Below are 56,311 nucleotides of genomic sequence, written 5' to 3'. Positions count from 1 at the left end.
GTCCTTCTCGTCGCTCAGCAGGTCCGCGACCAGGGCCGCGTCCTCGGCGGGCGTCGCGCCGCGGGGCCGGGTGCCCTTGATGGGCGAGGACTCGACCAGGCCGTCGGGGGAGACCCGCAGGAACCGCTCGGGCGAGGTGCTGAGCACCGACAGCTCGCCGAACTGGAGCAGCGCGGCGAACGGCGCCGGGCTGGTGCGGCGCAGGGTGCGGTACGCGGTCCAGGGGTCGAGGGAGGTCTCGGCCTCGGCCATGTTGGTGAGGCAGACCTCGTAGGTCTCGCCGGCGGAGATCTCCTCCAGGCAGGTGTCGATCAGGTCCAGGTAGGCGCCGCGGTCGTGGCGCAGGGTGATCTCCCCGGCGGCGGCGGGCGGCCGGGGGGCCGGCAGGCGCAGGCCGGCGAGCCGTGCGAGCCGTTCCGCCGTGCCGATCAGCCAGGCCTCGGCGGCGGCTTCGGACGCATGCGGCGCGCCGTGCCCTTCGCCGACCCCTTCGGTGTCCTCTTCGGTGCCCTCTTCGACGAGGGCGAGCAGGTGGGTGGTGCCGGTGGCGTGGTCGAGGACCAGGGCCCGGTCGGCGAAGACCATGGTGGCGTCGGCGACCGGGGAGCGGTGCACGAGGTCCCCGCCGCACTCGGCCTTGAGCTCGTAGCCGAGGTAGCCGACCCAGCCGAGGGTGAAGTCGAAGGGCAGCTCGGACGGCGCGGGGAGCTCCGTGTGCAGGGAGCGCAGATCGCGGTCGATCCACTCCAGGAAGGCGCCGGCGACGAGCTCGCTCTCGCCTGCCGCGGAGGTGACGGTGACGACCCCGCTCCAGACGTCGGCCGTGGCGACGCGGGCCAGCGGTCCGGTGGCGTCGCCCATGACGGAGAACCGGCCGCGGTCACCGCCGGGCAGGCTGCTGTCCAGCCAGTAGGCGTGGTCGTTGCCGCGGAACAGCTGGTCGAAGACGGCCTCGGCGTCCCAGCGGGTGGGCAGCCGGCGGGTGATCAGGCGCAGTCGGCGGGCGACGGCGGGCGCGGCCTCGGGGGCCGGGGCGGCGGCAGGGGCCGGAGCCGGAGCCGCTGAAGGGGCCGGGGCCGGGGCGGTGAGGCGGACGGTCCGGTGCTCCGCCTGGTGGGAGCGGGTCAGTTCGGCGAAGTTGGCGAGCAGCTCGGTTCCGTACTGACTGCAAATCGACTCGGGGTGGAACTGCACCCCCCACAAGGGTCTCTTCCGGTGGCGCAGCCCCATCAGGATGCCGTCCGGCGTCCAGGCGGTGGGCTCCAGCTCGTCGGGCAGGTCCGTCACCGCGAGGGAGTGGTAGCGCACCACCTCCATCGGGGACGGCAGTCCGGCGAACAGGCCGGTGCCCTCGTGCAGCACGGGCGAGGTGCGGCCGTGCCGGGGCTCGGGGGCCCGGTCGACGGTGGCGCCGTGCAGGTGGCCGATGCCCTGGTGGCCGAGGCAGATGCCCAGGAGCGGCACGGGCGAGTGCTCGACGATCCCGGCGCAGATGCCGAAGTCGGCGGCCCGGCGCGGCGTTCCGGGGCCGGGCGAGACGACCACGTTGTCGAACGCGGCAAGTCGTTCGATCTTCCAATGCGGGTCGTCATTTCGGACGACTTCCGGCTCCCGACCATTGACCTCGGTCAGATAGTGGAAGAGGTTATAGGTAAAAGAGTCGTAGTTGTCGACCAGAAGCGTACGCACGATGAAATCTCCCCCCGGAGCGGCTCAGGCCAAGTTTGCGGCAGTTGGCTTGATTTCGATCAGCATGTGCTCAACCATGTCCTCTCCGTACTCGCCCTCGCGGACCCGGCAGCTGGCGACCGTCTCCAGTTCGCGCCGGCAGGCATCGGCGATCTCGTGCAGCGCGGCCAGGTCGCCGCGGTCGCTGAAGTGCAGCAGGACGCGGCCGCCCGGGGCGGTCCAGTGCACCGACTGCTCCAGGTAGCGGCGGTGCGTCTGGTAGCCGGTGTCCACGTAGGCCCGCTCGTGCACCGACTTGTACTCGTAGCTCTCCGGCCCCATCACGTAGTTGGAGCTCCAGAAGACGACATCGAACCGCTCCTCCTCGCGCAGACCGGAGAACAGGTCGCTGTGCACGGCCTGCAGACGGTCCGCCACCCCGTGGCGCTCGGCGTTGACGGAGGCGTTCTCCACGGCGGAGGGGCTGATGTCGGCCGCGACCACCCGGTCATATCCGGCCAGTGCCGCCGTCACGGCTATCACGCCGGTCCCGCAGCCTATCTCCAGGAACGATCCCGAACGCGGCGCGGTCTGCGGGAGGTTGAGGCCCAGCAGCTCCAGCGCCACCCCCGTGGAAGGGGAGTAGACGGGGGCGAAGACCTCGTCGAACAGGTCCCACTCACGGTCGCCGAGGGTGAACACCCGGGGGCGGTCCTCGCGGGTCAGGGACAGCCGGCTGCGCAGCAGCGACCGCTCGTAGCTCTGGAGCTGAGACAGCTGATCCAGCTGATCCAGCTGAGACATGCGAACTCCTCGTGAAACCTCGGGCTGTGGACGGCGCGGTGGTGGTGCCGGCGGTGGCGCCGGCACCGGAACGCTCGGCGCTCAGCCTGCCCTTGAGTGGTCCTCGACCAGAAGGTGTCCAGGTGACAGGATCACTCATGGAGAGTGGTGACCCGATCACCCTCCGCGTCGCTGACCTGTGATCACTTGTCCGGCGTTTCTTGACCGATTCTTGCCCCAAGGGATACTTTCAGGCGGGCCAGGGATTGCTTGCATCTGAGTTGGTGCAATCGTGATCGGCTTTATGGGGGTCGGGGGAAGTCGTGGTTGACCACGCTTACGAAATGCTGGAACTGCTGAACAGAGAGGCGCCTGCGGCTGCCTTCGACGAGGTGGTCCGCAAAGCGCGTGAATCCGGCCTGTCCGGGGATGCACTTGCACAGCTCAGCAGGGCCAGGGACCAGAGCCTCGGCATTCGCGCCCTCTTCGTGCGGCGCCAGCAGCGCGAGGCCGGCCTCGCCGCGCTCGTCGACACCGCGCGGGACCTGACCCTCCCGTACGACCTCGACGAACTCCTCAAGGTGATCACCCGGCGCGCCCGGCTGCTGCTGGGGCTCGACATGGCCTGGGTGAGCTTCGACGACCGCGAGGCACAGGTGTCCCGGGTGCGTTCGGCGGACGGCCACGCCTCCGCGCTGACCATCGGCTTCGCCATCCCGCTGACCGGCGGGGGCGTGGGCAAGCGGGCCTCGGACGGCTCGGCCCCGTTCTGGTCGGCCGACTACATGAACGACAAGACCTTCCAGCACAGCCCGGTGATCGACGAGGTGGTGCAGGCCGAGGGGCTGCACGCCGTGATGGCCGTGCCGCTGCGGCACGCGGGGACCGCCCTGGGCGCGCTGTACGTCGCCGACCGGCACATCCGGCACTTCACCCCCGACGAGGTGTCGCTGATGAGTTCGCTCGGTGACCTTGCAACCGTTGCAATCGAAAAGGCCCGGCTGCTGGAGCAGACCCGGTACGAGGTCGAGGAGCTGGAGCAGGACACCTCCCGCGCCCTCGACTCCTCCACCACCGCCCGCCAGCTCCGCGAGACGCACGGCCGTCTCCTCGACCTGGTGCTCCAGGGCGTCGGCCTCGGCAGCCTGGCCGCCGAGGCGGTCAAGGGCCTCGACGGCACCCTGCTGGTACGGGACGCCGCCGGCCGCGATCTCGCCTGCCCGGGCGGGGAACCCCCGCAGCTCAACGAGGCGGAGATCCGCACCGTGCTGCTGGACGCGCACACCGACCGGCAGCCTCGCAGCACGAGCGACGGCACCTGGGTCGCCTCGGTCGCGGCGGGCGACGACATGCTGGGCACCCTCATCCTGGTCTGCGACGAGCCCGTCACCGACCGGCAGATCCAACTCCTCGCGCTCACCGCCCAGGTGACCGCCGTGGTGCTGCTCATGGAGCAGGGCATGGCCGCCGCCGAGGGTCACATGCGCGACGAGTTCTTCCACGACCTGCTCCGGGGCACCTCACTGTCCCCCGTGCAGATCGCCGAGCAGAGCCGCCGGCTCGCGCTCAACCTGGACGAGCCCCACGTCATCGTGATCGCCCGCCCCGAGGGCGGGGTCCAGGGCCGCGTGCTCGCCTGGGCGGCCTCGTACGCCAACCGCCACCACGGCCTCAAGAGCGTGGACGGCGACGTGGTGGTGCTGCTCCTGCCCGGCACCGAGGCGGGCGCCATCGCCCGTACGGCGTCCAAGGAGCTCTCCGAGGTGCTCGGCAAGCCGGTGACGGCCGGCTCGGCCGGACCGGTCGACGATCCGGTGGCGATCGTCCGCATGTACCAGGAGGCCCGCCGCTGCCTGGACGCGGTGGCGGCGCTCACCGGCACCGGCAGCACCGCTTCGCCGGAGGAGCTCGGCTTCCTCGGCGTGCTGCTCTCGGAGAAGCCGGACATCGCCGGGTTCATCAACGACACCATCGGCCCCGTGCTGGACTACGACGACCAGCAGTACACGGAGCTGATCCGCACGATGGAGGCGTACTTCGCCTCGGCCAACAGCCCCTCACGGGCCGCCGAGTCGCTGCACGTCCACCCCAACACGGTCTCCCGCAGGCTGGAGCGGATCACCGAGATCCTCGGCGAGGACTGGCAGAAGCCCACCCAGGCCCTCCAGGTCCAGCTCGCCCTCCAGCTCCAGCGCACCCGCCGGGCCCTGAACCAGGGCCGCCGCGGTCCGTCCCGCCAGACCATCGGCTGATCCCCCGGAAGCCGGCGGCGCGGTCGGGCACGGCATGCGGTCAGGCACTCTCCTGGGCGCGCTGCGTCAGCATCCGTACGGCATGGGCGGCGGATGCCAGGGTGGTGTGGCGGTGCCAGCCACCGAAGGACCGGCCGCCGAAGTCGGTGAGCCCCACCTTCCGGGAGATGTTCGCGAAGTCGGCCTCGACGTTCTGGGACCGCTTCGCCAGCCGCAGCAGGGCTCCAGGCGGCGCCTGCGTCATATCGCTGATCCAGCACTGCTCGGGCCAGCCGCGCGGGTCGTTCCACTCGCCGAACAGCAGCAGCGGACGCGGGGAGTGCGGCAGTTCCACCCGTACGCCGACCACCAGGGTGGTGCGCGGACGCATGGTCACCGGATCCATCCAGGTCACCGGGCGGCGCAGTGTCCGGGCCATCAACAGCAGCTGGTGCGCGGCGAGTTCGCGGTTGCCACTGGACGGCAGCACCGGATCGGCGCACTTGACCCGCAGGGAGCCGCGGGCCGCGGCCACGAAGTGCATGCCGGACGGCCCGAAGCGCCGGGCCACCGCGCCCGGGTCGACGTCGGGCAGGTCCAGCACCACGGGCCGGTGGATGCGGCCCACCCAGTCCCGCAGTTCCTCGACCGCTCCGGCGGCGCATTCGAGCGGGGTGGTCGCCAGCTCCGATTCGTGGACGTTGGGGGACAGCGGGCCCACGCTGTCCCGCCACTTCTGGGTGAGCGCGAGACGCCAGTTCACCGGGCAGCTCTGCTCCTCGCCGACCGACCACACCCCGAAGGCGATCTGGCTGTTGACCATCTGCCCCCGCTCCGGCACGAACCGTCGGGCCACCCCGACGGACTCGGTACCGGCCTTGGAGATGACCACCGGCTGGACGACCCAGGCCCGGGGGCGCAGCGCCCGCTCCAGGTAGCGTGCGAGGGCGGCCCGTACGGGACCCCAGTCCCAGGTGGAGGACACCACGAAGTGGTGCAGGCTCTGCTCGGCCGCCCGGTCCCCGACGTGCGCCGCGATGTTCCTTATGGACTTGCGGCCCTCGGCCTTGAGCAGACCGCGCAGGTACACCTCTCCCTTGCGGCGCTGATCGCTGCGCGGCAGCGAGGCGAACAGCTCGGCGCAGAGCTCGTCCACGATCAGGTCCGGTACGAACCGGCTGCTCAGGGTCTCCAAGCGTTCGAGACTCGGTGCGCTCATGATGGATCCATCCCTTCCCCCGGTGTTCTCTCCAGCCCCTCAACCCTGCGTTCGGGCAGGGCGGGAGAACCAGGTGGAGCCGTCACACACATTCGCCCGCCCGTGCACCGCGGGTCATCAGCCCCCGACGGGCCCCGGGGAGCGGTTGATCATTTGACGAAGTGCGCTACAGGGCCTTGGCCTGGTCGGGGACCGGTCGCAGACTCGTCGAGGGCCGCTGGAGCCCGGTCGGCCCAGCCGCCCCACGCGCCCCAGCCCGGCCGCGCCCCCGCCGGATGGTGGTCAGCCCACCGTCACCTCGGCCGCCGATGGTGACCCGCCCACCACCGACGGGCTGACCAGGGGCCCCGGTTAGGGTTCCCCCCATGGGGACGTGGAAGGCGCCGAGCGCCATTGAGCGAGAGCTGTACGAAGCCAAGACCAGGAACGACTGGCCCGCCTACTTCGACACCCTCGCCCGCTCCTGGCTCTTCACCCCGCAGTCCCGCGCGTACCAGGACTCCCACCCCAACCTCGTGCGGCTCCAACCCGTCCACTTCCCGCAGATCCGCGGCACCGCCCATGTCGTCCACACCGCCGGCATGCTCCCCGTGCCCACTGCCGACCCGGTCTTCGAGAAGGTGAGCCTCGACTGGATGGCCGAGCGGTTCGGCTCCGGCAGCCCCGCCTACCTGGCCGTCAATCCCGGCACCCCCTGCGAGGCCTTCCTGCCGGCCTCGCCCGCCGACCGGGCCGTGTGGAAGTACCACTGGGACCGCAACACCGAGTACGGCCTGCCGCAGAACACGGTGCACGCCCTGCACGTCGGCGGCCCGCTGCACGGACCCGTCGCCTTCGGACTCGCCTGCGGCGCACACCTGGCCGTGCGCAACGGGGTCTTCTGGAACGCCCTCGCCTACCACGGCGAGGGGTACACGGCCCAACGCGAGAGCCTCCGCGACTCCTGGGGCGTCACCACCCGCGAGGAGTGGCTGCGCAGCACCGAGCGGCTGCTGGCCGCGGACATGGTGAGCGCGGTGTGGGAGTTCACGCTCAGGATCCGCTCGGCCCTCGCCAAGGAGTTCGCGGGACCGGTGGACATCGAGCACTGGCGCCACACCACCGAGGCCACCCTGCGGGCCAATGCCGAACGGGCCGCGGAGCCCCGCATCACCCCCGAGGGCGTCACCGTCGCCCGGCCCCGGTCCACCGCCGAGATCGAAGGGGAGATCGCCGGGGTGCAGCGGGTCATCGGCCGCATCACCCGCTACGAGCAGCGCTTCCGCGCCGACGGGATCCTCGGCGAGGACCGGTTCGTCCGGTCCGTGGAGGCCTGGGACTACGGACGGGCCTCGCAGATGGCCCGCTGGGGCCTCGGCGCGCGCTTCGGCACCATCGAGGAGGCCGAGGACGCCGTCATACGCGCCGGCCGCGTCTGCCGGCTCTCGTACCGGTCCTGGGAGGACCTCTCGGCGGGTTTCATCCTGGGCCGCTGCCTCCAGTTCGACGAGGAGGAGTACGGGCACTGGTACACGGACATGGCCGCCACCCATCGGGCCCTGATGTCCGACCCGGGCAGTCCCTGGCTCAACCTGCCCTGGAACTGAGCGACTTGCCCTAATCCGCGCGGCCGCGGAGGAACCGGCCCGAGGGATCGCAGGCCCCAACTATCCTCGCGGCCATGACGATTGCGTTGAACGACACGGTACGCAGGCTGCTCGACGCCCCGCACCCGGCGGTCCTCTCCACGCTCAACCCCGACGGCAGCCCGCAGAGTTCGGTGGTCTGGGTGTCCCGGGACGGCGGCGACCTGCTGGTCTCCACGGAACAGGGGCGCCGCAAGGAGCGCAACATCGTGCGGGACGGGCGGGTCGGGCTGACCGTCTTCGACACCGCCGATCCCTACGTGTACGTGGAGATCCGCGGCACCGCCACCGTCACCGAGGACACGGACCGCGCGGTCGCCGTCCGCATCGCGGAGGAGTACCTGGGTCCGGGCGGCGGCAAGGAGTACGCGGAGGCTCCGGCCGAGAACCTGAGGGTCGTCGTCCGCATCACCCCGACCAAGGTCCTCGGCAACGCCGCGAAGGCGGGCTGACGGCTTCCGGGGCTACGGCAGGGCGGGACCGACCGCCAGCCAGGCGTCGACGTCCGCCCGCAGCGGGTCGTCGGCCGCCAGGTGGGGGCGGACCAGCGTCATCCAGGGCAGCAGCCCCTTGATCCGCCTCAGCCGCCAGGCCCCTCCCCGGGGGAGCACCCGCCAGTCCCGGGCCTGCGCCCGCGCCTGCTCGGGGGTCAGGCCCAGCAGGGCCAGCAGCTCGCGGCACAGCTCGGCCGGGTCACCGCCGCGGCCGGGCCCGAACTGCCGGATCATGTAGCCCCGTACGGAGGCCAGTCCGGCCGCGCGTGCCAGCGCGTCCGGATACTCCACCCGGCCGATCGCGGCCAGGGCCACCCTCCCCCAGCGCAGTCGCACCGCTTCGGGCAGGTCCTCGTCGTGCATCCCGTTCACGGCGAGGGCCCGCAGCGGCTCCGGATGCGGCTCCTCGCACAGCGGCGGATCGTCGGCCAGCCAGGCTTCCAGGTCCGCCAGGGCATGCCCGGCGGGCGGTACGCAGGTGAGCACCTGCCCGTCCGCCAGCAGGGCGACCATGGGGCCGGTGAGGTGGACCCGCGCCGCGTGCGGGGGGTCGACCTGCTCGCGGGGGCCGCCCCACGCCTCGATACTTGTCAGGCGCAGGCGCATGCCGCCCGCGGCATAGACCTGTCCGGGGCGGGCGACCCCGCCGATGACGCGGACGATGCACACCCCGCCCGAGACGTCCGCCTCCTCGACCTCGTACACCTGCAACTCGGCGATGGCCACCCCGCCCCCTAGGCGTCGGACGCCGTGAGGCGCTCCAGCAGGGGCGCGGCCCAAGCCGGGAGGGCCGCCGCGTCCGGCCGGCGCGGGCGGGGGTCGGCCGTGATGCCGATGCCGCCCGCCGGGTCCCCGTAGACGTGGCGCCCCGACCAGTCCAGCCAGTGGCGGACGAAGAGGTTCGCGCTCCACACCAGGGCGAGGGCGCCGCGCTGCGCCGGGGCCTCGTACCAGTAGCTGGTGAGCACCACGGCGCGGGAGACCGCCTCGTCCGTGTCCGCCGGGCGGGAATCGGCGGTGAGGCCGGCCGCCAGGACCGAGGCCGCGAAGCGGTTGTCCGCCAGCAGACCGCCGCTGTCCCGGACGACCGCGTCCAGGAGCTCGGCGGGGAGGTCCAGGGCGGCCTCCTCCAGCTCCGCCAGCAGGGCGGGCAGGGCCGGATCGGCGGCCGTCTCCAGGCCGGGCACCACCCGCAGGGCGGCCGGCAGCCGGTCGTCCGCCGTCCGGGCGGCCAGGACGTGCAGGTAGGCCAGCGCGCGCAGGGTCTGCCACCGGCAGAGCGTGTCCAGCAGCGCGATCCGCGACGCGCGGAAGGCCAGCCGCGCCGGCCAGTGCGCGGCCCGGACCGCGTCCCCGAGCGCCCGCAGCTCCGCGGGCACGGGGGCGGGGAAGACCAGGCGCTGGCCGGGGTCGTAACCCGGCTTCGTACGGTAGCCCGGCCACACCGTTCCAGGGTCCTCGCTACTCATTCAACTCTTCCGGTTTCGGGGTTCGCCACTTCGCCGCATCCTTGCCGTCCCTCGGAGTGATGTAGTTGGAGAGGTCCGACTCGTCGATGTGGTAGGCGTGGATCATATGGTCCTGGCGGATGATCGCCACCGGCCGCGACGGGTCGAGGCTGCGGTCGATGATGATCCGCGCCCCCGACTGTGCGTCGACGTAGTTGGCCGGCCCCTGCAGATGGCTCCTCAGGTACTTGTCCAGTTTGGCCTCGTCGCCGCCGATGCCCTCCAGGTAGTGGTTCGACTTGCCGCTCTCCGCCTCGTTGAGCTGGTGGTCCACGCCCTGCGCCGCCCGGGTGCTGTCCGAGTACGGCGCCAGCCCGAAGGGGTCGCACCACTGGTGCGGGTTGGCGACGTACGCCGACGGGTTGGGCGAGGGTTCGAGGCCCATCGGGTCCGGGCTCAGATAGCGCGCGGTCTCGGGGTCGTAGGTGCGGAAGTAGTTGTGGTGCAGCCCCGATTCGGGGTCGAAGTACTGGCCGGGGAACCGCAGCGGGGTGTAGGCGGTGGCGTCCCGGTGCCAAGCGGTGGCCCCCCACAGGGTGGACCGGCTGCGCCAGGCCACTGCGCCCCGCTCGTCGACGAGCTCGGTGGGCGCCCCGACCAGGTCGGTGACGATGGCGTAGAAGCGTTCGTCGACCACCTCCTGGTCGGCCGTCAGGATCCGCTCGGTCTGCGCGAGGGGCTGGAGGCCCTGGAGGTCCCAGGTGACGGCGATCCCGTGGTCGGCGTCCGCCGAGGTCGTGGTCTGCTCGCACAGCACGTTCCCGTCCCAGGTGAAGACCGTCCGCTCGGCCACCTGCGCTCCGTCGGCCGTCAGCCGCTCCTTGGCCGTGCGCCGGCCCAGTGCGTCGTACGCGTACCGCCAGCGCGTCCCGTCCGGGGTGGTGACGGCCGTGACGCGGTCCTCGGCGTCCCACTCGTAGCGCCAGGTGTCGGGCCCCCGCGAGAGGCGGGTCTTCTGCCGCAGCACGACCCGCCCGAGGGCGTCGTGCTCGTGGCGGACGCGGCCCGCGGTGAGCAGCCGGGTGCCCTCGTAGACGCGGGTTCCGGTGGCCTCCTGGCCGCCGGGGTGGGACGCCGGCCAGGACGCCGAGGTCTGGTTGCCCGCCTCGTCGTAGGCGTAGCGCTCGGTCCAGTCCTCGGCGTGCACCGCCGTCACCCGGCCGCGCTGGTCGAGGTCGAAGGTGCGCGGCCCGGCCAGCAGGTCGTCGATGCCGGTCAGAGCCCCGTCGGCCCGGTAGGTGTATCCGCGGCGCTGCAGGACGCGCCGGTCGTGTCCGGTCACCTGCCGGCCGGTCAGCCGGCCGGCCCCGTCCCACCGGCTGTCGAGGGTGACCACGTCCCCGTAGGCGCGGGTGAGCTCCCGGCCCGCCGCGTCCCGGGTGAAGGCGATGCGGCGGCCGGACGTGGTCAGGGCGTCCCCGCGGCCGGCGGCGTCGTACGACCACTCGGCGGTGGCTCCCGACGGTGTGGTCCGGCGGATGCGGCGCCCCGCGCCGTCGTACGCGTACGCGAGCGTGCGGCCGTCCACCGTCTCCTGGAGCAACCGGCCGGCGCGGTCCCGCAGCCGCGTCAGCGTGCAGCCCGCGCGCTCCGCGGAGGCGAGCTGGTCGAAGACGTCGTACTCGTACGTCGTCACCTCGCCCGCGGCGTCCTTGCGCAGGACCTGGCCCAGGGCGTTGCGCTCGTAGGCGGTCCGCTGCCCGAGGGCGTCGGTACGGGCGGCCAGCCGGCCCGCCGGGTCGTAGGCGTAGCGGAGGCTGCGGCCGTCGAAGTCCTTCTCCTCGATCAGCCGGCCCGCCGGATCGTGGACGTACTCCCAGGTCAGGCCCTGCGGGTTGCGCACCGCGGTCAACTGCAGCCCGGCGTCGTACGTGTACTCGTGGCGGGAGCCGTCCGCGTCGGTGCGCGCGGCGACGAGGTCGAAGTGGGTGTACTCGAAGCGCACCACCGCGCCGGCCGCGTCCTCGACGGTCAGGCAGTTTCCCTCGCCGTCGTAGGTCCAGGAGCGCCGGCCGCCGTCCGGGGTGCTCCGGTGCAGCGGTTTGCCCTCGACCGACCACTGCGTGCGGGTCACCGCGCCGAGCGGGTCGGTGACGGCCGTGGGACGCCCGAAACCGTCGCGCTCGTACGTCGTGACGGCGCCGAGCCGGTCGGTGACGGCGAGCGGCAGTCCGGCCGGGTCCGTGGCGATCCGGGTCACCGCGCCGAGCGGGTCGGTGATGGTGGTGAGGTGGCCGCGCTCGTCGTAGGTGAAGCGGGTGACGGTGCGGTCGGGCCGGGTGACCGAGGTGCGGTTGCCGCGCTCGTCGAACGTCTGCCGCACGACCGTGCCGTCCGGGGCGACCACCTTCACCGGGCGGCCGAGCTCGTTGTACTCCGCCCGCGCCTCGCGGCCGTCGGGGCGGACCACCGACACCAGCCGGCCCGCCTCGTCGTAGCTGCTGCGGGTGGTGTGGCCGAGCGGGTCGGTGCGCGCGGTCCGCCGGCCCCGGCGGTCGTACTGGTAGCGGGTGACCGCGCCGAGCGGATCGGTCTCGGCGACGACCCGGTACCGGTCGTCCACCAGGTAGCGGTGGGTGTGGCCGGCGGCGGTGGTCATACGGGTCACCCGGTGGCCGGTCTGCGGGTCCACCTCGTCGTAGCCGAAGGTGAGGGCGATGTGGCCCGCCTCGCCGGCCTCGGCGATGCAGCGGTCGAGGTCGTCGTAGGCGTACTCGTACCGGCGGTCGTTGGTGTCGGTCCAGGAGGTGATGCGGGCGCGGTCGTCGTAGGTGAAGCGCAGCGGCAGGCCGGAGGAATTGGTGACCTCGGTCAGGTTCCCGCCGGTGTAGCCGTACGCGAGGATGCGCGGGCCGCCGTCGAGGTGCAGGCCGGTGATGCGGCCGCCGGCGGTGTCGAAGCGCAGGCGGTGACCGCCGGAGTGGGTGATGCCCAGCGGGGTGCCCTGCGCGTCGTACTCGAATTCGACCCGGTTGCCGTTGCGGTCCGCCAGCTGGGCGATCGGCGCGAGGCCGTCCTCCGCGCCGTCGGCCGGAGGGGCGAACCTGCGGACGTGCCCGGTCTCCGGGTCCGTCAGGGTCCAGTCGCCGTCCGGGGCGCGCTCCAGCGGCCACTGCGGGCCCGTCGCCGCGGTCGGGAGGACCGGCACGCCCGGCGCCGGATGCGGGTAGCCGACGACGAGGCCGTCCTCCGTGACCAGGACGACCCCCTCGGCATCGACCTCCAGGTGCTGGTCGACGGTGGACGCCCAGGTAGGGCCGAACCAGCGGCCCACCGTGTAGCCGGACTCCGCGCGGCGCGTGAAGGCCAGCGGGAGCACGCCGGGCAGGACCACGTCCGTCTGCGGCAGGTACATCCGCCCGGTGGCGAGGTCGACGGGGTCCGTCCCCTCGCTGGGCTTGTCCGGGTCCGGCCGCTCGCCGTGGTGCGGGCCGTGCTCGTCCAGCCCCCTGCGCCCCGGACCCTTGACGTCGTCCAGGTCGTCCAGGTGCTTGGCGGCCGAGCCGACCTTCTTCAACGAGCCCAGGCCCTTGGACCCGATCAGCTCCGGCAGCATCTTGCCGACGCCCTCGGAGGGGTCCTTCATGAACTCGTCGAGCATCTGCTTGCCCGCGCCCCACGGGTCGTTGGCCATCGTGACCAGGCCGGCGGCCGTGGAGTTGAGGTTCGTCAGGTACTCGGCGGGGTGGGTCAGGTTGTACGGGTCGGTGGGGTTGAGCGCGCGGGCGAAGTTGACCAGGCCGGCCGTGCCCTTGACGACACCGCCCGCCAGGTGCGTCCGGGCGAGGTCCAGGTAGTCCAGGCCGTCCCCGAGCTGTTCCGCGTACGAGGGCTTGGGCGGGGCCTTGTCGCGGGCCGCGCGGACCGCCGCGGCGGCGGTCTCGGCCACCTCGTTGCGCTGCGTGCGGGCGTTGTCGAGCTTGTCCTGGGCCGCCTTGGCCATGGACGTGCCGGGATCGTGGAACTCGCCGGGCTTCGGAGGAAGCGTGTCCTTCTTCGCCTTCACCGCGTCTTCGTAGGCCTCGGCCTGCTTGGTGTGGGCGTCGCGGGCGTCCTGGGAGGCCTTCTTCGCCTTGTTGTAGTCCTCCAGGGCCTCCTTCGCCTTGCCCTGCGCCCACTCCACCGTGTCGGCGAACCGGTTCATCGCGTCGGCGGCCTTCCCGAAGGCCTCCGCCGCCTTGAACCAGCGCGGCGGCTCCTTCGCGGCCGCCTCGCGGAACGCGTCCGCCGACTTGCCCTTCAACCCGTCCGGTTCCGCGAGGGACTTGAGGCCGTTGCCGACCAGCGTGAACGACACCTCGAAGTCGCTCAGGTGCGACACCTGGGCGCGGATCTTGGAGACGCTGCCGTAGACCAGCTTCTTCGGATCCTCGGTCTGGCCGAGCTCCAGCTCGGAGACGTCGGCGCCGAGCTGGTTCGCGGCCGAGCGGGACTTGTCGCGGATCCAGTCGCCCGCTTCGTCCAGCCCGACCTCCTCGGCGAGGTCGGCGGCCTTGTCCCCGCCCCACTCGACGAAGTCGCCGACCTTCTCCGCGCCGTCCTCGACGACGTCCTCGACCGAGTCCGGTACGAAATCCCGCCAGCCCATCAGCCGCTCCCCCCGTCAGCCTGGTCCAGCAGGTCCTTCAACGAGCCGATCTTCCCCGTCGAGGTCACCGTGTCCTTCGTGTCCGACCAGGTCTGCTTGATGTCCTGCGCGCTCTTCTCGAAGGACTCGGCGCTGTAGTCCGGCTTGTAGACGTCGGCGCTGAAGATGTCGCCCCAGGACTTCTTCTCGATCTCGTCCTCGCCGGCGTGCGGGTTTCCGTACGCCGCGTTCACCGCGACCTTGAAGGCGCCCTGGACGTACTGGTCCTCCTCCCACATGGTTCCGGCGGCGATGCCGAGGTTGCCCGCAAGGGTGGAGGCGTTCTGGATGAGGCTGCGCACGCCCCACTCCCAGCGCTCGCAGAAGTCCTCGAAGTCCTTCGACAACGCGCCGTGCCCGGTCTCCATCGCCGTCATCGACAGGTTCTCGAATCCCGCCCCCTGCGAGGCCCCGGCCGCGTCCCCCGACTCCCGCAGCTCCGAAATCGCCGCCCGCAGACCCTTCTGGATCGCGGCCACCGCCTGTGGGGAGACCTCCAGGTCCCCGTCGCCCGCCATCAGGCGGCATCCGTACGGTCGACCGCACACGCGTCGGGGACGATGCCGACGACCGGTGGGAAAAGCATCGAGCCGTCCTCGTCGGCCACGTCGACGGCGACGCCCGCCGGGCCGTCCACCATCGGAACGACCGCGTCGACGAGGCGGGCGCCGAGGATGGACAGGTACTCCCACTCCTGGTGGGCGGCCCCGCGCGCCTCGGCGAACCGGGCGAGGGCCTGCTCGTCCGTGAACGCGTACAGCCAGCGGATGCCGCCCTCGACGGCCGACATCAGGCCGCCCTCGGCCCCGTCCGCCAGCGGAGCGAGCAGCAGCGCCCGCCGGAACTCCCCCACCAGGCGCGCCGGATTTCCCCTGCCATCCCGGTATGCGGCGATTTCTTCCGCCAGTTGCATGGTCTGCATCCCCTTTCGGCGTGCTCCCGCTCCCAAGGGGAAACGGTACTCAGGCCCCCGGCGGTTCCTCCAGAACGAGCCGGATCTCCGTGACCTCGTAGCCGGCGCGGTCGAAGGCCGCGGCCATCGGGGTGTTGACGGTGTCCGTGGTCGCCGTGATCCGCTGCGCGCCCTGCCCCGCGTGGAAGCGGGTGATCTCGGCCAGGATCTCGTCGATCAGGCCCTGGCCGCGCTGCTCCGGTACGACGCCCAGGTAGCCGACATTGCGGTGGTAGGGGGTCGCGGACGGAAGGGCCATGCCCGCGAGGGTGCCGTCCGGGAGCTCCGCCAGCCGCCACCAGGAGCGTTCGCCGGGGCAGTCCCGGTAGAAGGCGAAGTCGTCGCGGGCCAGTTGCTCGGCGTCCATCGCGCGGAGCTCGTTCTGCGTGGCCACGTCCAGGCTGCCGTGCGCCAGGCGGACGAAGGCGTCGAGGAACTCCTCGTCCGTGCCCTCCCGGAAGACCAACCGCCCGGTGGGGTCGGCGGTCCCGGCGGACGGGGCCCACTCGTAGCGCAACCGCTCGATCTCACGGGTCAGGCCCGTCCGGTACGCCGCTTCCCGCCGCCAGTCCACGGCGGCGACCAGATCGGGGCCGGTGCGCCAACCGCCGGGCAGGGAGATGTTGTAGAGCGGCCGGTTCCCGAAGGCCGCGTGTCCGGCGGCCAGCAGTCCGGCGGCGACGGCGGCCGGGTCGGGCACGTGGGCCCGTACCTGGAGGCAGTCGAGCGCGAGGGGCCGCTCGCTGTCCGCGCGCCCCCACCACAGGGCCCGGGCCAGCACCTCGCCCTCCTCGTCCTCGGCGAACCAGATCCATTCGGGCCGGAACCGGTGCGCGGAGAGCTCCTCCCGGATCCGATCGGCGCAGAGGGCGGCGACGGGTCCGTCGGCCGGGTAGGCGGCGGCGCGGTCGAGGTCGGCGGCGTCTGCCGTGGCAGCACGGAATCTCATCCGGACATGATCACCGACCGGTCGCCGACATGCCGGTGGCCGGCCTCCCCACAGGGAAGGCCGGCCACCGGGCTGCCGTCACGACCAGGTGATCAGGCGGCGGGGGTGCTCCAGGACCGCCGCGATGTCGGCCAGGAAGCGGGAGCCGAGCTCGCCGTCGATGAGGCGGTGGTCGAAGGACAGCGCCAGGGTGGTGACCTGGCGCGGCTTCACCTTGCCCTTGTGGACCCACGGCTGGAGCTTGATCGCGCCGACCGCGAGGATCGCGGACTCGCCGGGGTTCAGGATGGGCGTACCGGTGTCGACGCCGAAGACGCCGACGTTGGTGATGGTGATGGTGCCGTTCTGCATGTCGGCCGGGGAGGTCTTGCCGTCGCGTGCCGTGGCGACCAGGTCGGACAGGGCCTCGGAGAGCTCCGGCAGCGTCTTGGCGTGGGCGTCCTTGATGTTCGGGACGATCAGGCCGCGCGGAGTGGCCGCCGCGATGCCCAGGTTGACGTAGTGCTTGAGCACGATCTCCTGGGCCGCCTCGTCCCAGGACGCGTTGACGTCGGGGTTGCGGCGGATGGCGACCAGGACCGCCTTGGCGATGAGCAGCAGCGGGTTGATCCGCAGCCCCGCCAGGTCCGGGTCGGCCTTGAGCTCCTGCACCAGCTTCATGGTGCGCGTCACGTCGAGGGTGATGAACTCGGTGACGTGCGGTGCGGTGAAGGCGGAGCCGACCATGGCCTGCGCGGTGACCTTGCGGACGCCCTTGACCGGGATACGGGTCTCCCGCGCGCCCGGGACCACGGCGGACGGGGCCTGCGGGGCCTGGACCGCCTGCGGCGCCCGGGCGGCCGGAGCCGCCGCGGCGGCCGCGGGCCCGGCCTGCGGAGCGAGCGCGGCCGCCGCAGCGGCGTGCACGTCCTCCCGGGTCACGACCCCGCCGTCCCCGGTGGGCACCACGGAGGTCAGGTCGATGCCGAGGTCCTTGGCCAGCTTGCGCACCGGCGGCTTCGCCAGCGGCCGCTCGGCCCCGGCCACCGCGTGCCCGTTGCCGTTCAGCCCCGCGGCCGGAGCCGGCGTGGGCTGGGCGGGGACCGCCGGGGCCGGGGCGGTGCCGTTCCGGGCGGGGGCGCCCGGCACGGCCTTGCGCGGGCGGCGCTTGGTGGAGGCCTGGGAGACCCCGTAGCCCACCAGCACGGGCTGGCGCGCCTCGGCGGCCGGCTCGGCGGTCTCGACCGCGGCCGGCGCCTGGGCGGCGGCCGGGGCGGCCGCCGCCCAGGCGCCGGCAGCCTCCGTACCGGCGGCGCCGGCAGCGGCACCGCCTTCGGTCTGCACCGAGATGATGACCTGGCCGACGTCGACGGTGGTGCCCTCCTCGAAGAGGAGCGCGTGCACGGTGCCGTCGAACGGGATCGGCAGCTCCACGGCCGCCTTCGCCGTCTCGACCTCGCAGACGACCTGCCCGTCGGTGACCGTGTCACCCGGCTGGACGTACCACTTGAGGATCTCGGCCTCGGTGAGGCCCTCGCCCACGTCGGGCATCTTGAATTCGCGGATCGTCACGGGAACGCTCTCCTCAGTACGCAAGCGAGCGGTCGACGGCGTCGAGCACCCTGTCCAGGCCCGGCAGGTACTCGTCCTCCAGGCGGGCCGGCGGGTACGGGGCGTGGAAGCCTCCGACACGCAGCACCGGCGCCTCCAGGTGGTAGAAGCACCGCTCCGTGATGCGGGCGGCGATCTCCGAGCCCACGCCCAGGAACACCGGCGCCTCGTGGACGACGACGAGCCGGCGGGTCTTCTCCACCGACGCCTGCAGCCCGTCGAAGTCGATCGGGGACATCGAGCGCAGGTCCACGACCTCCACCGACTTGCCCTCCTCGGCCGCCGCGGCCGCAGCCTCCAGGCAGACCTTCACCATCGGGCCGTACGCCGCCAGGGTCAGGTCCGTGCCCTCCCGCGCCACCCGCGACGCGTGCAGGGCGTCCGGGATCGCGTCGGTGTCGACCTCGCCCTTGTCCCAGTAGCGCCGCTTCGGCTCGAAGAAGATCACCGGGTCGTCGCTGAGGATCGCCTGCTGGAGCATCCAGTACGCGTCCGAGGCGTTCGACGGGGAGACCACCTTCAGGCCCGCGACGTGCGCGAACAGGGCCTCCGGGGACTCCGAGTGGTGCTCGACCGCGCCGATGCCGCCCGCGTACGGGATGCGCACGACGACCGGCAGCTTGATCTTGCCCAGGGCCCGCGCGTGCATCTTCGCGAGCTGCGTGACGATCTGGTCGTAGGCGGGGAAGACGAACCCGTCGAACTGGATCTCCACGACCGGCCGGTACCCGCGCAGGGCCAGGCCGATCGCCGTGCCGACGATGCCGGACTCCGCGAGCGGGGTGTCGATGACCCGCTCCTCGCCGAAGTCCTTCTGCAGGCCGTCGGTGATCCGGAAGACACCGCCCAGCTTGCCGACGTCCTCACCCATGATCAGGACCTTGGGGTCCGTCTCCAGGGCCTTGCGCAGCGACTCGTTGAGCGCCTTGGCGATCGACATCTTTTCGACAGCCATCAGTGACCCTCCTCGAAGGACGCGAGGTAGGCGGCGAACTGGGCGCGCTCCTCGTCGACGAGCGCGTGCCCGTCCGCGTAGACGTTCTCGAAGATCGCCATGGTGTCGGGATCCGGCATGGCGCGCACGACCTCGCGCACCCGCTTGCCCAGGGCCTCGCTCTCCGCCTCCAGCTCCGCGAAGAACGCCTCGTCGGCGCCGCCGCTCGCCAGCAGGTGGGTCTTCAGGCGCAGGATCGGGTCCTTCGCCTCCCAGGCCTGCGTCTCCTCGTCCCGCCGGTACTTCGTCGGGTCGTCGGAGGTGGTGTGGGCGCCCATGCGGTAGGTGAACGCCTCGACCAGGGTCGGGCCCTCGCCGCGGCGCGCCCGCTCCAGCGCCCAGCGGGTGACCGCGAGGCAGGCCAGCACGTCGTTGCCGTCGACGCGGACGCCCGGGAAGCCGAAGCCCTGGGCACGCTGGTAGAGCGGCACGCGCATCTGGCGCTCGGTCGGCTCGGAGATCGCCCACTGGTTGTTCTGGCAGAAGAACACCACGGGGGAGTTGTAGACGGCCGAGAAGGTGAACGCCTCGGCCACGTCGCCCTGGCTGGACGCGCCGTCGCCGAAGTAGGCGATGACCGCGGAGTCCGCGCCGTCCTTGGCCACACCCATCGCGTAACCGGTCGCGTGCAGCGTCTGCGAGCCGATGACGATCGTGTACAGGTGGAAGTTGTTGGTGTTCGGGTCCCAGCCGCCGTGGTTCACGCCGCGGAACATGCCGAGCAGGTTCGTCGGGTCGACGCCGCGGCACCAGGCCACACCGTGCTCGCGGTAGGTCGGGAAGACGTAGTCGTCGTCGCGCAGGGCCCGGCCGGAGCCGATCTGAGCGGCCTCCTGCCCGAGCAGCGAGGCCCACAGGCCCAGCTCGCCCTGGCGCTGGAGGGCGGTCGCCTCGCCGTCGAAACGGCGGGTCAGGACCATGTCGCGGTAGAGCCCGCGCAGGTCCTCGGTGGTGATGTCCTCGACGAAGGACAGGAACTCTGCGTTCTCAGGATGATCAGCGGCGCTGAGCCGTTCGCCTTCGGGCGTCAGCAGCTGTACGAGCTGGGGCTCGGTGTTCTGCGCGGTGGCAGCGGCGGTCTTGCGGGCGCTCGCCGCGCCTGCCGCCCGCTTGGTGCCGCTGCTGCGTCGCGGCTTGCGCGCGGCAGTGCTCTCCACGGTCACGTGTGCTCCTCCGTCGGTCCGGCTCCCGGGTTCTCCGGGGTCCAGTGCGGCTCACCTGATCCGTACCCGCACACGGGGTGGGTGCGCGTCGCAGTACGGGATCCAGGCGTGACAGGTGCCCCGGCAAGTGCCCTGCGCAATGCACGTTACCCAGTGCGCCGCATAACTGCGAAACCCCACTTGACCTGCGTTTTTGCTTGGATTTCCAAGTAAATCCGCCGGGCTGGGAACAAGCACTGGTCACAGCCTTGCAGGGGGCCGGAACAACGGCACGTTATCCCGGGTAACCGCGGCAGGGAAGGGGTGAATGTGTGAAACTGAGTTCGTGCGCGAAGACGGAAAAATCAAGGTATTCCTCCTGGACGACCATGAAGTGGTACGACGCGGCGTCTATGAGCTCTTGTCGGTCGAAGAGGACATCGAGATCGTCGGCGAGGCCGGTACGGCGACGGAAGCCTTGGTCCGCATTCCCGCCGCCCGCCCCGACGTGGCCGTCCTCGACGTACGGCTTCCCGACGGCAGTGGCGTGGAGGTCTGCCGCGAGGTCCGCTCGCAGGACGACTCCGTCAAATGCCTGATGCTGACCTCGTTCTCCGACGACGAGGCCCTCTTCGACGCGATCATGGCCGGCGCCTCGGGGTACGTGCTCAAGGCGATCCGCGGCAACGAGCTGCTCAGCGCCGTACGGGACGTCGCGGCCGGCAAGTCCCTGCTGGACCCGGTCGCCACCGCGCGGGTGCTGGAGCGGCTGCGCGACGGCAGCGGCGGCAGGGGCGACGACCGGCTCTCCCATCTCACCGAGCAGGAGCGCAGGATCCTCGACCTGATCGGCGAAGGCCTGACGAACCGGGTCATCGGCGAGCGGCTGCACCTGGCCGAGAAGACCATCAAGAACTACGTCTCCAGCCTGCTGTCCAAGCTGGGCATGGAGCGCCGCTCGCAGGCAGCCGCCTACGTGGCCCGCCTCCAGGCGGAGCGGCGCGCCTGACCCCGGGCGCGCCCGGGGGTCATTCCGTGTCCCCCTGGCCCTGGTTGGGCGGGTCCACCGGGGCCGAGTGGCTCTTGGTGGGCGACGGCGCCGACTTGGTCGGCGCCGGGCTCGACTTCGACGCCGACGGCGAGGGGCTGTTCGACAGCGAGGGCGAGGGGCTCGGGCTCGGCGAGTACCGGCTGTAGGACGGCGACGGCGAGTAGTCCTCGGAGGAGCGCGGGGAGCTCGACTTCTCGTGCGACGGCGTGTTCTGCGGACTCTCCGGGGCGCTGCCCTGCACGCTGGAGGAACTCTGGACGGCCGGCGGGTTGTTGTCGTTATTCCCCTTGTGGCCCACCGAGTTGACGGCGTACGCCACGCCGGCCGCGACGGCCAAGACCGCGAGGACGGCGAACAGCCACAGCTTCCAGCGGCTGCCGCCGCGGTCCTCGTACCCGTCGTAGCCGTCATAGCCGCCCTGGCCCCCGCCTTGGGCGAGGCCGCGGGTGTCGTACTGGCCGCCGCCGGGGAAGGCCGAGCCGTCGTCCGGGTTCAGCGGCGGCACCATCGGCTGCTGGAACTGCGAGGTCGACGCGTGCGCCGCGTACTGCTGTCGGCCGCCGCCCGGGCCCGCCGGCATGGCCGTGGTGGGTGCGCCGCCGCGGCCGTGCGGCAGGGCCATGGTGACCGGGCCGGTGTTCCAGGTGCCGCTGTTGGCCCCCTGGTCGTGCAGCATCTGGAGCGCGTACTGGACCAGCCCGCGCATCTCCTCGGCGCTCTGGAACCGGTCGTCCGGGTCCTTGGCCAGGGAGCGCATGACGAGTCCGTCGAGCTCCTGCGGGATGTGGTGGCCCTCCGGCAGCTGCGAGGGCGGGACCGGCGCGTCCTGCACGTGCTGGTAGACCACCGACAGCGGGGTCTCTCCCGTGAAGGGGGGCCGCAGCGCCAGCAGTTCGTACAGCAGGCAGCCGGTCGCGTACAGGTCGGAGCGGTGGTCGACGGCCTTGCCGAGCGCCTGCTCGGGCGAGAGGTACTGCGGGGTGCCCATGACCATGCCGGTCTGGGTCATCGTCGACTGCGCGCCGTGCAGGGCGCGCGCGATGCCGAAGTCCATCACCTTCACCGCGCCGGTGTCGGTGATGATGACGTTGGCGGGCTTGATGTCACGGTGCACGATGCCGTGCTGGTGGGAGTACGCGAGCGCTTCGAGCACGCCCGAGACGATGATCAGCGCCTGCTCGGGGCCCGGGGCCTCGGCGCTGACCAGCAGGTCGCGGATGGTGCGGCCCTCGACCAGCTCCATGACGATGTACGGGACCGTGCTGGGGCCGACCTTGTCCTCGCCCGAGTCGTACACGGCGACGACGGCGTGGTGGTTGAGCCCGGCGACCGACTGGGCCTCACGCGTGAAGCGGGCCTTGGAGACCGGGTCCTCGGCGAGGTCGGCGCGCAGCAGCTTCACCGCGACGGTCCGGCCCAGGCGGACGTCCTCGGCGGCGAACACCTCGGCCATGCCGCCGCGGCCCAGCCGGTGGGTGAGCCGGTAGCGGCCGTCGCCCACCAGGCCGCCGGCTCCCCAATGCTCAGGACCCTCGGCCGTCCCGGCGCCGTTTCCCTCGGGTTCGGGTGCCATCAGTCCTCGCCGTCGTCTCTCTCGGCCGCCGCTCAGCGGTAGGTCCTTTTCGTGTGCTCCGATGCACGCTACAGCCTCGGAACAGGTCGCCGTTCGGACATTGGCATGCGGTGGCCGTGTGGTCACGAAGCGGGCACCCGGCTTGACGTGTGCTTGCCCTCCGGCAGACTGGGCGCGACATGCGCTCAGCCAGACGCGTAGGGACACATCCCGAGGGGAAGCAACAGTCATGAGCCAGGACGGCACTCAGGGCCAGTACGCGGGCGGCTCTCTGGCCGGTGGCCGTTACCAGCTAAGGGACTTGCTCGGCGCCGGCGGTATGGCGTCGGTCTACTTGGCGTACGACTCGGCGCTCGACCGCCAGGTCGCCATCAAGACCCTGCACAGCGAACTCGGGCGGGAACAGTCCTTCCGTGAGCGGTTCCGTCGTGAGGCGCAGGCTGTTGCGAAACTGTCGCACACGAACATCGTCTCGGTATTCGACACGGGTGAGGGCCAGGTCACCTTCGCGTCCGGGGCGGGAGACGCCGCGGTGATGCCGTACATCGTGATGGAGTACGTGGAGGGGCAGCCGCTCGGCTCCGTCCTGGAGGCCGACATCCGCCAGTACGGGGCGATGCCGGCCGACAAGGCGCTGAGGGTCACGGCCGACGTGCTCGCGGCGCTGGAGACCAGCCACGAGATGGGGCTCGTCCACCGCGACATCAAGCCCGGCAACGTGATGGTGACCAAGCGCGGCGTGGTCAAGGTGATGGACTTCGGCATCGCCCGGGCGATGCAGTCCGGGGTCACCTCCATGACCCAGACCGGCATGGTGGTCGGCACCCCGCAGTACCTCTCGCCCGAACAGGCGCTCGGTCGCGGCGTCGACGCCCGCTCCGACCTGTACTCGGTCGGCATCATGCTCTTCCAACTGTTGACCGGGCGGATCCCCTTCGACGCCGACTCGCCGCTGGCGATCGCGTACGCGCACGTCCAGGAGGAGCCGGTCGCGCCGTCCTCCATCAACCGCTCGCTCACCCCGGCGATGGACGCGCTCGTGGCCCGGGCCCTGAAGAAGAACCCGAACGAGCGCTTCCCCACCGCGGCGGCCATGCACGACGAGGTCACGCGGGTGCTGTCGGCCGGTCAGGCCGGCGCCCCGGCCATCGTGCCGGGCGCACACACGGGCGGCAGCGGCGCGGGCGTGGGCTCGGCCGTGTTCCCGCCGCTGGACTCGGGATTCCAGCCCTCGCCCCACCAGTCGGTGCAGCAGCCGTACGCGCCGACCCCGACGCCGTCCCCGTACGCGCCCACGCCGCCGCCGCAGACGCATGGTCAGGGCGGCTACGCCTACCCGCAGCAGGTGCAGCAGCAGTACGCGCCGCAGACCCCGCCGCCGTTCACCATCTCCCCGGCGGCGAACGCGGCTCCTGCGGCTGCGGGGGGCGGCAAGCGGAACACGCCGGTCGTCGTGGGCGCGGTCGCGGTGGCCGTGCTGGCGGTGGGCGGGCTGATCGCGGCCGTGGCGATGAACGGCGACGACGACAAGGGCCGTACCGCGGGTCCCTCCACGTCGAGCTCCGCCTCGGCCAAGAGCGGCTTCAAGGGCCCGGACATCTCGCGCACGATCGACTCGGCCAAGTGCAAGGACCCGTCCAAGCACTACAGCGACGCCACGAAGTACACGGCGCCGGACCTGCGCTACAAGAACCTGCTGTCGGTGAAGGAGTGCATCCAGGCCTCCGGCGGCAAGTACAAGATCGTCGAGAAGGACGAGGCCGTGTACGGCAAGGACACCGTCCTCGACCAGAACCCGCGCCCCGGAGACAAGATCGACAAGGAAGGCACGGAGTACACGCTGACCGTGTCGACCGGCAATCCGGAGTAACGCGCGCCCCCGCACCACGACACACCGGCATCCCGGGCAGCCCTGATGGGCCGCCCGGGATGCCGCTTTTGCCCCACCATGTGAACCTGAGCGAAACATCTCGGTCTCCCTCTGATTCCGTCCCGGGGGGACCCCCAGGGACGGGAGGGGCCCCCCGTGTCGCAACGCCTGCGGGCACAGCGCTGGCTGGCCGGGGCCGCCCTGGCCGCCGCCGCGCTGGTGCCGACCTCCTCCTCGTTGGCCGCACCGCCCGCCCGGACCACGCCTCCCGCGCGCCCCGAGGCCGCGGCCCCCCTGGCCGCCACCGCCGTCCCCACGCGCCCCGACCCCGTGGCCGACGTCGCCCACGAGGCCTACGGGGAGCTGGCCGGAAGCGTCGCCGGAGTCGGCCGCAGGCATCCGGGGCGGCCCGAAGCCGAGCCCGCGAACCCCGAGTCCGTGATCGTCTCCCGGCCGGTGCCGGCCCGACCGCAGCCGCACCAGCGCCCGCGCGCGCAGACCCCACTGCCGCGGATCGCCCCGAGCCCCCCGCAGACGGTCACCGCCCTGGGCACCGGACCCAACGAGCGGGCGGCCGACCTGGCCGCCCACCTCCTGCCGCTCGGCACCGGATTCGCCCTGATGGGGGTCGGCTTGGGCTACCTCGGGGTGCGCCTGCGCAGAGGCGCCTGACCGCAGCCGCAGCCCGTGCCGACCGGCCCGGCGGGCGCCCCGTCCCCCTTACGGCGTACGCCTCAGGATGGTTGCACTGATCGACATACTCGGTATACATACTGAGTATGTCGATCCGTCACGGCCTTCTCGCCCTGCTGGAACGGGGTCCTCGGTACGGCTCCCAACTGCGTACCGAGTTCGAATCCCGCACCGGCTCCACCTGGCCGCTCAACGTCGGGCAGGTGTACACCACCCTCGCCCGGCTCGAACGCGACGGCCTCGTCGCGCCCGACGGCGAAGACGCCGCCGGGCACACCCTCTACGCCATCACCGCCGGCGGACGCGCCGAACTGCACCAGTGGTACGAGCGCCCCGTCGACCGCACCAACCCGCCCCGGGACGAGCTGTCCATCAAGCTCGCCATGGCGGTGGGCGCGCCGGGCGTGGACATCCGCGCCGTCATCCAGGCTCAGCGGCACGCCACCATCCGGGCGATGCAGGACTACACCCGGCTCAAGGCGCAGGCGCTCGCCGCGATCGAGAGCGGGCAGTCCCGCGAACGCGACGACGTGGCCTGGCTGCTGGTCCTCGAACAGCTGATCTTCCAGACCGAGGCCGAGGCGCGCTGGCTCGACCACTCCGAGGCCCGGCTCGTACGGCTCGCCCTGCAGGCCGACCGGCGAGCCGAGCCCGAACCGCCCCAGGCCACCGACACCACCGGAACCGGAACCCTTAGCGGCGCCGGCACGGACACCGGAACAGCACCACAGCTCCGCCCCGCCCGCACGCGCCGGAGCTGACGACACCACCGTCCCAGGGGGGACCCCATGCCCGACCCGCAGTCCGCACCCGTCCACGGCGAGCCCGTCCTCCGGCTCGACCGGCTCGTCCGCACCCACGGCAGCGGCGCCACCGAGGTGCACGCCCTGCGCGGCATCAACCTCTCCGTCCACGCCGGCGAACTCGTCGCCGTCATGGGGCCCTCGGGCTCCGGAAAGTCCACGCTGCTCACCCTGGCCGGCGGCCTCGACACCCCCACCAGCGGGCACGTCATCGTCGAAGGCACCGACATCACCGCGGTGAACCGCAGGCAGCTGGCCGCGCTGCGCCGCCGCAGCATCGGGTACGTCTTCCAGGACTACAACCTCATCCCGGCCCTCACCGCCGCCGAGAACGTGGCACTGCCCCGGGAACTCGACGGGGTGTCCGCCCGCAAGGCCCGTGCCTCCGCCCTGGCCGCCCTGGAGGAGATGGGCCTCGGGGAGCTCGCCAACCGCTTCCCCGACGAGATGTCCGGCGGCCAGCAGCAGCGCGTGGCCATCGCCCGGGCCCTCGTCGGCGACCGCCGCCTGGTGCTCGCCGACGAACCCACCGGCGCCCTCGACTCCGAGACCGGCGAATCCGTCCTCGGCCTGCTGCGCGCCCGCTGCGACGCGGGCGCCGCCGGAATCCTCGTCACCCACGAACCGCGCTTCGCCGCCTGGGCCGACCGCGTGGTCTTCCTGCGCGACGGCAGTGTCGTCGACGAGACCCTGCGCAGCCAGGCCGACTCGCTGCTCACCGGGCAGGCGGCCGGCCAGTGAAATCCCCGTACCACGCGTGGATCGCGGCCATCCGGATAGCCCGCCGCGATGCCTGGCGCGCCAAGGGCCGCAGCGCCCTCGTCCTCGCGATGATCGCCCTGCCGATCGTCGGGGTGAGCGCCGCCGACCTCACCCTGCGCAGCGCGGAGCTCTCCCCCCAACAGGCCGTCACCAGGGAGATCGGCGCCGCCGACGCCCGGCTGCGCGACTCGGGCCTGGGGATGCCCGGTTACCAGAACCGGGAGGGCAGCAACTTCATGCCCGTCGGCGGCTACGACGCGTACGACCCCTCCAAGGAGACGGATCCGCGGGCCCTGACCGCGACGCTCCCGGCCGGCGCCGAGTACCTGAAGGACAGCACCGCCCACGCCAAGATCCGCACCAAGTACGGCCTGCTCGACTCCGAGCTGCGCGAGATCGACGCGGCGAGCCCCCTGGTCGAGGGCATGATCACGCTGAAGCGCGGCCGACTGCCCCTGGAAGCGGGCGAGGTCCTCGCCACCACCGCCTTCCTGGAGAAATCCGGCTTCTTCGTGGGCTCCGAATTCCTCGCCCGCGGCTCGAACACCTGGTACCGGATCGTGGGGGCCTACGAGCTGCCCTCCGAGCTGGCGAAGACCGAGGTCCTTGCCCCGCCCGGCACGCTCCTCGGACCGCTGGACAAGGCCCTGCGGGACGCCGGGGTGCCCGGCGTGGTCGCCGAGGACACCTACCTCGTCAAGGTCGGCGGCGATGGTTTCACGTGGAACATGGTCAAGGAAGCCAACACGAAGAGCGTGGTGGTCGTCTCCCGCGCCGTGCAGCTGCATCCGCCGGCCGACTCCGACGTGCCGTACCTGGTGCAGCAGAAGGAGCTGGGCTACTCCCTTCCGGACGACGGGCTCCCGGTGACCGAACTCGCCGTCCTGGCCACCGTCGTCGGCCTCGCGATGCTGGAGATCTGCCTGCTGGCCGGACCGGCCTTCGCGGTCGGCGCCCGGCGTTCGCGCCGCCAGCTCGGCCTGGTCGGCGCCAACGGCGGCGACCGGCGCCACATCCGGGCCATCGTGCTCTCCGGCGGCCTGGTCATCGGCGCGGCGTCCGCCGTCAGCGGCACCGTCATCGGCGTCGCGCTCACCGTCGGGCTGCGGCCGGTGCTGGAGGAGTACCTCGGGAAGCGCTTCGGCGGCTTCGAGTTCCGCCCGCTGGAAATCCTCGGCATCGCCCTGCTCGCCGTGGTCACCGGCCTGCTGGCCGCCGTCGCCCCCGCCGTCACCGCCTCCCGGCAGACCGTGCTGGCCTCGCTGACCGGCCGCCGCGGGGTCCGCCGGTCCAACCGGGTGCTGCCCGTCATCGGACTGCTCGCCCTCGGCGCCGGCGCCGCGATCGCCCTGTACGGCACGGCCTCGCGGATGGGCGCCACGGTGGTCGCGGGCGGCAGCGCCCTCGCCGAACTGGGCATCGTGGCCCTCACCCCGGTGCTCGTCGGCCTGTTCGGCCGGCTCGGGCGCTGGTTGCCGCTGTCGCCGCGACTCGCGCTGCGCGACGCCGTGCGCAACCGGGGCCGTACGGCGCCTGCCGTGGCCGCCGTACTGGCCGCCGTCGCCGGAACCGTCGCGGTGGCCACGTACGCACACAGCTCGGACCTCCAGGCCCGCCATGACTACGTGGCCGAACTCCCCTACGGGGCCGGGAGGGTGGCGGTGCAGGAGAGCGGACGCCACAAGGACGTGCCCGCGGTGCGCGAGGCGCTGAACCGGGAACTCCCGCTCGCGGTCCGGGCGGACGTGGACTACATCTCGGTCGGCAAGGCCGGCTGTGAGACGTTCTCCACCGAGGACGGCTGCGGCCGGGCCGAGATCATCCAGCCCAAGGAGCAGCGCTGCCCGCTTTACGAGGCGAAGAACGGGCCCGGCTCCTTCACCGAGGAGCAGGCCCGGGAGCTGCGCAAGGACTGGCGCTGCCGGATGAACCGGCACTCCTCGCGCTACGACACCGTCGTCGCCGACGAAAAGCTGCTGACGGTGCTCGCGGTCACCGATCCGGGTGCGGTGTCCGCCCTGAAGGCCGGCAAGGCCGTCTCCTTCGACAAGCGCAACGTGAAGGACGACAAGGTCACCCTGCGGCTGATCTCCAACAAGGACGCCGTCGGCCGGGAGCCCGGCGTGGACCCGCCCGGCGAGGACAAGGTCTTCCCCGTCCACCAGACCGCCGACACCGCCGAGGGCTACGGCATCGCGCTCGTCCTGCCGCCCGCCGCGGCGAGGAGCGCGGGGCTGTCCACCCTGCCGTTCGGCTCGTACTTCACGCTGGACGGCAAGGCCACCAGCGAGCAGCGGCAGCGGCTCGACGGGCGGATCGACCAGATCGGCGTGGAGGCCCCCGTCACCATCGAGGCCGGCTACCAGGGCCAGGACGACATCGGCACGGTGGCCCTCACCGTCTTCGCCGGCCTGGTCACCATCGGCGCGGCCGGCATCGCCACCGGACTCGCCCAGGCCGACGCCGAGGCCGACCTGAAGACCCTGGCGGCGGTCGGCGCCGCACCCCGGGTGCGGCGCACGCTCAGCGGCTTCCAGTGCGGGGTGGTGGCCTTGATGGGCGTCGTCCTGGGCACCCTGGCCGGGATCCTGCCGGCGGTGGGACTGCGGCTCGTCCAGCGCCGCGAGCGGGCCCACCTCATGGAGGCGGCCGGCGCCCCCGGCGACGTGCTGTACGTGCCGATCGCCCTGCCGTGGGAGACCTTCGGGGCGCTGCTGATCCTGGTCCCGCTGGGAGCGGCCCTGTTGGCCGCCCTGGTCACCCGGTCGGGCGGCGCCCTGGCCCGCCGCGCGGCGGCCTGACGGTCACTCGCTGTTCCCGCCCCCGTACAGGTTGGATCACGCCTGTACGGGGGCACACCGTGTGAGTACGAAGGTGTGCGAGACAATGACCGGCATGGAGATGCCGAGGAGTGAACGGTCGCAGGACAGTCCCCCGCACGTCCTGATCGTGGGACAGGACGGGATGGCGGTCGGCGGCGCCGATGACGAGTCGCGCGAGGTCCCGGTGACGGAGATGGTCGAACAGCCCGCCAAGGTCATGCGGATCGGCAGCATGATCAAGCAACTTCTTGAAGAGGTGCGCGCCGCACCTCTGGACGAGGCCAGCCGGGTCCGTCTCAAGGACATCCATGCCGCGTCGGTGAAGGAGCTGGAGGACGGCCTGGCTCCCGAGCTCGTGGAGGAACTGGAACGCCTCTCCCTCCCGTTCACCGAGGAGGCCATTCCGTCCGAGGCGGAACTGCGCATCGCGCAGGCCCAGTTGGTGGGCTGGCTGGAGGGCCTCTTCCACGGCATCCAGACCGCCCTGTTCGCACAGCAGATGGCGGCGCGGGCCCAGCTGGAACAGATGCGCCGCGCCCTCCCGCCGGGCGCCCCGACGGACGACGAGGAGTCCCACGGCGCCATCCGCTCCGGCCCGTACCTCTGACCGCCCCCGCCCCGCCGCCGAGCGGCGGGGCACCCTCTGCCCGCACAGCCGGGCGGGGCCGCCCGGCGACAGCCGGGCAAGTCCGGCCGCCCGGAGGCGACATCGCATACTCGGGGGTATGAGCTACGACGCGATCGTCCTCGCAGGCGGCGCCGCGCAGCGCCTGGGCGGGGCGGACAAGCCCGGCCTCCGCGTCGGCGGCCGCACCCTCCTCGACCGCGTCCTCGACGCCTGCTCCGACGCCACGACCACCGTCGTCGTCGGCCGGCGCCGTCCCACGGCCCGCCCGGTCCGCTGGACCGTGGAGGACCCGCCCGGCTCCGGCCCCCTCGCCGCCCTGGCCGCCGGCCTGTGCGGCACCACCGCCGACCGGGTCCTGGTCCTCTCCGCCGACCTCCCGTTCCTCGACCGCAACACGGTCCGCGCCCTCCTCGCCGCCCCCATCGCCGACGGGGCCGACGGAGCCCTGCTGCGCGATCCCACCGGCCGCGACCAGCCCCTCGTCGCCGCCTACCGCGCCGAGTCCCTGCGCCGCGAGATCGCCCTCCTCGCCACCGAGCACGGCAGCCTGTACGGCCTCCCCCTGCGCGCCCTCACCGCCGAGCTCGACCTGGCCAAGGTGACGGACACTGCGCCACTCGCCTCCTTCGACTGCGACACCTGGGAGGATCTCGCATCCGCCCGCGCCAGGATCAGAGAGCATGGAACCGTGCTGGACCAATGGATCACCGCCGTCAAGACCGAGCTCGGGATCGACCTCGCCGTCGACACCAAGACCCTGCTCGATCTCGCCCGTGACGCCGCCCACGGCGTCGCCCGGCCCGCCGCCCCGCTGACCACCTTCCTGGTCGGCTACGCGGCGGCCCACGCCGAAGCCACCGGCGCCGACCCCGCCACCGCCGTCGCCGAGGCCTCCCGCAAGGCCGCCGACCTCGCCCTGCGCTGGGCGGCCGAGGCCGGGCCCGACGCCGGCACCGGCACCGGCACCGACGACAACCCCCCAGGATGACCCGGATGCCCCCCACCGACGCCGCCGACCACGCCCTGGACGAAGCCCTGGCCCTCGTCAGCCGCGACCCCCGCTCCGGCCCGGCCGCGGGCGGCGGCGGTGGTGGCGGTCGCCCCATCACCTGGTCGCAGGCGCGGGAGACCGCCGTCCGCGCCGGCTCCGGCGTCCGGCCCCGCAGCCACCGGGTCCCCCTCGCCGCCGCGCTGGGCGAGGTGCTGACCGAACCCCTGGAGGCCCTCACCGACCTGCCGTCCTTCGACACCTCCGCCATGGACGGCTGGGCCGTGGCCGGGCCGGGTCCCTGGACCGTCCGTCCCGGCGAGGGTGTGCTGGCCGGCTCCGAGCGCCCCGAGCCGCTCGCCGACGGCCAGGCCGTACGGATCGCCACCGGCGCCCGGATCCCCGGCGAGACCACCGCCGTGATCCGCAGCGAGCACTCCCGCGAGTCCGGCGCCCACCTCTACGCCGAGCGGCCCGTCCTCACCGGCCAGGACATCCGGCCGCGCGGCCAGGAGTGCCGCTCCGGGGACCTCCTGCTGCCGCCCGGCTCCCTCGTCACCCCGGCCGTCCTCGGCCTCGCCGCGGCCGCCGGGTACGACGAGCTCCCCACCCGGCCCCGGCCCCGGGTCGAGATCCTGGTGCTCGGAGACGAGCTGCTCACCGAAGGCCGCCCCCACGACGGGCTGATCCGGGACGCCCTGAGCCCCATGCTCGGCCCGTGGCTGACCCGGCTCGGCGCCGAGGTCACCGGCACCCGGCGGCTCGGGGACGACCCCGCCGGAGCCCGGGCCCTGCTGGACGCCGTCACGGGCTCCGAGGCCGACCTGGTCATCACCACCGGCGGCACCGCCTCCGGCCCCGTCGACCATGTCCACCCCGTCCTGCTCCAGGCCGGTGCCCAGCTGCTCGTCGACGGGGTCGCCGTACGCCCCGGCCATCCCATGCTGCTGGCCCGGCTCGGAGACCGCGCCGACGGCCGCCATCTGGTGGGCCTGCCCGGCAACCCGCTCGCCGCCGTCTCCGGACTGCTGACCCTCGCCGAACCGCTGCTGCGCGCCCTCGCGGGCCGCCGCCGGCGTCCCCGCTACACGGCCCCGGTCCGCGACGACGTGCCCGGCCACCCGTACGACACCCGGCTGGTCCCGGTCGTGCTGACCGACGAGCACGCCGTACCGCTGCGCTACCACGGCCCGGCGATGCTGCGCGGGATCGCCGCCGCCGACGCGCTGGCCGTCGTACCCCCGAACGGCGCGCGGTCCGGGCAGGACCTGGAGATCCTCGACCTGCCCTGGGTCACGGGCGGATGTTTCACGTGAAACTCCCCGGCCAGGACGCGATGGCCCGGGGCGACGACGAGAAGCTGGTCTCCCGCCGCGTCACGCTGCCCAAGCGCATCGTCGAAAGACCGTCGAAGCAGGTCGCCAAGCGTCTGCTGATGGCGCTGTTCGTGCTGTTCCTGACGGTCCTGATCGTCTGGCTCGACCGCGACGGCTACCACGACAACGCCGACGACACCGTCGACCTGCTCGACTGCGTCTACTACGCGACCGTCACCCTCTCCACCACCGGCTACGGAGACGTCGTCCCGCACGGTGACAGCGCGCGGCTGGTCAACATCCTGCTGGTGACCCCGCTGCGCGTGCTCTTCCTGATCATCCTGGTCGGCACCACCCTGGAAGTCCTGACGGAGCGGACCCGGGAAGAGTGGCGGCTGAACCGCTGGAGGAAGAACTTGCGCGAGCACACGGTCGTGGTCGGCTTCGGCACCAAGGGCCGCTCGGCCCTCCAGACGCTGCTGGCCACCGGCCTCGCCAAGGACCAGGCCGTCATCGTGGACCCCAGCGCCAAGGTGATCGACTCGGCCAGCGCGGAGGGATTCACGGGGGTGGTCGGCGATGCCACCCGCTCCGAAGTGCTGCTCCGCGCCGAGGTGCAGCGGGCCCGGCAGATCGTCATCGCCACCCAGCGGGACGACACGGCGGTCCTGGTCACGCTGACGGCGCGGCAGCTCAACCGCGGGGCGAAGATCGTCGCTGCGGTACGCGAGGAGGAGAACGCGCCGCTGCTGCGCCAGTCGGGCGCGGACGCGGTCATCACGAGCGCGAGCGCGGCAGGCCGGCTGCTGGGCCTCTCGGTGCTGAGCCCGAGCGCGGGCACGGTGATGGAGGACCTGATCCAGCAGGGCAGCGGGCTGGACCTGATCGAGCGGCCCGTGAAGAAGTCCGAGGCGGGCCGGGGCGTGCGGGAGACCGACGACCTGGTGGTGAGCGTGCTCCGCGGCCACCGGCTGCTGGGCTACGACGATCCGCACGCGAGTCCGCTCCAGCTGACGGACCGTCTCATCACCATCGTCCGCGCGCCGGTGGCCGAACTGCCGCCGCCGAAGCGGGGTCCGGCGTAGCCGTTCCCTTCGGTCGGTGCCCTGAGGCCGCGGTTGGCGTACCCTCCGGGCCATGCATGCGATCACCATCGAACAGCCCGGCGGCCCCGAGGCCCTCGTCTGGGCCGAGGTACCCGATCCGGTGGCCGGCGAGGGGGAGGTGCTCGTCGACGTCGTGGCCGGCGCCGTCAACCGGGCCGACCTCCTCCAGCGGCAGGGGTTCTACGATCCGCCGCCGGGCGCCTCGCCCCATCCCGGCCTGGAGTGTTCCGGGCGGATCACCGCGGTCGGACCGGGCGTATCGGGCTGGGCCGTCGGCGACGAGGTGTGCGCCCTGCTCGCCGGCGGCGGGTACGCGGAGCGGGTGGCCGTTCCGGCGGGCCAGCTGCTGCCCGTTCCCGCCGGGATCGACCTGGCGACGGCTGCTTCGCTGCCGGAGGTGGCTTGCACGGTGTGGTCCAACGTCTTCATGGTGGCCCACCTGCGCCCCGGCGAGACGCTGCTCGTGCACGGCGGCTCCAGCGGCATCGGCACCATGGCCATCCAGCTGGCGAAGGCGGTCGGCGCGAAGGTGGCGGTGACGGCGGGCGATGCGCAGAAGCTGGCCCGCTGCAAGGAGCTCGGCGCGGACGTCCTCGTCGACTACCGCGAGCAGGACTTCGTCGCGGAGGTCAAGGCCGCGACGGACGGCGCCGGGGCGGACGTGATCCTGGACATCATCGGTGCGAAGTACCTGGCGCGGAACCTGGACGTGCTGGCCGTCAACGGCCGGCTCGCGGTGATCGGCCTCCAGGGCGGGGTCAAGGCCGAACTGAACCTGGGCGCCCTGCTGTCGAAGCGGGCGGCGATCACGGCGACCTCGCTGCGGGCGCGGCCGCTGGAGGAGAAGGCAGCCATCGTCGCGGCCGTGCGGGAGCACGTGTGGCCCCTGCTGTCGGCAGGGGTGGTCCGCCCGGTGGTGCACGCGGTCCTGCCGATGCGGGAGGCGGCCGAGGCGCACCGCATGATGGAGGCCGGCACGCACGTCGGCAAGATCCTGCTGACCACCTGACCACCTGCCCACCTGCCGCTCGTGGTCTGGCCGCTCAGCGCCTGAGTGCGGCGGCGACGAGCCCCTCCAGGGCATCCCGGGGGACCGGGGTGCCCGTCGGCAGGTGGTCCAGGACCAGGCCGTCCACACATGCCAGCAGGCTGCGGGTGCGGGCCTCCGGGTCGGGCACCCCGTGCGCGGCGAGGAAGGCCCGGGCCAGCTCCCGTCCGGCGTTCTCGCGCGGGACGAGGATCTCCCGCAGCTCCGGGTCCCGGACGCTCTCCAGAGCGCAGGCGTAGCGGGCCAGCGAGCGCACGCGGCCCTCGCCCGTGAGCCGGGCCACCGTCAGCCCCTCCAGGGCGTCGGTCAGTTCGGCGGGCGTGCGCGGGAACGGCATGCGCTCGCCGGCCTCCTGCAGTTCGGCCTGGTCCCGGGCGACGAGGCGGCGTACCAACGCGGTCAGGAGGGCGGAGCGGGTCCGCAGGTAGGCCGAGGTGGTGCCCGCGGGCAGGCCGGCGGCCCGGTCCACGGCCCGATGGGTCAGCCCGCGCATGCCGGAGGCGGCCAGTACCTCGATGGCGGCATCGGCCAGGACGGTCCGTCGTTCTTCACTCACCCCCTCTTTCTACACCTGTAGAAGACCGGGAGTACGCTTCACCCCGAGACTTCTACAGGTGTAGAAACAAGGGGGTCCCGCCATGGGCAGGAGCAGTGGCACGGACAGCGGCAGGAGCAGCGGCAAGAACGGGGCCGGGGACAGCCGCAGCAGCGACGGCAGGACGGCCCTGGTGATCGGCGGGGGGATCGGCGGCCTCGCGGCCGCGATCGCCCTGCACCGCACCGGCTGGCAGGTCACGGTGCTGGAGCGGTCCGCCGTCCTGGAGGATGCGGGAGCCGGCATCTCGCTCGCCGCCAACGGCATCCGGGCACTGGAGGCGCTGGGTCTGGGCGAGGCCGTACGCCGGGCCGCCCACCCCCAGTACACCGGCGGCACCCGCACCCCCGACGGGCGGTGGCTGTCCCGTATGGACGGCGCCGCGCTGGAACGCGCCCTCGGCGTCCCCGTGACCGGCATCCGGCGGGCGCAGCTCCACCGACTGCTGCGGCAGGCGCTGCCACCGCACTGCCTGCGCACCGGAGTGACGGGCTCACCGGACTCGGCCGACGCCGATCTGGTGGTCGCGGCCGACGGAGTGCGCAGCGCGATCCGCACCCGGCTCTTCCCGGACCATCCCGGACCCGTCTACAGCGGTTCCACGGTGCTGCGCGCCATCACCGCCGAACCGCTGGCCCTGGACACGGACTTCGCGCTCACCTGGGGCCCCGGCGCGGAGTTCGGGCACATCGGGTTGCCCGACGGCCGCGCCGAATGGCACGCGGTCCTGGCGGCCCCGGCGGGAGTGCGCCACCCGGACCCCGTGGCCTTCCTCGGCCGCCGCTTCGCGGGCTGGCACGAGCCGACGGCCCGCCTGCTGGCGGCCACCCGGCCCGAGGACGTGCTGCACCACGACGTCCACGAGCTGGTGACCCCCCTGCCCTCGTACGCCCTCGGCCGGGTGGCGCTGCTGGGCGACGCCGCGCACGCGATGACGCCGAACCTGGGGCAGGGCGCGTGCCAGGCCCTGGAGGACGCGGTGGTCCTGGCGGCCGAGGTGTCGGCCGGCCCGGACGTGGAGACGGCGCTGCTGCGCTACGACGCCGTTCGGCGGCCGCGTGCGCAGGCCGTGGCCCGGACGGCCCGCCTGGCCGGGCGGATGGGGCACCGGCTCAGCCACCCGCTGGCGGTCTCCCTGCGGAACCGGGCCCTGCGACTGGCCCCGTCCGGGGCCACCGTCCGGGCGATCCTGCGCCACGCGGACTGGACCCCGCCCCGGCTCCCGCCGGCGCCCTGCGGCGCCGGCGGGGACGGTCACAGCGAACGCAGCAGCACCGCCGGGGACTCCACGCAGTCCGCGACGTAGCGGAGGAAGCCGCCCGCCGTACCGCCGTCGCAGACCCGGTGGTCGAAGGTCAGCGACAGCTGGACCACCTGGCGCACCGCCAGCTCGCCCGCGTGGACCCACGGCTTCGCCACGATGCGGCCCACGCCGAGCATGGCCGCCTCCGGGTGGTTGATGATCGGCGTCGAGCCGTCGACCCCGAACACCCCGTAGTTGTTCAGGGTGAACGTGCCGCCGGTCAGGTCCGCCGGGGCCAGCTTCCCGGCCCGTGCCACCTCGGTCAGGCGGGCGAACTCCGCCGACAGGGACTCGGCACTGCGCACGTGGGCGTCGCGGACCACCGGGACCACCAGCCCGCGCTCGGTCTGCGCCGCGAAGCCGAGGTGGACGGCGGGCAGCCGGACGATCTCGTTCGCCGCCAGGTCCACGGTCGAGTTGAGCTCCGGGTAGCGCGCGAGCGCCGCCGTGCAGATCCGGGCGAGCAGCGCCAGCACCGAGATCTTCGGCCCGCCCGCGGCGTTCATCGCGGCCCGCGCCGCCATCAGCTCGGTGGCGTCCGCGTCGACCCAGCACGTGGCGTCCGGGATCTCCCGCCGACTGCGCGAGAGCTTCTCGGCCACCGCGCCGCGCAGCCCCTTGAGCGGGATGCGCTCACCGCCGGCCGCCGCGGCGGCCGGAGCGGCCGCGACCGGCTGCGGCTCCTGCTGCGGCGCCCGCAGCGCCGCCTCGACGTCCGCCCGCAGGATCAGGCCCTCGGGCCCGGAGCCGCGCAGCTCGCGCAGGTCGATCCCGTGGTCCCGCGCCAGCTTGCGCACCAGCGGCGAGATCACCGGCACCGGCCCGGCGGCGACGGGCACGGCAGCGGCCGTGACCGTGACCGCAGCCGTGGTCGTGGCCGCGGTGGCGACCGGCGCCGCGGCCGCAGCAGTTGCTCCAGCAGGAACCGGCGCGGCGGAGCCCGGTCGCACCCGCCTCCGACGCGCCGTGCGCGAGTGGTCGGTCCCGTAGCCGACCAGCACGTTGCCCGACCCCGAGCGCTCGGTCTCCTCCGGGGCGGGCGACCCCGACCCGGCCCCGGCCCCCACCGCCACCGTGATCAGCGGTGCTCCGACGGGGAGTTCCGTGCCCTCCTCCCCGAAGCGGGCGGTGACCACACCGCCGTAGGGGCACGGGACCTCCACCATCGCCTTGGCCGTCTCGACCTCGACGACGGGCTGGTCGACGGCGACGACATCGCCCACCGCGACCAGCCAGCGGACGATCTCGGCCTCGGTCAGGCCCTCCCCGAGGTCGGGGAGCTTGAACTCCATTACCTGCGGCATCAGTTCTCCCACTGCAGGCGGGCCACGGTGTCCAGGATCCGGTCGACGCCGGGCAGATGGTGCTTCTCCAGCATCGGCGGCGGATAGGGGATGTCGAAGCCCGTCACCCGCAGCACCGGCGCCTCCAGGTGGTGGAAGCACCGCTCCGTCACCCGAGCGGCGATCTCCGCGCCCGGTCCGCCGAAGCCGTTCGCCTCGTGCACCACCACCGCGCGCCCCGTACGCCGTACGGACGCCACGACGGTCTCCTCGTCGAAGGGCACCAGCGAGCGCAGGTCCACGACCTCCAGGTCCCAGCCCTCCTCGCGCGCCGCCTCCGCCGCCTCCAGGCACACCGGCAGCGAGGGGCCGTACGTGATCAGGGTCGCGCTCGTCCCGGTCCGCCGGACCACCGCCTTCCCGATGCCCGGCACGGCGGCCGGCGCCTCGGGGTTCCAGTCCGCCTTCGACCAGTACAGCCGCTTCGGCTCCAGGAAGACGACCGGGTCGTCGCTGGCGATCGACGCGCGCAGCAGCCCGTAGGCGTCCTCGACCGTCGCCGGGGTCACCACGTGCAGGCCGGGCGTCGCCACGTAGTACGCCTCGGAGGAGTCGCTGTGGTGCTCCACCCCGCCGATCCCGCCGCCGTACGGCACGCGGATGGTGATCGGCAGCGGCATCGCGCCCCGCGTGCGGTTGCGCATCCGAGCCACGTGCGAGATCAGCTGCTCGAACGCCGGGTACGCGAACGCGTCGAACTGCATCTCCACGACGGGCCGCAGCCCGTACATGGCCATGCCCACCGCGGTGCCGAGGATGCCGGCCTCCGCGAGCGGCGTGTCCGTGCAGCGGTCCTCGCCGAACTCCTTCGCCAGGCCGTCCGTGATGCGGAAGACCCCGCCCAGCGTCCCGACGTCCTCGCCCATCACGTGGACCGCCGGGTCCTCGGCCATCGCGTCCCGCATGGCCCGGCCGAGCGCCTGCGCCATCGTCGCGGGCTTCGCCGCCGCCTTCACCGCGGACTGCGCCGCCACCGTCGTCACGACTGCTCCTCCGCTTCGGCCGCTTCCGCCTCAAGCTCGGCCCGCAGCATCCCGGCCTGCTCGCGCAGCCGCTCCGTCTGCTGTGCGTACACGTTCTCGAACAGGTCCATCGGGTTGAGGACCGGCTCCGCGTTCATCCGTTCCCGCAAGGTCGCCGCCATCTCCTCGGCGGCGTCCTTGGCCGCCCGTATGCCCTCCTCGTCCAGCAGCCCGCGCGCGGTCAGCTCGCGCTCCAGCAGGTCCACCGGGTCGTGGGCCTTCCAGGCCTCGACCTCGGCGTCGCCGCGGTAGCGGGTTGCGTCGTCGGCGTTGGTGTGGGCCTCGATGCGGTAGGTGACGGCCTCGATCAGCGTCGGTCCGCCGCCGGCCCGGGCCCGCCGGACCGCCTCGGACAGCACCTCGTGCACGGCGGCGATGTCGTTGCCGTCGACGAGGCGGCCGGGCATCCCGTACCCGACGGCCTTGTGGGCGAGGGTGGGGGCGGCGGTCTGCTTGGCCAGCGGGACCGAGATCGCGAATCCGTTGTTCTGGACGAGGAAGACCACCGGGGCCTGCCAGACGGCCGCGAAGTTCAGCGCCTCGTGGAAGTCGCCCTCGCTCGTCCCGCCGTCGCCCACCAGGGCGAGGGCGACCACGTCGTCGCCGCGCAGCCGGGCCGCGTGGGCCAGGCCCACCGCGTGCGGCAGCTGGGTGGCGAGCGGGGTGCACAGCGGGGCGATGCGGTGCTCGTGCGGGTCGTACCCGGTGTGCCAGTCGCCGCGCAGCAGGGTCAGCGCCTGGACGGGGTCGAGCCCGCGGGCCACGGCCGCGAGGGTGTCGCGGTAGCTCGGGAAGAGCCAGTCCTGCTCCTCCAGGACCAGCGCGGCCGCGATCTCGCAGGCCTCCTGGCCGACGGTGGAGGGGTACACCGCGAGCCGGCCCTGCCGGGTGAGGGCGGTGGCCTGGGCGTTGTAGCGGCGGCCGCGCACCAGCTCGGCGTAGCAGCGGCGCATCAGCTCGGGGTCGAGCCGGTCGGCGGCCGGCGTGCCCAGCACCCGGTAGGGCTCGGGGTCCGGGAGCAGCGGCGCGGCGTCCGTACGGGGCCTCCAGGCGGGCGGCGGGGTGGAGCGGTGGGACGCACCGGCACCGGGCAGCTCTTGGACCGTCATGGCGGCGTGCACCTCCTCGTGGGAAGCGGGCAGGGGGTACCCCGGATGTGAGGCCCCTCACCAACCGATTGTTCGGTTGTCTGCGCAATTTGGCTACAGGCGGCTCCAGGCTGTGGACAAAGTGGCTCCGGGGCCCTGGGATGGATGCAGGACGTCCAGGAGAGTGAGGCAGTGGCCCATGTCGGATGAACAAATGGCCGCGGCGGGAGCTACCGCCGGTAGCGCACCGGCGGGCCCGGGGGGCGCCGGCGCGGTCCCACAGGTGCCGCCCCGTCCCCTGGACCCCATCGACCGTTCCATCATGCGACTGCTCCAGGCGGACGGCCGGGCGTCCATACGCTCGGTGGCGGAGCAGGTCCACGTCTCGCGCGCCAACGCGTACGCCCGGATCAACCGGCTCATGGACGACGGGGTGATCCGCGGCTTCACGGCCCGCATCAACCACGAACGGGCAGGCCAGGGCGCCTCCGCCTACATCACGCTGAAGATCGTCCAGAATTCCTGGCGCACGGTCCGCGAGAAGCTGAGCGAGCTTCCGGGCGCGGCACACATCGCCCTGGTCAGCGGCGATTTCGACGTCCTCCTGCTGGTCCACACCCCGGACAACCGCACCCTGCGGGAGCTGGTCCTCACCCGCCTCCAGTCCATCCCGGAGGTCCTCTCGACCCGCACCCTCCTGGTCTTCGAGGAGACCGACCTGCTGGCCCCGGGCCCCTCGGCGGGCGCCCCGGCGATCGCCGAGGAGTAGCGCGAAGCGCCCCGGGGACGGCCTGGCGGGGCCGTTCCCGGGGCGCTTCGGGGAGCACTCGCGCTGCACGGAGCACTCGCCGGTGGATCACTTCGTCTCGTAGTACCCGAAGATGTCGACGATGAGGTCCGTGGTGTTGAAGCTCTGGTTCCAGAAGTCGACGACCCCGTTGACGCCGCCGGAGCTCGCCTGGACCAGGTTGGGGACCGTCTTGCCCGCCGTCCAGTTCAGGGTGGACGAGGTGGGCCGGGTCAGCTGGACCTCGGTGCCGCTCTCGTACTGGTCCGGCGTGTTCGAGTCCGGGGCGACCGAGAGGAACCCGCTGTCCTTGGTGTTGGTCACCGTGGTGTTCAGGACGTAGCCCGCGATGCCCTGCTCGCCGTGGGAGATGGGCATCCAGATGTAGCCGCGGGCGTACATCGGCCCGTAGCCCCAGGAGCGGGTGTCGAGCATCCGGTGCGGGGTGACCGACATGAAGGAGCCCGCGCTGTCCGGGCTGTAGTAGCCGACGACGTCGACGATGACGTCGGCCCCGGCCCAGGCGCCGTTGAAGATGTTGACCTTCCCGTCGGGGCCGATCGGGACGATCACCGAGTTGGCGACGGTCTGGCCTGCCCGGAAGTTCACGTTCGAGGTGTTCGGGGCCTGCTGGCCGCTCGGGTAGGCCGTCAGGTGGCCGTCCTCGCGCGGGTTGGTGACGGTCACGTTCAGCGCCACGGCGGTGGCGCGCTCGGGGACGTACGAGCCGCCGAGCTGGACGCCGATCGAGCTGCGGCCCGCGACCTGGCGCGGGGGCGCGCCCAGACCGGAGCGGGTGTCCACGGCGCGGACCGGGGTCATCGGCGTGTAGCCGCTGGCCGCGGTGCGGGTGAAGTAGCCCGTGGCGTCGGCGATCAGGTCCACCGACTTCCAGCTGCCGTTGTACAGCTCGACGGTGCCGTCCTTGCCGACCGGGACGACGACCATGTTCGGGACGGTCTGGCCGGCCTCGAAGTTCAGGTTCGAGGTGGTCGGACGCGTGCCGCCGCCGGGGAACGCCGTGACGTGCCCGGGGGTTGCGGTGTTGGTGGCGGTGACGTTGAGGGCCACGGCGGTGACCCCGGCGGGGATCTTGCCGTTTCCGCCGACCTGGAGCTTGACCGAGGTGTACGGGGCGACATATCCCCGCGGGGCTCCGATGCCGTCCCGGGTGTCCAGGAGACGGGTCGGCGCGTACGGGGTGAACTCCGAGCCGACCGTCGACAGCGGGAGCGAGTTGACGACCTCGGCCTGGTTCGCGGCGTCCGTCACGGTGACCTTGACGTTGTACTCGCCGAGCTCGGCGTAGCTGTGCTTGAACGACACCTCCAGGCCGGGGGAGGCGTTGGTGGCGTCGGTCGTCCCGTCGCCCCAGTCGTAGGTGACGCGGAGCGTGGCGCCCGGGGAGCTGAGGACCTGGGACCGCAGCTCTACGCCGTGCGCGGAGATGCTCTGCGCGTCGAGGACGAGACCCAGGTCCGGGTTGCCGGCGGCCGCGTCCACACCCTGGGCGGTGGCAGCCGCCTTGCCGTTGGCCGCCGGCAGCGCCTTGCGGACCGAGTGCTCCTTCGGGCTGTGGAAGGTCTTGGCGTCGGACCCACCGAGCGCGGACAGGTCCGTCGCGGGAGCGGACACCCCCTTGGCCCCCGGTACGGCCGGGCCGGCCGCCTGGGCCGTGCCCGCGACCAGGCCCATGCCGATGCCGGTCGCGGTGACCACGGCGACGGCGGAAAGTACGAGACGGCGATTGCGCACCGGCCCCCCCATTTTCATTTTTGAACGTGCTCAGGAACGAGTGGAGCTCAGCCTACCCGTCGCGCGGGGGTTGTCCGGACACATTTTCGGTCGATCGCCGCGGGCCCGGCCCGGCCGGCTACGCCGCCGTGCGGCGCAGGCCGTCGAAGGCCATGTGGACGACGGTGTCGGCCAGTTGGTCCGGGCTGGTGCCGGGGTGCGGGCGGTACCACTCGACCAGGGAGTTCACCATGCCGAACAGCAGGCGGGTGGCCAGGCGGATGTCCACGTCCGCGCGGAGGTCGCCCTCGGCCGCGGCGGCCTTGAGGAGGTCCGCGACCTGGTGGTCGAACTCGCGGCGGCGCTCCAGGGCCCACCGCTCGGTACGGGTGTTGCCGCGCACGCGCAGCAGCAGCGTCACGTACGGGAGCTCCGCGACCAGCACCTCGACCGTGCGCCGCGTGACGTACTCCACCCGCTCGACAGCCCGCCCGCGTACCGCCCCGGGCTCCTCCAGTACCGCGAAGAGGCCGTCCAGCGCGCGGCTGACGGCCCGCTGGAGGAGCTCCTCCTTGCCTGCGACGTGGTGGTAGATCGAGGACTTGGAGATGCCCGCCGCCTTGGAGAGGTGCTCCATGGACGTGCCGTCGTAGCCGCGCTCGTTGAAGACCTGCACCGCCACGGACAGCAGCGTCTCAGGGGTGTACGTGTCCCGTTTGGCCGTGGTCATTCCGAGTCCTCCCCCTCGTCGGCCTCCTGGCCGTCCTCCGCGTAGCCCAGCTTGAACAGCGCCAGCGAGGGCGCGTAGCGGCCGCCCGGGCAGCGCTCGTCGAGGTGGTGGAGCAGGTCGTACGCCCAGTCGCGGCCGAGCCGGTCGTGCCACTCGGACGGGCCCAGCGGGTAGTTCACGCCGAGCCGCATCGCCGTGTCGATGTCCTCGGGGCTGGCCACGCCCCGGGCGACGGCGTCGGCGGTCAGGTCGATCAGCATGGCGACCGTGCGGGCCACGATCATGCCGGGCACGTCGCCGATGACGGAGACCTGCTTGCCGAGCTTCTGGAACAGGCCGACGGCCTCGGCGAGGGTCCGCTCACTGGTGTCCGCCCCGGCGGACAGCGCGATGCGGGTGGCGCCGCGGTAGTCGAGCGCGAGGTCGAAGTAGACGACGTCGGCGAACTCGATCGAGGTCTTGCCGTCCGCGAGGACGAGCTGCCCCTCGCCGGGCAGCTGGATGTACGGGCCCCCGTGCTCGGCGGTGGTGACCGCGATCCCGGCTTCCTCCAGCAGCTCGACCAGCCCGGCGGCCGGTCCGAGGTCGCCGACGACGGTGACCTTGTCGGGGGCTTCCTCGGGGCCCGCGGTGTGCGGGGCCGGTGCGGCGGCGCCCGGGCCGTACGGGAACCAGCCGTGCCCCGACTTGCGGCCCAGGCGGCCCGACTGGACCAGTCGGCGCTGCGCGAGGGAAGGCGTGAACTTCGGGCTGCGGAAGAAGGACTCCCACACGGAGCGGGTCACGGCCTCGTTGACGTCCTGGCCGATCAGGTCGGTCAATGCGAACGGGCCCATCTTGAAGCCGCCGCACTCGCGGAGCACCGCGTCGATGGTGGCCGGGTCGGCGCCCTGCTCCTCGTACACCGCGAAGGCCTCGGCGTAGAAGGGGCGGGCGATCCGGTTGACGATGAAGCCGGGGGTGTCGGCGCACCGGACCGGTGTCTTGCCCCAGCCCAGCACGGTGCGGTACGCCAGGTCGGAGGCGGCCGGGTCGGTCGCGTGACCGCTGACCACCTCGACGAGGGGGAGCAGCGGGGCCGGGTTGAAGAAGTGCAGGCCGAGGAAGCGGCCGGGGTGCCCCAGGTCCGCGGCGAGCTCGGTCACGGAGAGGGAGGAGGTGTTCGTGGCCAGCACGGCCTCGGGCGAGACGACCTCTTCGAGGGCGGCGAACAGGGCACGCTTGACGCCGGTGTCCTCGACGACCGCCTCGATCACGAGGGCGGCGTCGGCGAGGTCGGCGAGCGCGTGCGCCGATCCGATCCGGCCGATCGCGTCCTCGGCCTCGGCGTGATCGAGGCGGCCCTTCGCGGCCATCCGCTCGACGCGGTCCTGGACGATGCCGACGCCGTCTGCGGCGAGAGCGGCGTTGATGTCGTAGATCAGCACCCGGTGACCTGCGAGGAGGGCCACCTGGGCGATTCCCTGGCCCATGGTGCCGGCGCCGACGACCGCCACAGTGCGGGACCGCTCGATTGCTGTCATGGCTCTGATCCTCCCGCACGGGGTTGTCCACAGGTCTGGCGGGCCCTCTTGTCCCGACCGATCGTTCGGTTACTCTAGCTCCAGTCTGCTCTTCTTCACCCGCCCCTGCCTGATCTCAGGACTGCGAACCAGCCTGATCTTGCCCGGCTCAACGAGGAGTTGGTCCCTGATGGCCGCCGAGCTCACCGTCCCCCAGCTGTCCGCCAAGCACCGGACGACCCTCGACCAGGCGCTGGCCGCCATCCGCAGCCGCGCCTACTGGTCACCGCACCCCGAACACCCCAAGGCGTACGGCGAGACCGCGCCGGCCGACGGGCTCGCCGCCTTCCAGTCGCTGAACGGCACCCGGCTCGACCTCGGCCAGCCCGGCACCGACGGCTGGACCGGCGGCGAGGTGTCCCCGTACGGCCCGGAGCTCGGCGTGGAGTACCCGCACGCCGACCTGGACGTGCTGCTGCCCGCGATGCGGGAGGGGATGGGCGCCTGGCGGGACGCCGGCCCCGAGGTGCGCGCCCTGGTCTGCATCGAAATCCTGTCCCGGATCAGCGCGCGGACGCACGAGTTTGCGCACGCGGTCATGCACACCAGCGGCCAGGCGTTCATGATGGCGTTCCAGGCGGGCGGCCCCCACGCCCAGGACCGCGGCCTGGAGGCGGTGGCGTACGCGTACGAGGAGCAGACCCGCGTCCCCGGCCGCGCCGACTGGTCCAAGCCGCAGGGCAAGAAGGACCCGCTGGAGCTGGGCAAGACCTTCACGGCCGTCCCGCGCGGCATCGCGCTCGTGATCGGCTGCAACACCTTCCCGACCTGGAACGGCTACCCGGGCCTGTTCGCCTCCCTGGCCACCGGCAACGCGGTGCTGGTCAAGCCGCACCCGCGGGCCGTGCTGCCGCTGGCGCTCACCGTCCAGGTCGCCCGCGAGGTCCTCGCCGAGAGCGGCTTCGACCCGAACCTGGTGGCGCTGGCGGCCGAGCGTCCGGGGGAGGGCATCGCCAAGACCCTCGCCGTCCGGCCCGAGGTCAAGCTGATCGACTACACCGGGTCGACGGAGTTCGGCGACTGGCTGGAGGCCAACGCCCGCCAGGCGCAGGTCTACACGGAGAAGGCGGGCGTCAACACGGTCGTCATCGACTCCACCGACAACTACAAGGGGATGCTCTCCAACCTGGCCTTCTCGCTGTCCCTCTACAGCGGCCAGATGTGCACCACCCCGCAGAACCTGCTGATCCCGCGGGACGGCATCGCCACGGACGCCGGCCACAAGACGTACGACGAGGTCGTCGCCGACCTCGCGGCCTCCGTAGGCGGCCTGCTGGGCGACGACGCCCGGGCCAATGCGCTGCTCGGCGCGCTGGTCAACCCGGACGTCAAGGCCCGCCTGGAGGCGGCGGCCGCCCTCGGCGAGGTCGCCCTGCCCTCCCGCGAGGTCGTGAACCCGGAGTTCCCGGACGCGGTGGTGCGCACCCCGGTGATGGTGAAGCTGGACGGCTCCAAGCCGGACACGGAGGCCCCCTACTTCTCGGAGTGCTTCGGCCCGGTCTCCTTCGCGGTGGCGGTCGACTCGACCGCGGACGCGCTGGAGCTGCTGCGCCGCACGGTGCGGGATAAGGGCGCGATGACGGTGGGCGCGTACACGACGTCCGCGGACACCGAGCGGGCGATCGAGGAGGTCTGCCTGGAGGAGTCGGCGCAGCTCTCGCTGAACCTCACCGGCGGGGTCTACGTCAACCAGACCGCGGCCTTCTCGGACTTCCACGGCTCGGGCGGCAACCCGGCGGCGAACGCGGCCCTGTGCGACGGGGCGTTCGTCGCGAACCGCTTCCGCGTGGTGGAGGTCCGCCGCCAGGCCTAGGCGGTGCCGGGGTGCGGCCCGCCCGGGTGCGGGCCGCCCCAGTGGAAGAGGGTCATGGCCACGCTGGTGGCCAGGTTGTAGCTGGACACCTGCGGCCGCATCGGCAGGGACACCAGGTGGTCGGCGCGGGCGCGCAGCTCGGGCGAGATGCCGTGGCGTTCGGAGCCGAAGGCGAGCAGGGCGTCGTCCGGGAGGGTGAGGGCGCGGATGTCCTCGCCCTCCGGGTCCAGCGCGTAGACGGGACCGTGCGGCAGGGTCTCGATCTCCACCCGGTCGACGGTGGTGGCGTAGTGCAGCCCGGCGCCGGCCCGGACCACGTTCGGGTGCCAGGGGTCGAGGTCGCCGCGGGTCACCACTCCGGTGGCGCCGAAGCCGGCGGCGAGTCGTACGACGGCGCCGACGTTGCCGAGGTTGCGGGGGTTGTCCAGCACGACGACGGGCGCACTGCGCGGCATCCGCTCCAGCCTGGCCCGCCCTTCGGCCCGGTCCGGCCTGACCGCCAGCGCCGCGACGCCGGTGGGGTGGATGCGGGTCAGCAGCGTCCGCAGATCGGCCCCGCGCACCAGCCGCACCACGTCGGCCTCCACGTCCGGAGCCAGCTCGGCGGCGAGCGCCCGTACCGCCTCGGGCTCGTCGGCGACGGCGGCCACCACGCGGGCCCCGAACCGCAGGGCGTGCTTCAGCGCGTGGAACCCGTCGAGGAGCACCACGTCCTCCCGCTCGACGGCTTCCCGCCACTCCCGCGCCGTCTGCTCCCGCTCAGTCATACCGCCGACCCTAAGGCCCCGCCGGAGCGGTCACGGGACCGCCGTCGCCCGGAGCCGGGACGGGACCGCCCTCCGCCGGGGCCGTCCGCGCAGCTCCGTCCCTCCGCGCGGCCGGCACGAGCCCGGCGGCCCGGCCGCCCAGCCACACCAGGAACCCCGTCGGCAGGAACACCGCGTCCGCGGCGATCATCGCCATCGAGAAGAACGGCAGCCCCAGCAGCACCGCGATCCCGGCGTGCTCCAGCATCATCAACGCCAGCAGCACGTTCTTGATCCGCCGGTTGAACACCGTGAACGGGAAGGCGACCTGCACCACCACCGTTCCGTACGACAGCAGCATCACCATCAGCCCGCTGCCCGCCACCAGCGAGGACAGCCCCGGCCACGGACTGAAGTAGTCCAGCCCGAGCGGGTAGTACAGCGCGGTCCCGTCCTGCCACCGCGATCCCTGGACCTTGTACCAGCCCGCCGTCGCATAGATCAGGCAGACCTCCGCCATGATCACCATCATCCCGGCGTTGTGCAGCACGTTCGCCAGGACGTCCAGGACCGCCCGGCCCTCTCCCTGCGGCTCGTACCGGTCCACCATCCACCACACCGCGGCCAGTACCCACAGCGCCGCGAAGACCGCGAGCCAGCCGTAGCCGAACCCCGCCGTCACCGCCCCGTACGCGAACCCCGCACCCAGCACGGCCCACAACGCGGGGCCGGCCGCCCCCGCCGTCGCCGAGCCCCTGCGCCGCGCCCTGCGCGCGTCCAGCGACCACACCTGCGCGCACCGGGTCAGCACCAGGTACATCGCCATCAGGTGGATGACGTTGTCCCCGCCGTCGCCCATGAACACGCTGCGGTTCTGCAGGGACAGCACCCCCACCATGAACAGCAGGGACATCGCCCGCGTCCGCCAGCCCAGCAGCAGCAGCGCGCTCGCCAGCACGGCCACCGCGTACACGGCCTCGAACCACACCGCCGAGTCCGACCACATCAGCACCGTGAAGGCCCGGTTCGAGTCGGTCAGGCGGCGCGCCAGCTCCCAGCTCCAGGGCCCGTCCGGCCCGTAGAGCTCGTGCCGGTGGGGGAACTCCCGCAGCAGGAAGAACAGCCACGTCGCTGAGAAGCCGATGCGGACCACCGCGCTCTGGTACGGGCCCAGCGCCCGCCCCGTGACCTGCGCGAGCAACCGCCCGGCGGCGGCCCGCGCCGCCCGGCCGGCCGCGACCGGGTGCCTCACACCGTCCACCACGGCAGCTCCCGGTAGTACGTCTGCGTGTCCGTCGTCTCGTCGCTCCACTTCGGCGCGGCCACCGCCCGCGTCGCCGAGCGCAGCTGGATGCGTACGATCTCGCCGTCCGCCGCCCCGCCTCCGGGGGGCCCGGGGGCGGTCAGCCGCTCCAGCGCGATCCGCCGCAGGTACTGCTCCGAGAGCTCGCCGCGCTCGCCGGACGGCTTCTCCTCCTCGTCGTGGGAGCTGGTGTAGAAGTCCCAGGCCCGGCGCAGCTCGTTCTGCCGCGTATGGCTCGGCAGCAGACGGTGCCGGATGGCCGCGCCGTCCTCGGCGGACAGGTCGCGCCAGCTGCCGGTGACCACCTCGCCGCCGGCCGTCCGCATCTCCGCGCGGACCTCGACGGCGATGTTCTGCTGGAGCGGGTTGGGGGCGAAGAGCTTCCAGTTCTGCTCGAACTCGGGATAGATCCAGTCGTCGATCGCCTCCGCGTGCCGCTTGCTCACGGTGTTGGCGGGGGCGACGTGCAGGAAGACCAGGGCCAGGTGTGCGCAGGCGGCGAAGCCGACGACCGCCAACACGAGCGCCGCGAGTATCCGGTAGGGGGCGGACAGTCCGGCGATCCCGCCGGCCCGCACCGGAGCCGGGGCGGGGGACGGGTCGGGGCACGCTGCGCCCGGGGAATCGCCCGGCGGAGCGACCGGCGGAACGGTCTGTTCCGCGGCCTCGCGCTCGTTCGAAACCATCCCGCCCCGTCCATCCGGCGACCACACGGTTGACCACAGAGGTTGACACCCTACGGGCCCTCGTCTCACCATTGAAGAGGACGAACCGAACGATCGGTCGGTCGGGCGGTCAACGAAAACTCTGGCAGGGGGCCGGGATGGTGGCAGTGACCCCGGAAACGGGGCAGGACACGGGCCTCGGGGCTGACCTCGGGGCACAGCTCGCGGCGGCCTTCGACGCGGCCGTGGCCGCGGACGAGCGCGTGGAGCCGCGCGACTGGATGCCCGAGGAGTACCGGGCCTCGCTCGTACGCCAGATGGCCCAGCACGCCCACTCCGAGATCATCGGCATGCAGCCTGAGGCCAACTGGATCACCCGGGCACCCTCGCTGCGCCGCAAGGCGATCCTGATGGCCAAGGTCCAGGACGAGGCGGGGCACGGGCTGTACCTCTACAGCGCCGCCGAAACCCTCGGCACCAGCCGCGACGAGCTGCTCGACAAGCTCCACTCGGGTCGGCAGAAGTACTCCTCGATCTTCAACTACCCCACCCTTACCTGGGCCGACGTCGGTGCGATCGGCTGGCTCGTGGACGGGGCGGCGATCACCAACCAGGTGCCGATCTGCCGCTGCTCCTACGGACCGTACGCGCGCGCCATGGTCCGGATCTGCAAGGAGGAGTCCTTCCACCAGCGCCAGGGCTTCGAGCTCCTCATGACCCTCTCCAAGGGCACCGAGGCGCAGCACGCCATGGCGCAGGACGCGGTCGACCGCTGGTGGTGGCCCTCCTTGATGATGTTCGGTCCGCCGGATGACGAGTCGGCGCACTCCGCGCAGTCGATGGCGTGGCGGATCAAGCGGCACTCCAATGACGAGCTGCGCCAGCGCTTCGTGGACATCGCCGTGCCGCAGGCCGAGGCGCTGGGCCTGACCCTGCCCGACCCGGACCTCAAGTGGAACGAGGAGCGCGGGCACTACGACTTCGGCCCGATCGACTGGGCCGAGTTCTGGGACGTGCTGAAGGGCAACGGCCCGTGCAACGAACAGCGGATCGGCCAGCGGCGCCGGGCCCACGAGGAAGGCGCCTGGGTCCGCGAGGCGGCCGCGGCGTACGCGCGCAAGCACGCGCCGCAGCCCGAGGGCCGGAGCGTGACCCCGGACGGGAACGCGAAGCAGAACGTGAACGAGGAGGCAGGGGTATGACGCAGAACTGGCCACTGTGGGAGGTGTTCGTGCGCTCGCGCCGCGGTCTCTCGCACACGCACGCGGGCAGCCTGCACGCCCCCGACGCGGAGATGGCCCTGCGCAATGCCCGCGATCTCTACACCAGGCGCGGCGAGGGCATCTCGATCTGGGTGGTGCCCTCCACCGAGATCACCGCCTCCTCGCCCGACGAGCGGGACCCGTTCTTCGAACCGTCCGCCGACAAGCCGTACCGGCACCCCACCTTCTATGACATCCCCGAGGGGGTGAGCCACCTGTGACCAGCACCGATGTCACCCAGGCGGCCGCCCTCGCGCTCGGGGACGACGCGCTGATCCTCTCCCACCGCCTCGGCGAGTGGGCCGGCCACGCCCCCGTCCTGGAGGAGGAGGTCGCCCTCGCCAACATCGCGCTCGACCTGCTCGGCCAGGCCCGCGTGCTGCTGTCCATGGCCGGGGACGAGGACGAGCTCGCCTTCCTGCGCGAGGAGCGGTCCTTCCGCAACCTCCAGCTGGTCGAGCAGCCGAACGGCGACTTCGCCCACACCATCGCCCGGCAGCTGTACTTCTCCCTCTACCAGCACGAGCTCTACGCGGTGCTCGCCGCCGGGGACGGCCCGTTCGCCCCCCTCGCGGCCAAGGCCGTCAAGGAGACCGCCTACCACCGCGACCACGCCGAGCAGTGGACCCTGCGCCTCGGCGACGGGACCGAGGAGAGCCACCGCCGGATCCGGGCAGCCCTGGACGGGCTGTGGAAGTACACCGGCGAGCCGTTCCAGCCGGTGGAGGGGCTCGACGGGGTGGACTGGACCGCCTTGGAGAGCCGCTGGCTCACCGCACTGGGCGACGTACTGGAGCGGGCCGGGCTCGCACTCCCCGAGGGCCCGCGCACCGGGGCCTGGGCGGCCGGAGCGGGCCGCGAGGGCCTGCACACGGAGCCGTTCGGCAGGCTGGTCGCCGAGATGCAGCACCTGCACCGCAGCCACCCGGGGGCGTCATGGTGACGGATCCGGCGCAGACCGCCGCCGCGCACGAGGGCACGACCCGCCTGGAGGCGGAGCTGGCCGAGCTCGCCGGCTCCGTCCCGGACCCGGAGCTGCCCGTCCTCACCCTCGCCGAGCTCGGCGTGCTGCGCGGGGTCCGGGTGCAGGAGGACGGCCACGTCGAGGTCACCCTCACCCCCACCTACACCGGCTGCCCCGCCATCGAGGCCATGTCCGCCGACATCGAGCGGGTCCTGACCGGCCACGGCATGGCGGACGTCCGGGTGCGCACCGTCCTCTCCCCCGCCTGGTCGACCGACGACATCAGCGCCGAAGGCCGCCGCAAGCTCGCCGAGTTCGGCATCGCCCCGCCCCGCCCGCACGCGGCGGGCGGGCCGGTCCCGCTGACCCTCTCGGTCCGCTGCCCCCACTGCGGCTCGACCGACACCGAGCTGCTCAGCCGGTTCTCCTCCACCGCATGCAAGGCGCTGCGCCGCTGCACCGCCTGCCGTGAACCGTTCGACCACTTCAAGGAGCTGTAGATGGCCGAGTCCACGCCGTCGCCCGCGCCGTCGTCCGCTGCGGTGGCCCCGCGCCCCGCACGCCACGGCGCCTTCCACCGGCTGACGGTGGCGGCGGTCGACCGGCTCACCGACGACTCGGTGGCACTGACCCTGGAGGTACCGCAGGAGCTGCGCGCCGAGTACCGGCACGCCCCCGGCCAGCACCTCACCCTGCGCCGCAGCACCCCGGAGGGCGTGGAGATCCGCCGTACCTACTCCATCTGCTCGCCCGCACCGGAGGCGGGCGGTCCGGGCCCCGCCCACCTGCGGGTGGGCGTGCGGCTGGTGGAGGGCGGCGAGTTCTCCACCTTCGCGCACAAGGAGGTCGCGGCCGGGGACGTGCTCGATGTGATGGTCCCGGCCGGCCGGTTCGTCCTGGAGCCGGCCGCCGCCCCGGCGGCGGGGCACTATGCGGCGATCGTCGGCGGCAGCGGGATCACGCCGGTGCTGTCGATCGCGGCCTCGCTGCTGGCGGCGCGGCCCGACGCCCGGTTCTGCCTCGTCCGCAGCGACCGTACGGCGGCCTCGACGATGTTCCTGGAGGAGGTCGCCGACCTCAAGGACCGCTACCCGGACCGGTTCCAGCTGGTGACGGTCCTGTCCCGGGAGGAGCAGGAGGCCGGCCTGCCGTCCGGGCGCCTGGACGAGGAGCGGCTGAAGTCGCTGCTGCCCGCCCTGCTGCCGGTCGCGGAGGTGACGGGCTGGTTCCTCTGCGGTCCGTACGGGCTGGTGCTCGGCGCGGAGCAGGCGCTGGGCGCGCTCGGGGTCGCACGGACCAGGATCCACGAAGAGGTCTTCCACGTCGAGGACGCCACGGTCTCCGCTCCCGCGGCGGCGTCCGCGGCCTCGGTGGCTTCCAGCGGGCAGGTCACCGCCCGTCTCGACGGCCGCTCCGGCACCTGGCCGGTCCGGGACGGGGAATCCCTGCTGGACGCGGTCCTGCGCAACCGCGCCGACGCTCCGTACGCCTGCAAGGGCGGGGTGTGCGGCACCTGCCGGGCCTTCGTGGTGCGGGGCGAGGTCCGGATGGACCGGAACTTCGCGCTGGAGTCGGAGGAGACGGAGGCCGGGTTCGTGCTGGCCTGCCAGTCGCACCCGGTGACGGACGAGGTGGAGATCGACTTCGACCGCTGACCGCTGCCGGTCCCGCCCCTGGGCAATTCCGGGAACCTGTTCTATATTGACGCTCCGTCAGATCAGAACAGGTTCCGGTGCGCGCGGGAGGACAGGCAGTGGACTTCACCTTCACCGAGGAGCAGCAGGCCGCCGTCGAGGCGGCCAAGGCCGTCTTCACGGATGTCGCTCCGGACAGCGTGCCCAGCCCCGCGCTCACCCCCGGGGCGGTCGCCGACGATATCGACCGGCCCCTGTGGGCGAAGCTCGCCGCATCGGATCTGCTGGGCCTGGTGCTGGCCGAGGAGCACGGCGGAGCCGGACTCGACACCATCGCCCTGTGCCTGGTGCTGCGCGAGGCGGCGAAGGTGCTGGCCCGGGTGCCGCTCCTGGAGCACTGCGCCACCGCCATGGCCGTCCAGGCCCACGGCAGCCCCGCACTGGCCGCCGCCCTGCTGCCCGGCGCCGGGCGCGGAAGCCTGGTGCTCACCGCCGCCGCCCACGGCCGCAGCGGGCACGACCCGGCCGAACTCGCCGTCACCACCCGCCGCGAGGGCAGCAGCGGGTGGGTCCTCGACGGGGTACAGACCGCGGTCCCCTGGGCGCAGAGCGCCGACTGGATCGCCGTACCGGCCCACACCGGCGAGGGGGAGGCCGTCCTCGCGCTCGTCCCCCGTACCGCCGAAGGCCTCACCCTGGCCGACCAGTTCTCCACCAGTGGGGAGCGCCTCGCCGAACTGGCCCTGGACGGGGTGCGGGTGCCCGGGACCCACCTCATCGAGGCCCCGGAAGCCTGGGAGCGCCTCCGCCGGCTGCTCACCACGGGCACCTGTGCGCTGGCGCTGGGCCTCGGCGAGCGCGTCCTCGCCATGACCGGCGAATACACCGGCAAACGCGAGCAGTTCGGCTTCCCGGTGGCCACCTTCCAGGCCGTCGCCGTCCAGGCTGCCGACCGCTACATCGACCTGCGCGCCATGGAGGTCACCCTCTGGCAGGCCGCCTGGCGGCTCGACGCGGCGACCGGCGCAGCGGGCGGCCCGCTGCCCAGCGCCGGCGATGTGGCGGTCGCCAAGATATGGGCCGCGGAGGGGGTGCGCCGGGTCGTACAGACGGCACAGCACCTGCACGGCGGCTTCGGCGCCGACACCGACTACCCCCTGCACCGCTACCACGCCTGGGCCAAACAGCTGGAGCTCCAGCTCGGCCCGGCCGCAGCGCACGAGGAGGCCCTGGGCGACCTCCTGGCCGCCCACCCCCTCGCCTGAGGTTCCGGCAGCCCCGCTAGAGCACGAAGGCCGGGTTGCCGCTGGTGGAGACCATCGGGCGCCCGGCACCGTCCCAGGCCTGCATCCCGCCGTCGACGTTGACCGCGTCGATGCCCTGGCGCACCAGGTACTGGGTCACCTGCGCGGAGCGCCCGCCGACCCGGCACACCACGTGCACCCGGCGGCCGTCCTCGACGACCTCCGCCAGCTCACCGAAGCGGGCGACGAAGTCGCTCATCGGGATGTGCAGAGCGCCTTCCACATGCCCGGCAGCCCATTCGTCGTCCTCGCGGACGTCCAGCACAAAGCCTTCGGCGGGCACCGCGGCGGCGTCCACCGAGGGAAGCGGCCCGAAGTTCATACGTCGCCTTCTCTCATCACGGATCTCCCACCCAACCTAGCGGACACCCACCCGGCACATGGCCCCGCAGCACCCGCATCGGGAGATCACTGGGCGGCAAGGGCCTCAAGCTCTGCCTCGCGCTCGGCGACCTGCCCGAGCAACTGCTCGGCGATCTCCTCCAGCAGCCGGTCGGGATCCTCCGGTGCCATCCTCAGCATCGAGCCGATCGCGCTGTCCTCCAGCTCCCGGGCGACCGCCGCCAAGAGCTCCTTGCGCTGCGCCAGCCACTCCAGCCGGGCGTAGAGCTCCTCGCTCTCGTTCAGCCGCCGTACGGCCTCCGGTACCGGACCCGCCGCCCATTCCTCGGCCAGCGCCCGCAGCACCTGCTCGTCACCGCGTCCGTACGCCGCGTTGACCCGCGCGATGAACGCGTCGCGCCGCTCCCGCTCGGCCTCGTCCTGCGCAAGGTCGGGATGCGCCTGGCGGACCAGCTCACGGTAGAGCCGGCGTACCTCTTCCGAAGGCCGCACCCGCTCCGGCGGCCGCACCGGCCGTTCAGTGAGCATCGCGGAGGCGTCGTCGGACATGCCGTCGGAGTCCAGCCAGTCGTGGAACAGCTCGTCCACGCCCGGCATCGGCATCACCAGCGACCGCGCCTCCCGCGCCCGCCGCAGGTCCTCGGCATCCCCGCTGCGCGCCGCCTTCGCCTCGGCGATCAGCGCGTCCAGTTCATCGAGCCGCGAGTACATCGGGCCCAGCTTCTGGTGGTGCAGGCGGGAGAAGTTCTCCACCTCCACCCGGAAGGTCTCCACCGCGATCTCGAACTCGATCAGCGCCTGCTCGGCGGCCCGTACGGCCCGCTCCAGGCGGGCCTCGGGACGTTCGTCGTCGCCGGGGACGGTCTCTTCGGTCTGCTGCTCGCTCACCCGGCCAGCCTAAGCCCGGTCCGCCCGGGGCCGATGTTCCACGTGAACCCGGTTTCCCGCGCCCTCACCCGCTCTCGCACGGTTTCACGTGAAACATCTCTCCCCGGCCGCGGAGGGACTCAGACCCCGGCCTCCGCGGCGATGCGCCCGCTGCGCACCGCGGCGACCAGCACCGCGTGATCGGCCTCGCTCCGGTCCGCGTAGGCCACCGCGAACGTGGCCATGGCCTCGTCCAGCTCGTCGTTCTTGCCGCAGTACCCGGCGAGCAGCCGCGGATCGGCGCTGTGGGCGTGCGCGCGGGCCAGCAGGGCACCGGTCATGCGCCCGTAGTCGTCGATCTGGTCGGCAGCCAGCGCCGCCGGGTCCACACTGCCCTTGCGGTTGCGGAACTGCCGCACCTGGTAGGGCCGCCCCTCCACCGTGGTCCAGCCCAGCAGGATGTCGGAGACCACCTGCATCCGCTTCTGGCCGGCCACCACCCGGCGGCCCTCGTGCTCCTCGGCGGCGGAGACGAAGCCCAGCGCCGGCAGGTACGGCAGCAGGACCGAAGGCCGGGCCTCCTTCACCTGGAGCACCAGCGGCTCGCCCCGGTGGTCGAGCAGCAGCACCACGTACGAGCGGGTCCCGACACTGCCGGTGCCCACCACCCGGAAGGCCACGTCGTGGATCGCGTACCGGGCGAGCAGCGGCAGCCGGTCGCCCTGGAGCGTGTGCAGGTACGGGCCCAGCGAGGCCGCGACGGCCGCCGCCTCGCGGTCGCCGACCCTGCGCAGCACCGGCAGGG

General features: G+C 72.7%; 49 protein-coding genes (2 of these 49 only partly in view). 23 read left to right on the top strand and 26 right to left on the bottom strand.

Translation table 11 applies throughout. The annotated features are described in order from the left end of the window. A protein-coding gene (gene pabB / locus AB0B01_RS09290) for an aminodeoxychorismate synthase component I (RefSeq protein ID WP_361714724.1) crosses the window boundary here: on the bottom strand, positions 1-1,689 show its 5' portion. Its footprint begins 501 nt before the window's first position; only the first 1,689 of its 2,190 coding nucleotides appear in the window; its start codon is at positions 1,687-1,689; the stop codon falls past the left edge of the window. Between the two features lie 24 nt (positions 1,690-1,713). Further along, positions 1,714-2,472 (bottom strand): class I SAM-dependent methyltransferase, encoded by a 759-nt coding sequence (locus tag AB0B01_RS09285; RefSeq protein WP_361714721.1) that lies wholly within the window; start codon positions 2,470-2,472, stop codon positions 1,714-1,716. A 323-nt stretch (positions 2,473-2,795) separates the two neighbouring features. Between AB0B01_RS09285 and AB0B01_RS09280 the strand changes: the two genes are divergently transcribed. Continuing rightward, entirely contained in the window at positions 2,796-4,703 is a 1,908-nt protein-coding gene (locus AB0B01_RS09280) for a helix-turn-helix domain-containing protein (protein WP_361714718.1), read from the top strand. Between the two features lie 40 nt (positions 4,704-4,743). Here AB0B01_RS09280 and AB0B01_RS09275 read toward each other — a convergent pair whose 3' ends face one another. Beyond that, on the bottom strand, positions 4,744-5,901 hold the full coding sequence (locus AB0B01_RS09275; RefSeq protein WP_361714715.1) for a transposase: 1,158 nt from the start codon (positions 5,899-5,901) through the stop codon (positions 4,744-4,746). 365 nt (positions 5,902-6,266) lie between these two features. Here AB0B01_RS09275 and AB0B01_RS09270 point away from each other — a divergent pair, with 365 nt between their 5' ends. Both AB0B01_RS09270 and AB0B01_RS09265 read left to right on the top strand, forming a co-directional pair. Continuing rightward, positions 6,267-7,487: a DUF1266 domain-containing protein gene (locus AB0B01_RS09270; RefSeq protein ID WP_361714712.1), complete on the top strand. Its 1,221-nt coding sequence runs from the start codon at positions 6,267-6,269 to the stop codon at positions 7,485-7,487. Positions 7,488-7,561: 74 nt separating this feature from the next. Continuing rightward, positions 7,562-7,978 (top strand): PPOX class F420-dependent oxidoreductase, encoded by a 417-nt coding sequence (locus AB0B01_RS09265; RefSeq protein ID WP_361714709.1) that lies wholly within the window; start codon positions 7,562-7,564, stop codon positions 7,976-7,978. 12 nt (positions 7,979-7,990) lie between these two features. Here AB0B01_RS09265 and AB0B01_RS09260 read toward each other — a convergent pair whose 3' ends face one another. The 9 genes from AB0B01_RS09260 to pdhA (AB0B01_RS09220) all read right to left on the bottom strand — a co-directional run bounded on the left by AB0B01_RS09260 (position 7,991) and on the right by pdhA (AB0B01_RS09220) (position 19,803). Next, the gene (locus tag AB0B01_RS09260; RefSeq protein ID WP_361714706.1) at positions 7,991-8,746 is read right to left on the bottom strand and encodes a hypothetical protein; all 756 of its coding nucleotides are present in this window, start codon (positions 8,744-8,746) and stop codon (positions 7,991-7,993) included. Between the two features lie 8 nt (positions 8,747-8,754). Further along, positions 8,755-9,489 carry a hypothetical protein gene (locus AB0B01_RS09255; protein WP_361714704.1) on the bottom strand — a complete coding sequence of 245 codons (735 nt, stop codon included), beginning with the start codon at positions 9,487-9,489 and terminating at the stop codon, positions 8,755-8,757. Next, positions 9,482-14,116: a putative T7SS-secreted protein gene (locus tag AB0B01_RS09250; protein WP_361714701.1), complete on the bottom strand. Its 4,635-nt coding sequence runs from the start codon at positions 14,114-14,116 to the stop codon at positions 9,482-9,484. The genes AB0B01_RS09255 and AB0B01_RS09250 overlap by 8 nt, the downstream gene beginning before the upstream one ends. Further along, the gene (locus tag AB0B01_RS09245) at positions 14,116-14,673 is read right to left on the bottom strand and encodes a hypothetical protein (RefSeq protein ID WP_361714698.1); all 558 of its coding nucleotides are present in this window, start codon (positions 14,671-14,673) and stop codon (positions 14,116-14,118) included. Before AB0B01_RS09245 ends, AB0B01_RS09250 begins: the two co-directional genes overlap by 1 nt. Continuing rightward, a complete protein-coding gene (locus AB0B01_RS09240; RefSeq protein ID WP_361714695.1) occupies positions 14,673-15,068 on the bottom strand; it encodes an SseB family protein in 396 nt (131 codons plus the stop codon). The genes AB0B01_RS09245 and AB0B01_RS09240 overlap by 1 nt, the downstream gene beginning before the upstream one ends. Before the next feature lie 49 nt (positions 15,069-15,117). Beyond that, positions 15,118-16,056 carry a GNAT family N-acetyltransferase gene (locus AB0B01_RS09235; protein WP_361714692.1) on the bottom strand — a complete coding sequence of 313 codons (939 nt, stop codon included), beginning with the start codon at positions 16,054-16,056 and terminating at the stop codon, positions 15,118-15,120. A gap of 78 nt (positions 16,057-16,134) precedes the next feature. Continuing rightward, a complete protein-coding gene (locus tag AB0B01_RS09230; protein WP_361714793.1) occupies positions 16,135-17,586 on the bottom strand; it encodes a dihydrolipoamide acetyltransferase family protein in 1,452 nt (483 codons plus the stop codon). Positions 17,587-17,620: 34 nt separating this feature from the next. Beyond that, positions 17,621-18,601, bottom strand: coding sequence for an alpha-ketoacid dehydrogenase subunit beta (locus tag AB0B01_RS09225; RefSeq protein WP_361714689.1), 981 nt, complete (start codon positions 18,599-18,601; stop codon positions 17,621-17,623). Continuing rightward, a complete protein-coding gene (gene pdhA / locus AB0B01_RS09220; RefSeq protein ID WP_356845701.1) occupies positions 18,601-19,803 on the bottom strand; it encodes a pyruvate dehydrogenase (acetyl-transferring) E1 component subunit alpha in 1,203 nt (400 codons plus the stop codon). The genes AB0B01_RS09225 and pdhA (AB0B01_RS09220) overlap by 1 nt, the downstream gene beginning before the upstream one ends. A gap of 325 nt (positions 19,804-20,128) precedes the next feature. On the opposite strand from pdhA (AB0B01_RS09220), the gene AB0B01_RS09215 reads away from it, so the two are divergent. Beyond that, positions 20,129-20,791, top strand: a complete 663-nt coding sequence (locus tag AB0B01_RS09215) for a response regulator transcription factor (protein ID WP_361714686.1) — start codon at positions 20,129-20,131, stop codon at positions 20,789-20,791. Between the two features lie 19 nt (positions 20,792-20,810). Here the strand turns inward: AB0B01_RS09215 and AB0B01_RS09210 are convergent, their stop codons facing one another. After that, the gene (locus AB0B01_RS09210) at positions 20,811-22,406 is read right to left on the bottom strand and encodes a protein kinase (protein ID WP_361714683.1); all 1,596 of its coding nucleotides are present in this window, start codon (positions 22,404-22,406) and stop codon (positions 20,811-20,813) included. A gap of 229 nt (positions 22,407-22,635) precedes the next feature. On the opposite strand from AB0B01_RS09210, the gene AB0B01_RS09205 reads away from it, so the two are divergent. From AB0B01_RS09205 to AB0B01_RS09160, 10 genes are all read left to right on the top strand, one after another. Beyond that, positions 22,636-24,276, top strand: a complete 1,641-nt coding sequence (locus AB0B01_RS09205; protein WP_361714680.1) for a protein kinase — start codon at positions 22,636-22,638, stop codon at positions 24,274-24,276. A 156-nt stretch (positions 24,277-24,432) separates the two neighbouring features. Next, positions 24,433-24,948 carry a hypothetical protein gene (locus tag AB0B01_RS09200; protein ID WP_361714677.1) on the top strand — a complete coding sequence of 172 codons (516 nt, stop codon included), beginning with the start codon at positions 24,433-24,435 and terminating at the stop codon, positions 24,946-24,948. A 107-nt stretch (positions 24,949-25,055) separates the two neighbouring features. Continuing rightward, positions 25,056-25,730, top strand: coding sequence for a PadR family transcriptional regulator (locus AB0B01_RS09195; protein WP_361714674.1), 675 nt, complete (start codon positions 25,056-25,058; stop codon positions 25,728-25,730). Positions 25,731-25,757: 27 nt separating this feature from the next. Further along, positions 25,758-26,513: an ABC transporter ATP-binding protein gene (locus AB0B01_RS09190; protein WP_361714671.1), complete on the top strand. Its 756-nt coding sequence runs from the start codon at positions 25,758-25,760 to the stop codon at positions 26,511-26,513. After that, on the top strand, positions 26,510-29,335 hold the full coding sequence (locus AB0B01_RS09185) for an ABC transporter permease (RefSeq protein ID WP_361714668.1): 2,826 nt from the start codon (positions 26,510-26,512) through the stop codon (positions 29,333-29,335). The genes AB0B01_RS09190 and AB0B01_RS09185 overlap by 4 nt, the downstream gene beginning before the upstream one ends. Positions 29,336-29,429: 94 nt before the next feature. After that, positions 29,430-29,963, top strand: a complete 534-nt coding sequence (locus AB0B01_RS09180) for a bacterial proteasome activator family protein (RefSeq protein ID WP_361714665.1) — start codon at positions 29,430-29,432, stop codon at positions 29,961-29,963. Positions 29,964-30,081: 118 nt separating this feature from the next. After that, complete coding sequence (locus AB0B01_RS09175) at positions 30,082-30,972, top strand: NTP transferase domain-containing protein (RefSeq protein WP_361714662.1); 891 nt, start codon at positions 30,082-30,084, stop codon at positions 30,970-30,972. Between the two features lie 5 nt (positions 30,973-30,977). Further along, positions 30,978-32,288, top strand: a complete 1,311-nt coding sequence (locus AB0B01_RS09170) for a molybdopterin molybdotransferase MoeA (RefSeq protein WP_361714659.1) — start codon at positions 30,978-30,980, stop codon at positions 32,286-32,288. Further along, positions 32,276-33,373: a potassium channel family protein gene (locus AB0B01_RS09165; RefSeq protein ID WP_361714656.1), complete on the top strand. Its 1,098-nt coding sequence runs from the start codon at positions 32,276-32,278 to the stop codon at positions 33,371-33,373. Before AB0B01_RS09170 ends, AB0B01_RS09165 begins: the two co-directional genes overlap by 13 nt. 52 nt (positions 33,374-33,425) lie before the next feature. Beyond that, positions 33,426-34,403 (top strand): NAD(P)H-quinone oxidoreductase, encoded by a 978-nt coding sequence (locus AB0B01_RS09160; protein WP_361714653.1) that lies wholly within the window; start codon positions 33,426-33,428, stop codon positions 34,401-34,403. Between the two features lie 34 nt (positions 34,404-34,437). Here the strand turns inward: AB0B01_RS09160 and AB0B01_RS09155 are convergent, their stop codons facing one another. Further along, positions 34,438-34,998, bottom strand: coding sequence for a TetR family transcriptional regulator C-terminal domain-containing protein (locus AB0B01_RS09155; RefSeq protein ID WP_361714650.1), 561 nt, complete (start codon positions 34,996-34,998; stop codon positions 34,438-34,440). A gap of 82 nt (positions 34,999-35,080) precedes the next feature. Between AB0B01_RS09155 and AB0B01_RS09150 the strand changes: the two genes are divergently transcribed. Beyond that, on the top strand, positions 35,081-36,343 hold the full coding sequence (locus AB0B01_RS09150; RefSeq protein ID WP_361714647.1) for an FAD-dependent monooxygenase: 1,263 nt from the start codon (positions 35,081-35,083) through the stop codon (positions 36,341-36,343). Here AB0B01_RS09150 and AB0B01_RS09145 read toward each other — a convergent pair. From AB0B01_RS09145 to pdhA (AB0B01_RS09135), 3 genes are read right to left on the bottom strand one after another with little or no spacing between them, the layout of a single operon-like run. Continuing rightward, entirely contained in the window at positions 36,292-37,644 is a 1,353-nt protein-coding gene (locus AB0B01_RS09145; RefSeq protein WP_361714644.1) for a dihydrolipoamide acetyltransferase family protein, read from the bottom strand. The genes AB0B01_RS09150 and AB0B01_RS09145 overlap by 52 nt on opposite strands. Continuing rightward, positions 37,644-38,612, bottom strand: a complete 969-nt coding sequence (locus tag AB0B01_RS09140; protein WP_361714790.1) for an alpha-ketoacid dehydrogenase subunit beta — start codon at positions 38,610-38,612, stop codon at positions 37,644-37,646. The genes AB0B01_RS09145 and AB0B01_RS09140 overlap by 1 nt, the downstream gene beginning before the upstream one ends. Before the next feature lie 50 nt (positions 38,613-38,662). Then, positions 38,663-39,814 carry a pyruvate dehydrogenase (acetyl-transferring) E1 component subunit alpha gene (pdhA, locus tag AB0B01_RS09135; RefSeq protein WP_361714641.1) on the bottom strand — a complete coding sequence of 384 codons (1,152 nt, stop codon included), beginning with the start codon at positions 39,812-39,814 and terminating at the stop codon, positions 38,663-38,665. A 193-nt stretch (positions 39,815-40,007) separates the two neighbouring features. On the opposite strand from pdhA (AB0B01_RS09135), the gene AB0B01_RS09130 reads away from it, so the two are divergent. Next, positions 40,008-40,562, top strand: a complete 555-nt coding sequence (locus tag AB0B01_RS09130; RefSeq protein ID WP_361714787.1) for an Lrp/AsnC family transcriptional regulator — start codon at positions 40,008-40,010, stop codon at positions 40,560-40,562. Positions 40,563-40,649: 87 nt separating this feature from the next. Here the strand turns inward: AB0B01_RS09130 and AB0B01_RS09125 are convergent, their stop codons facing one another. The 3 genes from AB0B01_RS09125 to AB0B01_RS09115 all read right to left on the bottom strand — a co-directional run bounded on the left by AB0B01_RS09125 (position 40,650) and on the right by AB0B01_RS09115 (position 44,567). Further along, on the bottom strand, positions 40,650-42,335 hold the full coding sequence (locus tag AB0B01_RS09125; protein WP_361714638.1) for a PKD domain-containing protein: 1,686 nt from the start codon (positions 42,333-42,335) through the stop codon (positions 40,650-40,652). Between the two features lie 118 nt (positions 42,336-42,453). Then, complete coding sequence (locus AB0B01_RS09120) at positions 42,454-43,044, bottom strand: TetR/AcrR family transcriptional regulator (RefSeq protein WP_361714635.1); 591 nt, start codon at positions 43,042-43,044, stop codon at positions 42,454-42,456. Then, a complete protein-coding gene (locus AB0B01_RS09115) occupies positions 43,041-44,567 on the bottom strand; it encodes a 3-hydroxyacyl-CoA dehydrogenase (RefSeq protein WP_361714633.1) in 1,527 nt (508 codons plus the stop codon). Before AB0B01_RS09115 ends, AB0B01_RS09120 begins: the two co-directional genes overlap by 4 nt. A gap of 169 nt (positions 44,568-44,736) precedes the next feature. Here AB0B01_RS09115 and paaN point away from each other — a divergent pair, with 169 nt between their 5' ends. After that, positions 44,737-46,419 (top strand): phenylacetic acid degradation protein PaaN, encoded by a 1,683-nt coding sequence (paaN, locus tag AB0B01_RS09110; protein ID WP_361714630.1) that lies wholly within the window; start codon positions 44,737-44,739, stop codon positions 46,417-46,419. Here paaN and AB0B01_RS09105 read toward each other — a convergent pair. The 3 genes from AB0B01_RS09105 to AB0B01_RS09095 are packed head-to-tail and all read right to left on the bottom strand — an operon-like array spanning position 46,416 to position 49,154. Next, positions 46,416-47,186, bottom strand: a complete 771-nt coding sequence (locus AB0B01_RS09105) for a TrmH family RNA methyltransferase (RefSeq protein WP_361714627.1) — start codon at positions 47,184-47,186, stop codon at positions 46,416-46,418. The genes paaN and AB0B01_RS09105 overlap by 4 nt on opposite strands. Positions 47,187-47,196: 10 nt before the next feature. Continuing rightward, positions 47,197-48,417 carry an HTTM domain-containing protein gene (locus AB0B01_RS09100; RefSeq protein ID WP_361714784.1) on the bottom strand — a complete coding sequence of 407 codons (1,221 nt, stop codon included), beginning with the start codon at positions 48,415-48,417 and terminating at the stop codon, positions 47,197-47,199. Then, positions 48,414-49,154, bottom strand: a complete 741-nt coding sequence (locus AB0B01_RS09095) for a DUF5819 family protein (protein ID WP_361714624.1) — start codon at positions 49,152-49,154, stop codon at positions 48,414-48,416. Before AB0B01_RS09095 ends, AB0B01_RS09100 begins: the two co-directional genes overlap by 4 nt. A gap of 137 nt (positions 49,155-49,291) precedes the next feature. Between AB0B01_RS09095 and paaA the strand changes: the two genes are divergently transcribed. The 6 genes from paaA to AB0B01_RS09065 all read left to right on the top strand — a co-directional run bounded on the left by paaA (position 49,292) and on the right by AB0B01_RS09065 (position 54,258). After that, positions 49,292-50,335, top strand: coding sequence for a 1,2-phenylacetyl-CoA epoxidase subunit PaaA (gene paaA, locus AB0B01_RS09090; RefSeq protein ID WP_361714621.1), 1,044 nt, complete (start codon positions 49,292-49,294; stop codon positions 50,333-50,335). Further along, entirely contained in the window at positions 50,332-50,616 is a 285-nt protein-coding gene (gene paaB, locus AB0B01_RS09085) for a 1,2-phenylacetyl-CoA epoxidase subunit PaaB (protein WP_356845677.1), read from the top strand. The genes paaA and paaB overlap by 4 nt, the downstream gene beginning before the upstream one ends. After that, entirely contained in the window at positions 50,613-51,338 is a 726-nt protein-coding gene (gene paaC / locus AB0B01_RS09080; protein ID WP_361714618.1) for a 1,2-phenylacetyl-CoA epoxidase subunit PaaC, read from the top strand. The genes paaB and paaC overlap by 4 nt, the downstream gene beginning before the upstream one ends. Next, on the top strand, positions 51,332-51,859 hold the full coding sequence (gene paaD, locus AB0B01_RS09075; protein WP_361714615.1) for a 1,2-phenylacetyl-CoA epoxidase subunit PaaD: 528 nt from the start codon (positions 51,332-51,334) through the stop codon (positions 51,857-51,859). Before paaC ends, paaD begins: the two co-directional genes overlap by 7 nt. Next, complete coding sequence (gene paaE, locus AB0B01_RS09070) at positions 51,860-53,014, top strand: 1,2-phenylacetyl-CoA epoxidase subunit PaaE (RefSeq protein ID WP_361714612.1); 1,155 nt, start codon at positions 51,860-51,862, stop codon at positions 53,012-53,014. A gap of 98 nt (positions 53,015-53,112) precedes the next feature. Next, on the top strand, positions 53,113-54,258 hold the full coding sequence (locus AB0B01_RS09065; protein WP_361714609.1) for an acyl-CoA dehydrogenase family protein: 1,146 nt from the start codon (positions 53,113-53,115) through the stop codon (positions 54,256-54,258). Positions 54,259-54,274: 16 nt separating this feature from the next. Here the strand turns inward: AB0B01_RS09065 and AB0B01_RS09060 are convergent, their stop codons facing one another. The 3 genes from AB0B01_RS09060 to AB0B01_RS09050 form a co-directional block, all read right to left on the bottom strand. Beyond that, the gene (locus AB0B01_RS09060) at positions 54,275-54,619 is read right to left on the bottom strand and encodes a rhodanese-like domain-containing protein (RefSeq protein WP_361714606.1); all 345 of its coding nucleotides are present in this window, start codon (positions 54,617-54,619) and stop codon (positions 54,275-54,277) included. An 86-nt stretch (positions 54,620-54,705) separates the two neighbouring features. Further along, the gene (locus AB0B01_RS09055; protein ID WP_361714603.1) at positions 54,706-55,527 is read right to left on the bottom strand and encodes a J domain-containing protein; all 822 of its coding nucleotides are present in this window, start codon (positions 55,525-55,527) and stop codon (positions 54,706-54,708) included. A 119-nt stretch (positions 55,528-55,646) separates the two neighbouring features. Next, positions 55,647-56,311: the end of a DUF2252 domain-containing protein gene (locus AB0B01_RS09050; protein ID WP_361714781.1), read on the bottom strand. It continues 787 nt past the right edge of the window; the window shows 665 of its 1,452 coding nt (coding positions 788-1,452); the start codon falls outside the window, past its right edge; its stop codon occupies positions 55,647-55,649.

This window comes from Streptomyces sp. NPDC044571, from assembly GCF_040647115.1.
Classification (GTDB): domain Bacteria; phylum Actinomycetota; class Actinomycetes; order Streptomycetales; family Streptomycetaceae; genus Streptomyces.
The sequence above is the reverse complement of the archived record's forward strand: the minus strand, read 5'-3'. Positions and strand labels throughout refer to the sequence as shown.

Bases quoted from the DNA above. Each gene is read 5' to 3' on its own strand.
- AB0B01_RS09235 (WP_361714692.1), bottom strand. From the start codon at position 16,056: ATGAGATTCCGTGCTGCCACGGCAGACGCCGCCGACCTCGACCGCGCC.
- AB0B01_RS09280 (WP_361714718.1), top strand. From the start codon at position 2,796: ATGCTGGAACTGCTGAACAGAGAGGCGCCTGCGGCTGCCTTCGACGAG.
- AB0B01_RS09270 (WP_361714712.1), top strand. From the start codon at position 6,267: ATGGGGACGTGGAAGGCGCCGAGCGCCATTGAGCGAGAGCTGTACGAA.
- paaE (WP_361714612.1), top strand. From the start codon at position 51,860: ATGGCCGAGTCCACGCCGTCGCCCGCGCCGTCGTCCGCTGCGGTGGCC.
- AB0B01_RS09285 (WP_361714721.1), bottom strand. From the start codon at position 2,472: ATGTCTCAGCTGGATCAGCTGGATCAGCTGTCTCAGCTCCAGAGCTAC.
- AB0B01_RS09150 (WP_361714647.1), top strand. From the start codon at position 35,081: ATGGGCAGGAGCAGTGGCACGGACAGCGGCAGGAGCAGCGGCAAGAAC.
- AB0B01_RS09060 (WP_361714606.1), bottom strand. From the start codon at position 54,619: ATGAACTTCGGGCCGCTTCCCTCGGTGGACGCCGCCGCGGTGCCCGCC.
- AB0B01_RS09160 (WP_361714653.1), top strand. From the start codon at position 33,426: ATGCATGCGATCACCATCGAACAGCCCGGCGGCCCCGAGGCCCTCGTC.
- AB0B01_RS09240 (WP_361714695.1), bottom strand. From the start codon at position 15,068: ATGCAACTGGCGGAAGAAATCGCCGCATACCGGGATGGCAGGGGAAAT.
- AB0B01_RS09140 (WP_361714790.1), bottom strand. From the start codon at position 38,612: ATGGCGCAGGCGCTCGGCCGGGCCATGCGGGACGCGATGGCCGAGGAC.
- AB0B01_RS09210 (WP_361714683.1), bottom strand. From the start codon at position 22,406: ATGGCACCCGAACCCGAGGGAAACGGCGCCGGGACGGCCGAGGGTCCT.
- AB0B01_RS09175 (WP_361714662.1), top strand. From the start codon at position 30,082: ATGAGCTACGACGCGATCGTCCTCGCAGGCGGCGCCGCGCAGCGCCTG.
- AB0B01_RS09105 (WP_361714627.1), bottom strand. From the start codon at position 47,186: ATGACTGAGCGGGAGCAGACGGCGCGGGAGTGGCGGGAAGCCGTCGAG.
- AB0B01_RS09165 (WP_361714656.1), top strand. From the start codon at position 32,276: ATGTTTCACGTGAAACTCCCCGGCCAGGACGCGATGGCCCGGGGCGAC.
- AB0B01_RS09130 (WP_361714787.1), top strand. From the start codon at position 40,008: ATGGCCGCGGCGGGAGCTACCGCCGGTAGCGCACCGGCGGGCCCGGGG.
- AB0B01_RS09250 (WP_361714701.1), bottom strand. From the start codon at position 14,116: ATGGGCTGGCGGGATTTCGTACCGGACTCGGTCGAGGACGTCGTCGAG.
- AB0B01_RS09170 (WP_361714659.1), top strand. From the start codon at position 30,978: ATGCCCCCCACCGACGCCGCCGACCACGCCCTGGACGAAGCCCTGGCC.
- AB0B01_RS09190 (WP_361714671.1), top strand. From the start codon at position 25,758: ATGCCCGACCCGCAGTCCGCACCCGTCCACGGCGAGCCCGTCCTCCGG.
- AB0B01_RS09145 (WP_361714644.1), bottom strand. From the start codon at position 37,644: ATGCCGCAGGTAATGGAGTTCAAGCTCCCCGACCTCGGGGAGGGCCTG.
- AB0B01_RS09120 (WP_361714635.1), bottom strand. From the start codon at position 43,044: ATGACCACGGCCAAACGGGACACGTACACCCCTGAGACGCTGCTGTCC.
- paaB (WP_356845677.1), top strand. From the start codon at position 50,332: ATGACGCAGAACTGGCCACTGTGGGAGGTGTTCGTGCGCTCGCGCCGC.
- AB0B01_RS09180 (WP_361714665.1), top strand. From the start codon at position 29,430: ATGGAGATGCCGAGGAGTGAACGGTCGCAGGACAGTCCCCCGCACGTC.
- AB0B01_RS09245 (WP_361714698.1), bottom strand. From the start codon at position 14,673: ATGGCGGGCGACGGGGACCTGGAGGTCTCCCCACAGGCGGTGGCCGCG.
- paaA (WP_361714621.1), top strand. From the start codon at position 49,292: ATGGTGGCAGTGACCCCGGAAACGGGGCAGGACACGGGCCTCGGGGCT.
- AB0B01_RS09230 (WP_361714793.1), bottom strand. From the start codon at position 17,586: ATGCCCGACGTGGGCGAGGGCCTCACCGAGGCCGAGATCCTCAAGTGG.
- AB0B01_RS09265 (WP_361714709.1), top strand. From the start codon at position 7,562: ATGACGATTGCGTTGAACGACACGGTACGCAGGCTGCTCGACGCCCCG.
- AB0B01_RS09275 (WP_361714715.1), bottom strand. From the start codon at position 5,901: ATGAGCGCACCGAGTCTCGAACGCTTGGAGACCCTGAGCAGCCGGTTC.
- AB0B01_RS09195 (WP_361714674.1), top strand. From the start codon at position 25,056: ATGTCGATCCGTCACGGCCTTCTCGCCCTGCTGGAACGGGGTCCTCGG.
- paaD (WP_361714615.1), top strand. From the start codon at position 51,332: ATGGTGACGGATCCGGCGCAGACCGCCGCCGCGCACGAGGGCACGACC.
- paaN (WP_361714630.1), top strand. From the start codon at position 44,737: ATGGCCGCCGAGCTCACCGTCCCCCAGCTGTCCGCCAAGCACCGGACG.
- AB0B01_RS09225 (WP_361714689.1), bottom strand. From the start codon at position 18,601: ATGGCTGTCGAAAAGATGTCGATCGCCAAGGCGCTCAACGAGTCGCTG.
- AB0B01_RS09095 (WP_361714624.1), bottom strand. From the start codon at position 49,154: ATGGTTTCGAACGAGCGCGAGGCCGCGGAACAGACCGTTCCGCCGGTC.
- AB0B01_RS09115 (WP_361714633.1), bottom strand. From the start codon at position 44,567: ATGACAGCAATCGAGCGGTCCCGCACTGTGGCGGTCGTCGGCGCCGGC.
- AB0B01_RS09205 (WP_361714680.1), top strand. From the start codon at position 22,636: ATGAGCCAGGACGGCACTCAGGGCCAGTACGCGGGCGGCTCTCTGGCC.
- AB0B01_RS09255 (WP_361714704.1), bottom strand. From the start codon at position 9,489: ATGAGTAGCGAGGACCCTGGAACGGTGTGGCCGGGCTACCGTACGAAG.
- pdhA (WP_361714641.1), bottom strand. From the start codon at position 39,814: ATGACGGTCCAAGAGCTGCCCGGTGCCGGTGCGTCCCACCGCTCCACC.